Origin of the sequence: Pelomonas cellulosilytica (genome assembly GCF_021353265.1) — a bacterium.
Lineage (GTDB): Bacteria > Pseudomonadota > Gammaproteobacteria > Burkholderiales > Burkholderiaceae_C > Pelomonas > Pelomonas cellulosilytica.
The window spans coordinates 1-53,238 of sequence record NZ_JAJTWU010000009.1 but is presented as its reverse complement, the minus strand read 5'-3'; the positions used below and the strand labels follow the sequence as shown (position 1 = coordinate 53,238).

Sequence of the window (53,238 nt, the reverse complement as noted above, 5' to 3'; positions counted from 1 at the left end):
GGCCGACTACAAGGCCGCCAACGAACGCTGTGATTCGCTGTCCGGCGACGCCAAAGACAGCTGTCAGGCGAGCGCCAAGGCGCGCTACTTCCAATAACGTTGCGCGGGCGGTGCGACCGCACCGCTCCAAGTTCGCAGCAGCAGCGGGGTAGGACGACAGGCGTCGCCCTGCCCCTCTTTCCTTCGCAGGCACGCGACTTGCTCCTACAGCACCGTTACAAGCGGTGTCCACACCGCATTCTTGGGAACCGTCTGGCGCGACGAGCCGGGCGTGAGGAGCAGCATCATGTCGAGCGAGGACATCCGCGTCGTGCTGGTCGATGACGACGCCGATACCTGTGAAACCCTGAGCAGCCTGTTGCAGTTCGACGGCTACAGCGTGCGCGTTGCACGCACTGCGCAAGACGCCATCACGGCCGTCAGCGAATACCAGCCGGTCTGCGCGCTGCTGGATCTCGGTTTGCCGGATTTCGACGGCTGCGAGTTGAGCAAGCGCCTGCGCGCGGCCCATGGCTCGGAACTCGTGCTGATTGCCGTGACCGGGCGCAGCGGCGACAAGGCGCACAACGAGGCCATGGCGGCCGGTGTGGACCACGTGCTGAGCAAGCCGTTGTCGCAAGAAAGCCTGAGGCGGTTTTTTCCGCCGCGCACCTGATTTACCGGCAATCCTTACCGACCGCCGTATCGCCCATTCCGCTGCCGAAGCACATGAGCTCTGTGCCGTTGAGCACAGCTCTTGCGGAGTTGCGAGCCTGACGCGCGCGCGCGGCGCGCCGGCCACATCGAACAACAAGGCAGGCCATGACCGAGACCGCTGAGGACACCGCCCAATTCCGCCGCATTCTCTTTCGCAACCTCGCGCTCCCGCTGGTCATGGGACTGGCGGGCATCGTCGTGTTCGTGGGTCTGCTCTGGCATCTGATCGGGCTACTGAACTGGGTGGACCACACCCACCGCGTCATCGCCAAGGGTCAGGACCTCTCGACGCTGCTGGCCGACCAGGAGAGCGGCATGCGCGGCTTCCTGCTCAGCGGCGAGGAAAGCTTCCTGGCGCCGTACTCGCTCGCGCAGGCGAAGTTCGGCAGCGAACTGCGCGAGGCGCAAGCGCTCGCGGCCGACAACGTCGCGCAGGTGGACCGGCTGCGTCGCATCGGCGCGCTGGCGGAGCGCTGGGACGGCTACGCGAGCGAAGTCATCTCGATGCGGCGCCGGGGCGAGGCGGTGGAACGGGTCGTTCGCTCGGAGCGGGGCAAACAGCTGTTCGACGAGATGCGGCGCGAACTGCGCGTGTTCATGGACACCGAATCACGCCTGCTGCGGGAACGTCGCGAGGAAGCCGAAAACAGCACCTGGACGGCCGTGGCCAGCTACATCAGCCTGCTGCTGGTGATCAGCGGCGGCATTGCCTGGGCCGGGCAACGCGACATTCGTCAGCTCTCGCGCGACTACGGCGAGGCGCTTGGCCGCATGCGCGAGAGCGGCCGAGAGAGCGAGGCGCGCGCCTGGTTGCGCGGCGCGCAGGCCGACCTCGCCAATCAGCTGGCCGGCGAGCGCAGGGCTGCTGCAATCTGCATTCGGACGCTGGACTTCCTGGCCGAGCGCATCGGCGCCGTCGTGTCCGCCGCCTTCGCACGCGATACCGACGGCCGGCTGCAGCGCACCGCCGCCCACGGCGTGCGGCTCGATGATGCAACGATCGCGGACGCCGATGCGGGGCTGGCCGCGCAGGCATGGCAGGACGGCCGCCTGAGGCGGCTGCCGGGCTTGCAGGCGGGCTTCCTGAAGGTGGCCACCACGCTGGGCGACATGCTGCCGCAGGAGGTCGTGCTGCTGCCGGCGGTGCATGAAGGTGAGGTCAACGCCGTATTGGAACTCGGCTTCCTGCAGCCACCGGACGAGCGGGCGATGGCGCTGCTCGCGCAGTTCCAGGAGCCGCTGGGCGCGCTGTTGAACGCGGCGGCGAATCGGGAACGGCTGCAGCTGTCGCTGGAAGAGACACGCCAGTTGAACGAGGAGCTGCAGGTGCAGCAAGAAGAGCTGCAGACCCAGCAGGAGGAGCTGCGGACGGCCAACGAAGAGCTCAGCGAGCAATCACGCGTGCTGGCGGAGTCGCAGCTGCAGTTGGAGCAGCAGCGCGCGGAGCTGGAGCAGACCAACGTGCAGTTGGCCGAGCAGTCCGAGGCGCTGTCGCGACGCAATGAGGCGCTGAACCAGGCCCAGGCCGCGCTCAAGGAGCATGCACAGGAGCTGCAACGGGCCAGCCGCTACAAGTCGGAGTTCCTCGCGAACATGAGCCACGAGCTGCGCACGCCGCTGAACAGCTCGCTGATCCTCTCCAAGCTGCTGGCCGACAACAAGCCGGGCACGCTGACCGAAGAGCAGCTGCGCTTCGCACGCACCATCCACGCCGCCGGCCAGGACCTGCTGACGCTGATCAACGACATCCTGGACCTGTCCAAGGTGGAAGCCGGCAAGTTGGAGATCGACCCGCGACCGATGCCGCTGGACACGTTGGCCGACGCAATGAAGCGGACCTTCGAACCGCTCGCGCAGGAGAAGCGCCTGGCCTTCGCGATCGAGCAGGCGCCGGGCCTGCCGGACACCGTCCTGACCGACGCCCAGCGTGCCGAGCAGATCCTGCGCAACCTGTTGTCCAACGCGATCAAGTTCACCGACAAGGGGTCGGTGACGCTGCGCATGGAACCCCGGCCGGCAGGCGTGGCGTTCATCGTCAGCGACACGGGTATCGGCATCCCGGCTGCGCAGCAGCAGCGGGTCTTCGAGGCCTTCCAGCAAGGCGATGGCGCGTTGAATCGACGTTACGGCGGCACGGGGCTTGGGCTGTCCATCTCTCGCCAGCTGGCCGCACTGCTGGGCGGCGACATCCAACTCAGCAGCACCGAGGGCCAGGGCAGCCAGTTCACTTTGACGTTGCCGCTGCGCATGGCGGCGGACGCGTCACATGCGGCATTCCGCCAGGCCCAGGTCCCGCCGCCCGCACCGGTGACCACCCCGGTCGCCGCCGCGCCAGCCGCGCCGCGCATCGACGCGCCGCCGGCCTTCGCGGACGACCGCCGGGAGCTCGCCAGCGACACGCCTCCGCAGCGCCTGGCGCTGGTGGTGGAAGACGACCTGCCCTTCGCCGGCATCCTCTATGACCTCGCCCACGAGATGCAGTACCGCTGCCTAGTCGCCACGCACGGCAGCGAGGCGCTGGAGCTGGCCAACACGCACCTGCCGCAGGCCATCCTGCTCGATGTGCGGCTGCCCGACGGGTCCGGCCTCGCGGTGCTGGAACGGCTCAAGGAGAACCCGCGCACGCGCCATATCCCGGTCCACGTCGTCGCCGGCGAGGACTTCCGCGACGTCGCGCTGCCGCTGGGCGCGGTGGGCACCGCGATCAAGCCGACGACGCGGGAGGAGCTCATCGCGATCTTCCGCAAGCTCGAGCGCCACGGCGCCGACGAGGTGCGCCGGCTGTTGCTGGTGGAGGACGACGCCCGCCAGCGCGAGAGCATCGCGCAGCTCATCGGCGACGACGACATCGAGGTGGTGGCCGTGGAGCGCGGCGAACAAGCGCTGCGCCTGCTGGACGAGCAGCATTTCGACTGCATGATCACCGACCTGAAGCTGCCGGATATGGACGGCAGCGAGCTGCTGGCCCGCATGGCAGCGCGCGGCAGCGACATCACGCTGCCGCCGGTCATCGTCTACACCGGACGCCACCTCAGCCGCGATGAGGAGGCCGAACTCAATCGCTACTCGCGCTCCATCATCATCAAGGGCGCCCGCTCGCCGGAACGGCTGCTGGACGAGGTGACGCTGTTCCTGCATCGCGTGGAGTCCCGCATGAGCGGCGAGCGACGCGACCTGTTGCGTGCGGCTCGCAACCGGGAACAGGTCTTCGAGGGCCGCAAGGTGCTGCTGGTGGATGACGACATGCGCAACGTGTTCGCGCTGACCAGCCTGCTGGAGCAGCGCGGCCTCACCGTGGAGCCGGCGCGCAACGGCGTCGAGGCGCTGGAGAAGCTGGAAGCGCAGACCGACATCGACATCGTGCTGATGGACGTGATGATGCCGGTCATGGACGGCCTGGAAGCCACGCGCCGCATCCGCGCCGACGCTCGCTGGCAGAAGCTGCCCGTCATCGCCATCACTGCCAAGGCCATGCGTGACGACCAGGAGCAGTGCCGCAAGGCCGGCTGCAACGACTACCTCGCCAAGCCCATTGAGCTGGACCGGCTGATCTCGCTGCTGCGCGTGTGGCTGCCGGGCCTCGAGCGGAACTGACATGGCATCCACGAAGTTGCGGGCCGAGCGCAGGGCGAGGGGCTTCTGATGCCACAGGCGCTCATCGACCTGGAAGTGCGCCTGCTGATGGAGGCGATCTACACGCGCTACAACCACGACTTCCGCGAGTACTCCGGCGCGTCGCAGAAACGCCGCGTGCTGCATGCCGTGCAGCAGCTAGGCTGCGAGTCCATCTCCGACCTGCAGGGCCGTGTGCTGCGCGACCCGCTCACCTTCGCTCAGCTGCTGGAGATCCTCACGGTGCCGTTCACGGAGATGTTCCGCGAACCCGAGTTCTTTCTGGCGCTGAGGCAGCAGGTGATGCCGGTGCTGCACACCTACCCGTCGCTGAAGATCTGGGTCGCCGGCTGTGCCAGCGGCGAAGAGGTCTATTCGCTGGCCATCCTGCTGCACGAGGAGCAGCTGCTGGAGCGCAGCATCATCTACGCCACGGACATCAATCCGGCCGCGCTGGAGCGTGCACGCCAGGGCATCTTCCCACTGGCCGACCTGCAGCTGTACACGCGCAACTACCAGGCGGCCGGCGGCACGAACGGCTTCTCCGACTACTACACCGCGGCCTACGGCGCGGCCCGCTTCGACCGCGAGCTGAGCCGCCGCGTGACCTTCGCCGACCACAGCCTGGCGACCGACCACGTGTTCTCCGAGACCCAGCTGATCTGCTGCCGCAACGTGCTGATCTACTTCAACCGCTCGCTGCAGGACCGCGCCATCGGCCTGTTCGCGCAGTCGCTGTGCCATCGCGGCTTCCTCGGGCTGGGCAGCAAGGAGAGTCTCGACTTCAGCGCCCACGGCGTCGCCTTCGAGCCGGTCGCGCAGCGCGAGCGTCTGTTCCGCAAACGATGAGCCCGCGACGCGTCCCCATCGAGCTCATCGTCGTCGGCGCGTCGGCTGGCGGTGTGGCGGCACTGCTGGCGCTGCTGGGGCCGCTGCCAGCGCACTACAGCCTGCCGATCGTCGCGCTGCTGCACCTGCTGCCGCGACACGAGAGCCAGCTCGCCAGCGTGCTGGCACACCACGTGGCCCTGCCGGTACGCGAGCCGCGCGACAAGGAGCCGGTGCAGCCGGGCGTCCTCTACGTGCCTGGGCCGGACTACCATCTGCTGATCGACCCTGACCACAGCTTCGCCTACAGCAACGAACCGCCGGTGAGCTTCGCCCGACCGTCCATCGATGTGCTGATGACCTCGGCCGCCGAAGCCTATGGACCCTCGCTGGCGGGCGTGCTGCTGACGGGCGCCAACGTGGACGGTGCCGAGGGCATGGCCGCCATCCACGCCGTCGGTGGGCTGACGATCGTGCAGCAGCCCGAGGACGCCGAGATCGCCACCATGCCCGAGGCCGCGATCGCGCGCTGCCGGCCACACCACATCCTGCCGCTGAAGGAAATCGCCCCCATGCTGCTGCAGCTGGCCGCCAAGCGAGGCGCAGCGTGAGTGCGCCCCCCTCCGCCGACGTCGCCCGCATTCTCATCGTCGACGACCTGCCCGAGAACCTGCTGGCGCTGCAGGCGCTGCTGAGCGAGGACCGCGTGCGGGTGCACACGGCGCAGTCCGGCCAGGAGGCGCTATCGCTGCTGCTGGAGCATGAGTTCGCGCTGGCCTTGCTGGATGTGCAGATGCCCGGCATGTCAGGCTTCGAGCTTGCCGAGCTGATCCGCGGCAGCTCGCGCACGCGGCACCTGCCCATCGTCTTCGTCAGCGCCGCCGACCGTGACCAGGGCTACACCTTCCGCGGCTACGAAAACGGCGCGGTGGACTTCCTCTACAAGCCGCTGGATGCCCATGCCGTCAGGAGCAAGGTGCGCGTCTTCACCGAGCTGCACGCCCAGAGCCGGGAGCTGCAGCGCCAGCTCGTCGAGCTGGAAGCCGCACGGGCGGAGCAGCAAAGGCTGGTAGACGCGCTGCAGCAGACGCAGGCCGAACTGCAGCGCGCGCTGAAGATGCGCGATGAGTTCATGTCCATGGTGTCGCACGAACTGCGCACGCCGCTGGGCGTGATGTCGCTCGAGGCCATCATGCGCCAGCAGAGGCTGGACCGCGGCGACGTGGCCTGGTTTACGCCCGAACGCCTGCAGGCCATGGTCGACAAGGACACGCGCCAGGTCCGCAGCATGACGCGACTTATCGAGGACTTGCTCGACATCGCGCGCCTGCAGCATGGCCGCCTGTCCATCCGCCCGCAGCCAACCAACCTGGGCGACCTGGCGCAACGCGTCGTGGCCGATTTCGAGAGCCAGTTCCAGCAGGGCGACCGGCCGGTGCTGCTGACGCTGAAGGCGCAGCCGGACATCGTGGGCGAATGGGACGACAGCCGCGTCGCGCAGGTGCTCGTCAACCTGCTTAGCAACGCGCTGCGCTACGGCGAAGGCAAGCCGGTCGAGGTCGAAGCCGGATTGGCCGAAGACGGGCTTGCCCGGCTGGCCGTGCGAGACCAGGGCATGGGCATCCCGGCGGCCGACCAGGACCGCATCTTCCAGCAGTTCGAGCGCCTGCCCACGGCAGGCCGCTCGCCCGGCATGGGCCTGGGGCTCTACATCAGCCAGCAGTTCGTGAAGGCCCACGGCGGGCGCATCACGGTGTGCAGCCAGCCGGGCCAGGGCGCCTGCTTCGAGGTGCTGCTGCCGCTCACGCCGCGTTGAGCGTCGCCGTGGGCGCCTAACGCGCCCGCACCAGGCTGGGCCCAGCCCATCGCCTATGAGCGGCGGTTGCCAGCATGCTGGTAGATCAACGACTCAGCGTTGAAATTGGCAAGGCCGTCGGGGCAGAAGGCTTTGAGGGCATTGTCTACCGCTCCGCGCAGCACCACGGCCAAGACTGCCTCGTCGTGTTTGGTGCTGGCCTGAGGAGCTTCAAGCGGGTCTGGCGCAAAGCGCTGGTCCTGGCAGATGACTCGATGGACCAGGCGCTGGCCACGGCGAGCCGTGGAGGCCAGATCATGCTGGCGCCTTAGCTCCGAGTGACGGACCACCCTCGAACTTGACCGATGACGACCACAACCAACGAGGAGGTGAACGATGACGAGCTCGGCCGACCCACTGCTGCAGAGCACTCTGCGTCTCTACTCGGCGTTTTGCCACCGAGGAAGATGCGGGAAGTCGGCATGCCTGTCTGCGAGTGCGTAACTAGATCCTGTCACCCCCCGCAACGCACGCTGTTCTCCATCTGATCTGCGACTGCACCGAGACTTACTAGTTATGAAACCGACACCGTGCGAAAGCTGCCGCCAGCCCACCGTTGCCCACGAGACCGTCAACTACGGCTCCATGGAATGTGGATACAGACTGCTCTGCAGTCGTTGCTTCAATGAGACCGTCGCCGCCGAACTTGGTATGCAGGGCTTCAAACACGTGGCGTTCGAGCCTGTCCGCATGATCGACGCGCGAGGCCTCGAACACGAGTTTCGGTTTCGGACACACCTGTTCGGTCCAGGCGTTGCGCTCGACGCGTTCGAGCTGCGTGATGGTTGCCCGGCTGGGTATCGGTTTCAGGTCGTCGGGGAGCCGGACGAGGATCCGCTGGCTCTGCTTGGCAAGCTGATCGCCAAGATGCGGAGGGCGCTTGCTCTCACTCATGTGGAAGACACCGAGCACGGTCTGCAGGTGAACGATCGCCTCATCTTGCGCGGCACCATCGACAGCGACCCCGACGAGCGGCTTGGTGTCCCGATGGTGGTCATCGATGGTCGCGAAGTCTCGTGGGATGAACTCGGTCGGATGGTGTCGACCTTCGAAGGCTGGCAGTTCAAGCTGCAGTTCCTCGATCGCAGCGAAGAGACCTGACCCGTCGGACGCCGGCACCCCAAGGTAATTTCCATGCGGTGGCGAGGCCTGCCCTATGCCAGGTTCAGGCGTTCGCCCAGCTTGTCGATGTGCGACGGCTTCGACCGGTGCTTCGAGTTGGCGTCGCCGAGATCCACAGCGATCCCGGCCTTGATGAGCCGCAGCAACGATGCCTGCAGCTCGTTGGGGAACCAGTCGGTGGCTTCGACGACGTCCGTGAACACGGCCTTGTCGATTCGTCACCCAGGGCAACAGCTACTCATAACCGAGCCCCATAAGAAAGGCCCGCCGAAGCGGGCCTTTCTTGGAGGAACAGGCGCAAGCTCAGCCGCGGACGCGCTTGCGCGTCCAGCCCAGCGCTCCTAGGGCGCCAACCGCCAGCGCCAGGCTGGCCGGTTCCGGCAGCGGGCCCGGCGAAGTGGACGCCTGATTCAGCCGAATGTCATCGATCATCAACGACTGGTCGGCGGCCGAGACGACGATAGAACGCGCCGTTCCAACGAACTTGAGGTCCAGCACATCCCAGGTACAGAAACGGTCGCCCGTCGAGCAGATCGAGCCGGCCAGACCCGAGAACTCGGCGAGCTGGTTGCCCTTACCGCCGACATCGTCAAAGACGGCAATCGACGCGCGCGCGCTGGGGAGTGCCGAGAAGTAGAGGGACGAGTCAGCCACGAAGCCGCTGGCGAAGTCCAGCGTGAACAACGGCGACGTCGAGCCAGGCGACTGGAGCGGATCGCCCGCCACCAACAGGCTGCTGCAGGTCCCTGCGAGGTGCGGGCCGAATGCGTATGCGCCACCGCAACCGGCGGAAACGACCCCCCAGGCGCCAGCAGAGAAACCGAAACCGGAGGACTTGTAGCGATCCAGCAACTCCACGATGCCCAGGTCGTTGGGATCCGCCGCGTTGACCTTGAGGTCTTCGAAGTCCAGGGACACCACGCCAGCGACCGCCGGCTGCAATGCGGCCGCAACGAGCAGAGCCAGGAACTTGCTGATGACGCGCATGGCGTTCTCCGTGTGGGATCGAGTGGATGAGAATTTGTTCACAACTGTAAACAAGCCCCTGTGAAAATCGGCCCCAAGCCGCCCCTTCAGTTAAGGGGGCCTCGCCCCTTCATCTTCGCCCGCGAGCACCACGGCAGGGCCTGGCTACACTGCCCTGGGTGGAAACCAAGTGGCTTGAAGACTTCGTCAGCCTGGCCGAGACCCGCAGCTTTTCCCGGTCGGCCCAGTTGCGGCACGTGACGCAGCCGGCGTTCTCCCGCCGCATCCAGGCGCTGGAGGCCTGGGCAGGTGTCGATCTCGTCGACCGTTCGTCCTACCCCACGCGGCTGACGGCCGCCGGCACCACGCTGCTCGCCCAGGCTGTCGAGTTGCTCGGCAACCTACAGGCCACGCGCAACATGCTGCGCAGCCACCAGGCGTCCGATCAGGACATGATCGAGTTCGCCGTGCCGCATTCGCTGGCGTTCTCGTTCTTTCCGCACTGGCTGATGGGCCTGCGCCGGGGTTTCGGGCCGGTCAAATGCCGGCTCAACGCGGCCAACGTGCACGATGCGATGCTGCAGCTGAGCGAAGGCAACTGCGATCTGCTGCTGGTCTACCACCACGCCAGCCAGCCGCTGCAGCTGGACCCGGAGCGCTACCAAATGGCATCGCTGGGCCAGGAGACGCTGTCAGCCTACGCCAAGGCAGACGGCCGCGGCCGCCCGCTGTTCCATCTCCCCGGTCGCCCCGGACAAAAGATCCCCTTCCTCAGCTACGCAGCCGGCGCATACCTGGGCCGGCTGGTGGAGCTGATCGCCAAGGAGGCCGACTGCGCGCTCAACCTCGACGCGATCTACGAGACCGACATGGCCGAGGGCCTGAAGGCGATGGCGCTGGAAGGGCACGGTCTGGCCTTCCTGCCGGCCAGCTCGGTGCAGAAGGAACTGGCCGACGGCCGCCTGGTGCCCGCCGCGCCGCCTGGTAGCTTCAGCGCCACGATGGAATTGCGCATCTACCGCGAGCGGCCAGGGCAGTCGCGCCGGCCCAAGGCGGCCGCGCAAGCACTGTGGGACTATCTTGCGTCCTCGGCATGAGGTCATGGCCACTGTGCATGCATCGCGTAAACCCGTATTCGGAGGGCGCATGCATCGTGGTCTGCTCATGCCCGTTTTTGACATTCACTTGACGTTGTTGGAGTTCCCATGAAGAAAGTCCTGCTCGCCGCGGCGCTGCTCGCCAGCCTCACCGCCGTCCACGCCGAAGACACCCTGAAGAAGATCAAGGACAGCGGCACCATCACGATGGGGGTACGCGAGTCCTCCGGCCTGTCCTACACCATCGGCGACGGCAAGTACGTCGGCTATCACATCGATGTCTGCGAGCAGGTCATCCGCGACATCCGCCGCCAGCTGGGCCTGAGCAGCCTGACGGTCAAGTACCAGCCGGTCACGTCGGCCAACCGCATCCCGCTGACGGTCAACGGCACGGTGGATCTGGAATGCGGCTCGACGACGAACAACGTCGCCCGCCAGAAGGACGTGGCCTTCGCCGTGACGACCTACGTCGAGGAAGTGCGCATCGCCGTGAAGGCCAAGTCCGGCATCACGTCGATCAACCAGCTCAACGGCAAGACGGTGGCGACGACCACCGGCACGACTTCGGTGCAGACACTGCGCAAGCACGAGCGCGCGACGGGCGTGGACTTCAAGGAAGTGTTCGGCAAGGACCACGCCGACAGCTTCCTGCTGCTGGACTCCGGCCGCGCTGACGCCTTCGTGATGGACGGCTCCATCCTGGCCAAGAACATCGCGACGTCCAAGAACCCGGCAGACTTCAAGATCGTCGGCGAGGTGCTTTCGGTCGAGCCGATCGCCATCATGATGCGCAAGGACGACCCTGCCTTCAAGAAGGCCGTGGACGACAGCATCAAGGCCATGATGAAGTCGGGCGAGCTGGCCAAGACCTACGACAAGTGGTTCATGCAGCCCATCCCGCCGACCAACACCAAGATCGGCCTGCCGCTGTCGCAAGCGACCAAGGACGCCTGGGCCAACCCGAACGACAAGCCGATGGAGGACTACGCGAAGAAGTGATTCGCGAGTCCATCTGAAGACCGCAAAGCGGGTGCCTGGCACCCGCTTTGCTTTAGGCGAGAGGCTTGAGGAGAGGCGCATGAGTTGGGACTGGCAGTTCTACTGCAATGACACCGCGACGGGAGAGGCCGTGGCCGGCTGCTTCGGCCCCGGCGGCAAGGAGCAGACGTACCTGCAATGGATGCTGGGTGCCTGGGGCTGGACGGTGAGCGTCTCGCTGCTGGCACTGGTGCTGGCATTGATCGTGGGTTCGGCGATCGGCATCGCGCGCACGGCGCCGAACCGATGGCTGGCGCGCTTCGGTGAGGTCTGGACGGAGCTGTTCCGCAACATCCCGCTGCTGGTGCAGGTCTTCCTCTGGTACCACGTGCTGCCGGCGCTGATCCCTCCGCTGCGCGACGCGGTGCCGCCGTCGGTGCTGGTGGTCTTTGCGCTGGGCTTCTTCACCAGCGCTCGCATCGGCGAGCAGGTCAAGGCCGGCATCAACACGCTGCCGCGCGGCCAGCGCTTCGCGGGCCAGGCGCTGGGCATGACGCTGCCGCAGACCTACCGATTCGTGCTGCTGCCGATGGCCTTCCGCATCGTCATCCCGCCGCTGACGAGCGAGAGCATGAACATCGTCAAGAACTCGGCTGTGGCCTTCGCCGTCAGCATCCCGGAGCTGGCGCAGTTCGCGCAGCAGGCGTCCGAGGAGACGTCTCATTTCGAGGAGATCTTCATCCCCGTCACGCTGCTGTACTTCATCTCGGCCTTCGCGATCAACCGCATCGCCAAGTTCATCGAGGCGCGCGTGCGCATCCCGGGCCAGGTGGGAGCCAAGTGATGCTGAACCTCGACTACTCCTTCCTGAACTGGGCGGTCATCCAGAGCTTCGTCGCTAAGGGCTTCTGGTTCTCCATCCAGCTGACGCTGGTCGCCATGGTCGGCGGCATCGTGCTGGGCACGCTGCTGGCGATGATGCGGCTGTCCAGCCACAAGTGGCTGTCGGCGCCGGCGGCCCTCTACGTCGACACGCTGCGCTCCATCCCGCTGGTGATGGTGATCCTGTGGTTCTTCCTGCTGATTCCCAAGCTGCTCGGGCCGCTGGGCGGACAGATGTCGGCCCTCATCACGTTCACGCTGTTCGAGGCGACGTACTACTCCGAGATCATGCGTGCGGGCATCCAGTCCGTCTCGCGCGGCCAGGTGAATGCCGGCTACGCGCTCGGCATGAGCTACAGCCAGACGATGAAGCTCGTCGTGCTGCCGCAGGCCTTCCGCAACATGCTGCCGGTACTGCTGACACAGACCATCATCCTGTTCCAGGACACGTCGCTGGTCTATGCGGTCGGCGAATACGACCTGCTCAAGGGCTTCGAGGTCGCCGGCAAGAACTTCAACCGCCCGGTCGAGACCTACCTCGTCGCCGCCGTCGTCTACTTCGTCATCTGCTTCGGCCTGTCGCGCCTGGTGCGCGAGCTGCAGAAGAAGATCGCCATCATTCGATAAGGATCAGCCGTGATCGACATCAAGAACGTCTCCAAGTGGTACGGCAGCTTCCAGGTGCTGACCGACTGCACCACCTCCATCAAGAAGGGCGAGGTCGTCGTCGTCTGCGGGCCGTCGGGCTCGGGCAAGTCGACGCTGATCAAGACGGTCAACGCGCTGGAGCCCTTCCAGAAGGGTGACATCGTCGTTGACGGCATCTCCATCGCAGACCCCAAGACCAACCTGCCCAAGCTGCGCTCGCGCGTGGGTATGGTGTTCCAGCATTTCGAGCTTTTCCCGCACCTGTCGGTGACGGAGAACCTGACCATCGCCCAGGTCAAGGTGCTGGGCCGCTCGGCCGATGACGCCAAAGCGCGCGGCTTGAAGATGCTGGACCGCGTGGGCCTGTCCGCGCACAAGGACAAATTCCCCGGCCAGCTGTCCGGCGGCCAGCAGCAGCGCGTGGCCATCGCGCGGGCGCTATCGATGGACCCCATCGTCATGCTGTTCGACGAACCCACGTCGGCGCTGGACCCGGAGATGGTGGGCGAAGTGCTGGATGTCATGGTCAAGCTCGCGCAGGAGGGCATGACGATGATGTGCGTGACGCACGAGATGGGCTTCGCTAAACGCGTCAGCAACCGCGTCATCTTCATGGACGCCGGCAAGATCATCGAGGACTGCACCAGCGCCGACTTCTTCGGCAAGCCCGAGGAGCGCTCGCCTCGGGCCAAGGACTTCCTCGCCAAGATCCTGCAACACTGAAACGAGGCCCGCCGATGCGGGCCTCGTCCTGTCAGCGTCAGAGGAACATTCCGCCCGAAGCCTCCACGCGCTGGCCGGTGATCCAGCCCGCGCCCGGGCGCATCAGCGCGGCCGCGGCACCGCCGATGTCGTCGGGCTCGCCGACGCGGGCCAGCGCCGTGACCGACGCGATGAACGCATTCAGCTGCGCATCGTCGCGCACGGCACCGCCGCCGAAGTCGGTCGCAACGGCGCCCGGCGCCAGCGTGTTGACGCGGATGCCGCGCGCCGCAAGTTCCCTGGCCTGGTAGCGGCTCAGCACCTCGACCGCCCCCTTCATCGCCGCATACGCGCCGTAGCCGGGAATCGTGAAGCGGGCCAGGCCGCTGGAGATGTTCAGGATGCGCGCGCCGTCGGCGAGCAGCGGCAGCAGCGCCTGCGTCAGGAAGAACGGGCCTCTCAGGTGGACGGCCAACATGGTGTCGAACTGGGCGGGCGTCGTGTCGGCGAAAGCAGCATAGGCGCCAGCGCCGGCGTTGTTGACGAGGCCGTCCAGCCGGTGGGCGCCCCAGGCCTGCAGGACCTGGCGGACCTGCTCGACGAAGGCGGGAAAGCCCGCCGTGTCAGCCACGTCCAGTGGCAGCGCCAGTGCGCGGCGGCCCAGCGACCGGATTTGCGCGGTGATCGCTTCAGCTGCGCCGGCGGCTTCGCGGTAGGTCAGCAGGATGTCGTGGCCGTCGCGTGCCAGGGCCAGCGCCATCGCTGCACCGAGGCCGCGGCTGCCGCCGGTGATCAGCGTGAGAGAGGGGGAGGTCATGTTCAGTTCCGTGAGTGATGGGACGGAACAGACTCTATTGTTCACTTCATATGCGATAAAGTCCATTGTATTGAACTTACTGTTCACTTAATGTCGAACAATTTGGACTTGTCCGCGCTGCGCGTCTTCCTGCAGGTCGCCGAGCTGGCACATTTCAGCCGCGCGGCCGATGAGCTGGGACTGCCCAAGGGCCGCGTCAGCCAGATCGTGCGTGACCTGGAGACCCAGCTCGGCACGCGGCTGTTCCAGCGGACGACGCGACGCGTCAGCCTTACGCCGGACGGCGAGCTGCTGGCCGAGCGCGCCCGCTCGCTGGTGGCAGACGCGGCCGAGATCGAGGCGCTGTTCCAGCAGGACCAGCAGCTCGGCGGCCGGCTGCGCGTGGACCTGCCGGTGCGCCTCGCGCTGGACGTGGTGATGCCGGCGCTGCCGCACTTCCTGGCCGAACACGCCGGCCTGCAGGTTGAACTGAGCTGCACCGACCGGCGCGTGGACCTCGTCGAGGAAGGGTTCGACTGCGTGCTGCGCGTCGGTGCCGTTCACGACCCGATGCTGGTGGCCAAGCCGCTGGGACAACTGCGCATGGTGAACGTTGCCAGCCCCGCCTACCTCGCCTCGCATGGCACCCCGCGGACGCCTGAGGACCTCGTCGCACACAACCATCAGCTCGTGCACTACAGCCAGACCTGGGCGGACCGCCGGGCGCGCTTCGACTGGGTTGACGCTGCCGGGCAGCCGCACAGCGTGGTGCTGCCCGCGCGCGTCAGCGTCAACCACACCGACGCCTATGAGGCTGCGGCGCTGGCCGGCATGGGCATCGTGCAGGCGCCCTGCGTCGGGCTACGCGCGGCCGTCGCCGACGGGCGGCTGGTGCGGCTGCTGCCGGGCCACGAACCGGCGCCGCTGCCGGTGCAGCTGGTCATGAGCCAGCGCCGCCACACGCCGCGGCGGGTGCGCGTGTTCATGGACTGGCTGACCGGCCTGCTCGGCGCCCACCTGGCCGACGACAATCCCGCCCCATGACCGACACGCTCACCCTCACCCGCCCGGACGACTGGCACCTGCACCTGCGCGACGATGCCGCGCTGGCCAGCGTGCTGCCGTACACCGCGCGCCAGTTCGCACGCGCCATCGTCATGCCCAACCTGCGACCGCCGGTCACGACCGCCGCGCAGGCCCTCGCCTACCGCGAGCGCATCCTGGCCGCACGACCGGCAGGCTCGGACTTTCAGCCGCTGATGACGATGTACCTGACGGACAACACGCCGCCGGACGAGATCAAGCGCGCCAAGGACGCCGGCGTCGTGGCCCTGAAGCTCTACCCGGCCGGCGCGACGACCAACAGCGATGCCGGCGTGACGGACATCCGCAAGACCTACAAGACGCTGGAGGCGATGCAGCGCGAGGGCCTGCTGTTCCTCGTGCACGGCGAGGTCACTGACGGCGACATCGACATCTTCGACCGCGAGGCCGTCTTCGTCGACCGCGTCATGACGCCGCTGCGCGCGGCCATGCCCGAGCTGAAGGTCGTGTTCGAGCACATCACGACCCAGGAAGCCGCGCAGTACGTGACCGACAGCGACCGCTTCACGGCCGCGACGATCACGCCGCAGCACCTGCTCTACAACCGCAACGCCATCTTCACCGGTGGCCTGCGCCCGCACTACTACTGCCTGCCCGTGCTCAAGCGCGAGGAGCACCGTCAGGCGCTGCTGAAGGCCGCCGCATCAGGCCTGCCGAAGTTCTTCCTCGGCACCGACAGCGCCCCGCATGCGGCGCAGCTGAAGGAGAACTCGGTGTGCGGCGCCGGCTGTTTCACGGCCGTGTCGGCGCTGGAGCTGTATGCCGAGGCGTTCGAGGCCATCGGCGCACTCGACAAGCTCGACGCCTTCGCCGGCCACCACGGCCCCGATTTCTACGGCCTGCCGCGCAACACCGGCACCGTCACGCTCAAGCGCGAGACGTGGACGCTGCCCGAGGCCGTGCCCTTCGGCGAGGCGCAACTCAAGCCGCTGCGCGGCGGCGACACCCTGAACTGGAAACTGCAGGCATGAACGCATCCGGCAAGAAAGTCGCCTTCCTCGTCGACTTCGACAACGTCGCCACCGACGTCATCGAGCAGGCGCTGGCCATGGTGTTCAAGGACTACGGCGCGGCCCACATCCGCCGCGCCTATTGCAACGCCGAGCAGGCGCTGCGCGAGCAGAACTTCCTGAAGCGGCTGGGCCTGCGCGCGATCGTCAACCTGGCCATCGGCAAGAACTCGACGGACATCGCGCTGGCCGCCGACGCGGTGGACCTGGCCATCACCGAGAAGCCCGACGTCATCGTGCTCGTGTCGTCGGACAGCGACTTTGCGCCGTTGGTGCTGCGGCTGCGCGAGAAGGGCGCCTGGCTGCGCGGCTTCGGCCAGTACGGCAAGACGGGCGACGGCGTCATCCAGATCTACGACCAGTTCAACGAGCTGGCGCACGGCACGGGCCGCGCGGCCCGCGACAGCGCCCCCGCAAAGCCGACGGGTGGTGGCCGCAACGCGCGCCGCAGTGGCGGCCGCGGTGCGGGCCCTGGCCGCCCGCAGGTCGAGCCGCCTCGTGGCGGCCCGGCAGCCCGCCCGCCGCGTGGCGAGGCCTCCGTCGCGTTGCCGGCAGCGCCGGTCGCCGACGACGCGGCGCTGCTGGTCGCTTTACCGCCGCCGGCCATGGAGGCGGTGGCGCTCCCGTCAACCGCTCCCGCAGCACCGCCCCCGGCGGCAGAGCCTGTCGAGGCCGCCGCGCCGGCCAAGCCGGCCGGCAAGGCGGCACGCAAGACGGCCGCAAAAGCCGACGGCAAGCCGACCGCCAAGGGTGCGGCCAAGCGTGATGTCAGGCTCGAAACGAAGGCCGCCGTGAAGGCCTCCACCGCGGCCGAGTCGCCGGCAGAAGCCGCACCGGCCGCAGCTCCGACGCCCAAGCCAGCGGCGCGTGCCCCCGCCAAGGCGCCGACGACCACCGCTGACGACCCGCAGGTGGCCGCCGCCAAGGAGATCAACGCCGTGCTGGCGCTGCTGCCCAAGCTGGCCGACGGCCAGTGGCACGACCTTGGCGCCGCCGCCAAGGTGCTGAAGGACGCCGGCCTCCTGGCCAAGTCCGCGCCGTCGACCAAGCTGTTCCGCAAGCATCCGCACGCCTTCCAGCTGCAGCCGGCCAAGCAGCCAAACCAGGTGCGCTTCGCCACTTGATCGCGCCCGACTGGGCCCAACCCTGGTTCGCGCCCTACCGCGAGGTCGCCACGCCGGTCCTGGCCCGGCTCGCGGCAGGTGAGCAGGTGGCCGCAGCGCTGGGCCATGAGCGCTTCGAGCCCGACGGCCCGCGCAGCGGCGGCTACGAGCAGCACGTGGCCGCCACCGGCCGCGTGCCCACGCGCGACAACGCGCATGACCTGTTCAACGGCCTCGTCTGGCTGCGCTGCCCGGGCTTCAAGGCGGCGCTCAATCGCGCACACATGGCCGCCCCGCCGGCAACGCCGGGCCGGCGCGGCCCGCTGCGCGACGCGCTGACGCTGCTGGACGAAAGCGGCCTGCTGCTGAGTGCGCCGGCGCCGCTGCGGCAGGCGCTTCGCGCGCAGGATTGGGCTGCCCTCTTCGTCGGCCACCGCGAGCTGTGGCGCAGCGCACAAGCCCTCATCGTCGGCCATGCGTTGCTCGAAAAGCTGCTCGCGCCACGCAAAGCCCTCTGCGCCCGCGCGCTGCTGGTGGACGACGTCAATGCCCCCGTGCTGCCCGCGGCGCTGGCGCCGGCCGACCTGCCGCCGCTGCCGGTGCTGGGCATTCCCGGCTGGTGGCCGGCGAATGCGTCACGCGGCTTCTATGCCGATGCCCAGGTCTTCCGTGCAAAGCGGCTAGCATCGGCGCCCTCCATGGGAGGTCTCGCTTGCTGAAGTCCTGTCTGAAGTCCCTGCCGGGCCTGCTGCTGGCCGGCCTGGCATTTGCCGCCGGCGCGCAGTCGCCACCGCCCGCCGCGTCGGCCCCGGCCCCGGCCGCGCCGCCCACCGCAGCGCAGCCGGCCCCAACCGTGTCTGCCAGCGCCCGGCGCCTGTACGAGCGCAGCAAGGGCCAGTTGCTGCAGATCCGCACGCTGCTGAAGACGCAGGACAGCCAGGCGTCCGTCGGTTCAGGTTTTCTCGTCAGCAACGACGGCCACATCGTCACGAACTACCACGTGGTCAGCCAGTTCGCGCTGGAGCCCGAAAGCTACCGGCTGCGCTATGCGACGACCGACGGCCAGGGCGGCGCGCTGGAGCTGTTGGACTTCGATGCCCGCCGCGACCTTGCACTGCTGCGCGCGGTGGAAGACGGCAAGGGCGGCGGCCTGAAGGGGCGCGGCGCACTGCAGTTCCGCCCGCAGAGCCAGCCGCTGGCCAAGGGCGAGCGCATCTACTCGATGGGCAACCCGCACGACGTGGCCTTTGCCGTCGTCGAGGGCAACTACAACGGGCTGGTCGAGCGCAGCTTCGACCCCCTCATCTACTACGCCGGCGGCATCAACCCCGGCATGAGCGGCGGCCCGGTGCTGGACGAGGACGGCTACGTCGTCGGCGTCAACGTGTCGACGCTGCTGTTCGCGCAGCAGGTCAGCTTCCTCGTGCCGGGTGAGTTCGCCGAGAGCCTCGTCAAGCGCAGCCTCGCTGCCAAGCCGATCCGCACGGCCGCCTGGGGCCGGCTGCGCGACCAGCTGACGGCCTATCAGGACGAGCTGGTGACGCGCTTCCTCGCGTTGCCCTGGGAGAGCGCCAACAACGACCGCTACCGGCTGCCGGTGCCCAAGCAGGACTTCATGCGTTGCTGGGGCCGCGGCAACGCGGCCGACAGCAAGGGGCTGGACTTCGAGCGCTCGCAGTGCCGCATGGACCATGCGCTCTTCGTCAGCGGCAGCCTGCAGACCGGCTGGCTCGACATGAGCCACGAGGCCTACAACGGCAGCAAGCTTGGCGCGCTGCGCTTCGCGCGGCAGTACTCGGCCAGCTTCCGCAACGAACGCCTGGGCCTGGCCGACAAGTCGCGCACGGCGCCGTATTGCAAGGAGCAGTTCGTCGACCGCGACGGCCTGCCGCTGCGCGCCGTCGTCTGCCTGCGCGCTTACCGCAAGCTGGAAGGCTTGCACGACCTCAGCGTGCTCGTGACGACGGTGGACGCGTCCACCCAAGGTGCGCTGGGCCGCTTCGACGCCCGCGGCGTCAGCTTCGACAACGCGCTCAAGCTCGCGGCGCACTACCTGGAGGGCTTCGCGTGGACGAACAACAAGGCGAAGTGATGCCTCCCGCGGACACCTCCGTGAACGCCCCGGACGCCGCCGTCGTCGAGCTGCTGGGCCCCGATGGCCGAGTGGCACTGATGCAGCGCGTAACGGGCTGGCCGGTACGCATCGGCCGTTCGCCGGCCTGCGACATCGTGCTGGACGACCCCCACCTCGCCGCCGAGCATGCGGAGCTGCAGTTCACGCCCGAAGGCCGCGTGCAGCTCAAGCTGCTGGACAGCCGCAACGGCGGCAGCGTGGCCGGCAAGCGGCTGGCATCTGGAGCCGCGGCGGTGCTGCCCGCCAGCGGCGCCTTCCAGCTGGCCGGCTGCCCGCTGCGCCTGCGCACCAGCGCCGACGTGCTGCCCCCCGAGCAGGCGCTCATCGTGCATCCCACGCGCCACTGGGCGCTGCTGCCGCTGCTGTTGCTGTCCATGCTGTTCTTCCAGTGGGTGGACCACTGGAGTCAGAGCGACCCCGACACGCGCTGGATCAGCTACGCCGCGCCGCTGCTGGGGCCGCTTGCCTTCGTGCTGGGCTGGGCAGGGCTGTGGTCACTAGCGAGCAAGCTGTTCCAGCACCGCTTCCCGTTCGCGACCCACTTGCGCCGCGCGCTGGTCGTGCTCGTCGTGCTGCAGGTGCTGGACTGGCTGCTGCCCGCCGTCGCCTATGCGCTGTCATGGCCGCGCCTGATGGCGCTGGACGGGCTGACACTGCCGCTCGCGAGCGCGGCGCTCGTCGCCTGGCATGCGCGGCTCGTGTGGCCCGGCGCCCAGCGCACGCTGAACATCGGCATCGCGGCAATGCTGCTGCTGGGACTGGGCCTGCAGGTGGCGGGCCGGCAGGAGCAGCAGCATGTCTTCGGGCCGTCCTACCTCGCGGCCCTGCCGCCGCCCGCACTGCGCATGGCCCGGGCACATCCGCCGGAGGACCTCATCGAGTCGCTGAAGCCGCTGAAGGCGGAACTAGCCCGCCAGGCGCGCAAGGACAACGACGGTTTCGACCCCGACGACGCAGGGGGCGAGTGAAAGTGCCCTCCCCCTAGGGAGTTGCGATACGTCGACGGTCGACTGTCAGGCTTGGGGAAGGAAGCCGTCGACCGACAGGTAGCGTTCGCCGGTGTCGTAGTTGAAGCCCAGCACGCGGGCGTTAGCCGGCAGGTCGGGTAGCTTCTGTGCAATGGCCGCGAGCGTGGCGCCGCTGGAAATGCCGACGAGCAGGCCTTCCTCGCGGGCGCATCGGCGGGCGAATTCGCGTGCCGCCTCGGCCTCGACCTGGATGACGCCGTCGAGCGAAGCCGTGTCCAGCACCGCCGGGATGAAGCCGGCACCGATGCCCTGGATGGGATGCGGGCTGGGCTGGCCGCCGCTGATGACGGGCGAGGCCGTTGGCTCGACGGCGTAGACCTTCAGCTGCGGCCAGGCCGCCTTGAGCACCTGTGCGCAGCCGGTGATGTGGCCGCCGGTGCCCACGCCGGTGATCAGCGCGTCCAGGCCCTCGGGGAAGTCGCGAAGGATCTCCTGCGCCGTCGTCTTCACGTGCACGGCCGGGTTGGCGGCGTTCTCGAACTGCTGCGGCATCCACGAGCCCGGGTGCTGCTCCACCAGCTCCTTCGCTCGGGCGATGGCACCCTTCATGCCCTTCTCGCGCGGCGTCAGGTCGAAGCTGGCGCCGTAGGCCAGCATCAGGCGGCGGCGCTCGATGCTCATGCTGTCGGGCATGACGAGGATGAGCTTGTAGCCCTTGACGGCGGCCACCATGGCCAGGCCCACGCCGGTGTTGCCGGAAGTCGGCTCGACGATGGTGCCGCCCGGCTTGAGCTGCCCGCTCGCCTCGGCGGCCTCGATCATCGCCAGCGCGATGCGGTCCTTGATCGATCCGCCCGGGTTGCTGCGCTCGGACTTGACCCAGACCTCAGCGCCGCCGAAGAGGCGCTGCAGTCGGATGTGGGGCGTGTTGCCAATGGTGTCGAGGACGCTGGCGGCTTTCATCGAGGGGCTCCTGGCTGGGGGGGGAGACCTGCAGTTTGCCAGCCCGCGGCGCACCCGGCCGGCGTGGCGACTTGCCGGCCCGCCTGACGCGATAATGCGTCCGTGAAGCAAGCCAGACCGCCGCTGGGGCAAGCTCGGAAACGAGGCCCTGGAGGAAGGTCCGGACTGCACAGAGCAGCGTAGCGGCTAACGGCCGCCCGGCGTAAGCCGAGGATCAGAGCAACAGAGACGAGTTCAGGTGGGTTCGCCCAGCTGAGGTGAAACGGGCAATCTCTACGCGCAGCAACACCAAGTAGGCCAGCGTTGATGCGGCTCGCAGAGCTGGCGGGTAGGTGGCACCGAGCCGGGCAGTGATGTCCGGCCCAGAGGAATGGCGGTCAACGCTCCGCAAGGGGCGTCACAGAATCCGGCCTATCGGCTTGCTTCACTCTTTCTTTCGACAGGCGAACACGGGCGTCGATAGACTGCCGCTTTATCCCGAGATCCTCGATGAACCCTGACGCCAGCCGACTCTGGCGCGCGCCCCGCTGGGCCCTGGCCGTGCTGCTGGCCTGCCTGGCGATGGTGGGCCCCTTCTCCATCGACACCTACCTGCCGGCCTTCTCCGGCATCGCGCGTGCGCTGGACGCCACCCCAGTGCAGATGCAGCAGACACTGTCGAGCTACCTGCTGGGCTTCGCCGTGATGAACCTTTTCCACGGCGCGCTGTCGGACTGCTTCGGCCGCCGGCCGGTCGTGCTCATCGGGCTGGCCATCTTCACGGCGGCGAGTGTGGGCTGCGCACTCGCCGCCTCGGTGGGGCAACTCGTCTTCTGGCGCACAGTGCAGGGCATGTCGGCCGGTGCCGGCATCGTCGTGTCGCGCGCCATCATCCGCGACATGTTCCCGCCGGCCGACGCGCAGCGCGTGATGTCGCAGGTAACGCTGTTCTTCGGCGTCGCGCCGGCCATCGCGCCGATGGTGGGCGGCTTCCTGTTCGTGCATGCCGACTGGCATTCGATCTTCTGGTTCCTGACGCTCGTCGGCACGGCGCTGTTCATTTCGAACTGGCGGCTGCTGCCCGAGACGCTGCACCCCGGCCTGGCGCAACCGTTCCACGTCGGCGCGCTGATGCGCGAGTACTGGCGGCTGTGCAGCAGCCGGCGCTTCATGATGCTGGTGCTGGCCAGCGGTGTGCCGTTCAACGGCATGTTCCTCTACGTGCTGGCCACGCCGGTGTTCCTGGGTGAGCACTTGCACTTCGAGCCGCAGCAGTTCTTCTGGTTCTTCCTGTGCACCATCGGCGGCATCATGGCCGGGGCGGCGGTCAGCGGCCGGCTCGCCGGCAAGATGTCGCCGCAGCGCCAGATCATGCGGGGCTTCCGCATCATGGGCGCGGTGTCCGTCGTCAACGTGGCGCTGAACCTGGTCGCGCCGCTGAGCGCGTTCTGGGCGCTGCCGCTGATCGGCTTGTTCTCCTTCGGCTGGGCGGTCATGGTGCCGGTCGTCACGCTGCTCGTGCTGGACCAGGCACCCGAGCGTCGCGGCATGGCCTCGTCGCTGCAGGCCTGCATCGGCTCGGCGGCCAACGGCCTGGTGGCCGGCGTGCTGGTGCCGCTGGTCATGCACTCCACGATCGGGCTGGCGCTGGCGTCGGCCGGGCTGATGCTCGTCGGCTTCGTCGCCTGGTACGGTGTGCGGCGCGGCGTGGCGACGCCGGCAGGTTGAGCTCAAGCTGGCGCCGCGCCAGCCGAAAATCCCGGGGATGAAGACGAAGCCATCGTTGATCGTGGCCGCCGGCCTGCTCGTGCTGGCCGCGCAGGCCCAGGAGGCCCGGGAGCCGGTCGACCAGCTGCGCCAGCGCCTGGCCGAGCGCCTGGCCACCCAGCCGAGCGGCACCGCCACGGCCAAGACCGCGCCCCGCGCCCCGCGCCCGGCCAAGGCCGACGAACACGCCAAGGCAGCCCACTGGGGCTACACGGGCGACATCGGCCCCGAACATTGGGCCGAGCTCGCGCCCGAGAACAAGGTGTGCGCCGTCGGCACGCGGCAGAGCCCCATCGACATCCGCGACGGCATCGCTGTCGACCTGGAGAAGATCACCTTCGACTACCACGCCAGCAGCTTCTCGGTGCTGGACAACGGCCACACGGTGCAGGTCAACGTCGCCGCGGGCAACGGGCTCACGGTGATGGGCAAGCGCTACGAGCTGGTGCAGTTCCACTTCCATCGCCCGAGCGAGGAGCGTGTCAACGGCCGGCAGTTCGACATGGTGGCCCACCTGGTGCACAAGGATTCGGCAGGCAAGCTCGCCGTCGTCGCCGTGCTGCTGTCGCGCGGGCCGGACGAAAAGCCCCAGCCCGTGCTGCAGACCGTCTGGGCCAACCTGCCACTGGAGAAGGGCGAGGCGCTTCAGGCGCAGGCGCAGATCGACCTGAACCAGTTGCTGCCCACCGACCGGGGGTACTACACCTACATGGGGTCGTTGACGACGCCGCCCTGCAGTGAAGGCGTGCTGTGGATGGTGATGCGAGAGCCCGTGCCGCTGACGGCGCAGCAGATCGCCGTCTTCGCCCGTCTCTACCCGATGAACGCGCGGCCGCTGCAGGCCGGCTCGGGACGGCTCATCAAGGAAAGCCAGTAGGCGAAAGCGGGCCGTCCGGCCTCAACTGCTGCCTGCGCCCGACCAGCGCTGGCCGGACAGCCATTCGTACAGCGTCAGGAACAGCTGCTCGGCAACGACGGGCTTGGCGACGTGGTCATCCATGCCGGCGTCCAGGCAGCGCTGGCGCTCGTCGTCGAAGGCATTGGCCGTCATCGCGAGGATGGGCAGCCCGGCGCCCTGCGGCAGCCGGCGGATCGCACGCGTCGCGTCCAGACCGTCCATGACGGGCATCTGCACGTCCATCAGCACGAGGGCATAGCCGCCGTTCTGCACCATGTCGACGGCCTGCTGGCCGTCCGAGGCCACGTCCACCGTCAGCCCGGCGCTGCCGATCAGCGCGACAGCGACTTCCTGGTTCACCGCGTTGTCCTCGGCCAGCAGGATGCGACACGGCTGGCTACGCGCCAGCTCGGCCAGACGATCGCGCACCGAATGCGGCCGCGGCGGTGCGGCCGGCGGCGCCTGGTGCTCCGGCGAAGCATCGACGTTCAGCGCAAACCAGAAGGTGCTGCCGCTGCCCAGCACGCTCTGCACGCCGACACGTCCGCCCATCAGCTCGGCCAGCCGCCGGCAGATGGCCAAGCCCAGGCCCGTGCCGCCGTAGCGGCGCGTCGTCGAGCTGTCGGCCTGCTCGAAATCGCGGAACAGCCGCGCCTGCGCCTCGGACGCGATGCCGATGCCGCTGTCCTGCACCTCGAATCGCAGGGGCAGCCGCATGCCGCCCGCCGTGGGGACACCGTCCAGTTCCACGGCGAGGCGCACGAAGCCGCTCTCGGTGAACTTGACCGCGTTGCCGGCAAAGTTCAGCAGCACCTCGGCGATGCGCTGCGGGTCACCCAGCAGCACGCGGCCCGACAGCTCGGCGGCGACGTCGGTGTCCACGCGCAGATGCTTGGCCGCGGCAGCTTGCGTCGTCATGTTGGCGATGTTGTCGAGCACCTCGTCGAGCGTGAACGGCCGGTGCTCAAGCTGCACCTTGCCGGCCTCGATCTTGGAGAAGTCCAGCACGTTGTTGATGACGCTGAGCAGATGCTCGGCCGCGTTGGCCACCTTCTGCAGCCGCAGCTGCTGTGCCGGTTCCACCGTGTCGCTCTGCGCGAGATAGGTCAGGCCGATGATGGCGTTCATCGGCGTGCGGATCTCGTGGCTCATGTTGGCCAGAAAGGCGCTCTTGGCCAGACTGGCCGCCTGCGCAGCCTGGGTGGCCTCGGCCAGCTCGGCGGTGCGCGCCTCCACGAGCTCCTCCAGATGATGGCGGTAGCGCTCCAGCTCCAGCGCATCGCGGCGCTCGCGCGAGATGTCGGTCAGGAAGCCATGCCACAGCACGCTGCCGTCAGCCTCGCGCTGCGGGATGGCGTTGCCGTAGATCCAGCGCTCGGCGCCATCGGCCTGCGGCGTGCGGAACTCCTGCTGCCACGGGCTTTGCGTGCGCGCCGAGGCGAGCAGGCTCTCGCGCACGGCGGCACGGTCGCCCGGGTGCATGCACTCGAACCAGGGCGAAGCGCTGCGCCCCAGCGCTGCGCTGCCGAGTGGGAAGTACTCGCGGATGGCCTCGCTGACGTAGGCGAAGCTGAACTCGCCATTGCCGGCCAGCCGCAGTTGGTAGACGACTCCGGGCACCGTCTCGGCCATACCCCTCAATCGTTCGATGAGGCTGCGCTGCGCGTCGAACTGCTGCTGCAACGCATCGCGCATGTGCTCCAGGTGGCTGCCGAGCTGGCCGATCTCGTCCTCCCCCCGATGCTGCAGCTTCGCGCTGAAACGCCCCTGCGCGAGATCGTTGGCAAAGCCGCCCAGCTCGCGCAAAGGCCGGAACAGGCGCGAGTTCAGCAACCACAGCACCAGCGCCAATGAGACCAGCAGCTGGCCGCCGACCGTCGCGCCATACAGCCAGCGCTGGCGGGACAGCGCCGCCTTGCTGAGGTGGTCGTCTATCTCGATCTGGATGTGGCCGATGCGGGTGGCGCCGCGGAGGATGTCGCGCTCGCCGGTTAGCGTCTGGCCCAGGCGGCGCTCGGGCAGCTGGTTCTCGATGAACGGCAGGCCCTGCGACGCGTCGCTGACGGTGACGCGCACGACCTCGGGCGATTTGACGATGGCCGACACGACCTCGCGCGCGGCAACAGCGTCCAGGTTCCACAACAGCTCCGGCAGGCTGCTGGCCAGCACGTCCAGCTTGGCGTCCAGGTCGCGCTGCAGGTCTTGCTCCGCGACCTGCGACTCACGCAGCCCGATGGACAGCCCGCCGACGATGAGCGCCGGCACCAACAGCCCGATGCAGGCGCCCAGCGCAAGCGCAGCGAACAGCGACGTCGAAGGCCGCCGGCCGGGCCGCGTGTCGGGCGGCCGGGGCGGCAGCGTCTGCCCGGGCGCGGGGCCGGCAGAGGTGGCGGACACGTCAGGGCCCCGCAACTGGTGAGGCCGGCATCCCGGCGCGGAGCAGATCAAGGCACACGCCCATGGCGACACCATCGACTGCGATGGCCTCGGCCAAGTCGGCGGCCGGGCGTGGCCCGATGCGCATGTGGGTCAGGAATTTCATGATCCGCCTTGATGGGAAGCGGCGGTCTGCCGGGGCTGGTTCGGTGGCGTCGCCCGGGCTGTGACCGCCTGCTGGAATTCTCGGCAAGAACTGGACTGCCCCCCCATTCTGTGGGCCGGGACCACGGCCCGCCAGCGTGATTTGTGCGGCAAAACACCGACAGACAGCCCGCAGGCGTGCGCGCGGCGCTACAGCTTCTGCGGGTAGATCGTCTCGCCGCGCTTGAGCATCTCGACGAAGGTGGCGATCTTGCGCCGGCGCCCCGCCTCAGTCTTCATGTGGTGCACGCGGAACGCCAGCGCGAAGCGGTTCTTGGCGTTGAGCCGGGCCAGCATGTCGCGTGCGGCGGGCTCGGCGTCGATGGCGGCCTGCAGGTCGTCCGGTATCTTCATGCCCTCGCCGGCAGCATAGGCCCGTGCCCAGCGGCCATCGGCCTTGGCAGCCTCGACCTCGCGCAGACCGTGCGGCGTCATGCGGCCCGCCGCAACGAGCCGCACGACGTTGGCCACGTTGACCTGGCTCCAGACGCTGCGCGGGCGGCGCGGCGTGAAACGCAGCAGGAAGCTGTCCTCGTCAAGCCGCTTGCGCAGGCCGTCGATCCAGCCCCAGCACAGCACGACGTCGATGGCCTGCTTCTGAGAGATGCACGGCCGGCCGGAGCCCACCTTGTGCATCTTGATCCACACCTCGTCCTCCCGGTCGTGGTGCGCGGTCAGCCACGCCTCGAAGCTCGCTTCGTCAACGAACTCGCGGACCTTATCGGGGTTGACGAGGATCGGGGCCATGACGCAGTGTCGCACCCGGCTTCGCGGTCATGGCCAGACCCCTGCTCAGACGCTGGATGTCGGCCGCGCCGAGCTCGGGGTCGACTCAGGCCGGGCGGGGAAAGTCCAGCTCGGTGTCGTTGACGCGATTCACGAGGTTGGTGAACGTGATCATCGACACCACCAGCAGCGCCTCGATGACGTGCTGGTGCGTGTAGCCCGCCGCGACGACGGCGTCCAGCACTGGGGTTGGCACGGTACCGCGCGTGCCGTCGACCGTGCGCACGAAGCGCACCAGCGCGTCGAGCCGGGGCTCGCCGGTGGACTCGCCGGTGCGGATCTGCCGCATCGCCTCGGGCGACAGGCCCACGAGCTTGCCGACTGCGCTGTGCGCGGCCACGCAGTAGTCGCAGCCATTGATCTCGCTGATGGCGAGCCGGATGGCCTCGATGTCCGCGCGGCCGAGCGCGCCCTTGCCGAGCGCCGCGTCGGCGCCCAGCAGCACGGCCAGCGCGCCGGGGCTGTGGCCGCCGATCGTTGCGTAGGCGTTGGGCAGCTTGCCGAGACCCTTGCGCACCTGGGCGAACAGCTCGGTGGCGGCGTTGGAGAGTTGCTCGGGGGGGATCAGCGGAATACGGGACATGGTGACTCCTTGACGTGAGTGTTCAAATCTCGGCAGCGTGCGGGCTCACAGGTAGCGCGGCGCCGGCCTGTCGCTGGACAGCTGGGCGGCCATCTGCTGGCGAGCCGCCTCGTAGGCGCGCAGCGGCGCGTCGTCGTGCAGCGATGGCACGGTGATCAGCTCGCGCCGGTCGAAGCCGACCAGCGCAGCGTCCACCATGTCGGACGCCTTCATGACGATCGCCTGCGGCAGGTGCTCCACCGGCAGTCCGCCCTTGGCCCAGAACTCGGTGGCCGTCGCGCCCGGCAGCACGGCCTGCACCTGCACGCCCTTGGCACCCAGCTCGTGATGCAGCGACTGGCTGAATGCCGTCACGAAGGCCTTGGTGCCGCCGTAGACGCCATTGAGGATTTCCGGCGCGAGACTGACGATGGACGAGATGTTGATGAAGGCGCCCTTCCCGCGCGACACGAAGGCAGGGGCGACGGCGTAGGTCAGGCGCATCAGCGCCGTCACGTTCAGCGCCACCATGCGTGTCATCTGCTCGACATCGCTTTCCAACAGCGGCGTGTGCGTGCCGGTGCCGGCGTTGTTGACGAGCAGCGTGATGCTGGCGTCCGAGGCCAGCTTGGCCTCCACCCGCGCGAGGTCAGTGGCGTTGCCGAGATCGGCCGCCAGCACCTCCACGGCCCGCCCGGTCTGCGCGCTGAGCTGCGAAGCCTGCTCGACAAGACGCTGGCGGTCGCGTGCGACAAGGATGAGGTCATAGCCGCGACGAGCCAGCCGCTCGGCGTAGATGGCGCCGATGCCCGAGGAAGCGCCGGTGATGAGTGCGGTACCGAGGTGCTTGGTCATGGAGATTTCCTGCAAAACGCGTTGTGGTGCAGGCATCTTCCGGGGGCGTCGCCATGGCGTAAATGACGTATACAGTCATGTTTTAAGACACGACTCTTGGAGGTGGCGGATGCACAAGATCGGCTATGTGCTGACCGATGGGTTCCAGCTGATGGCGTTGTCGACGCAAGCCGTGTTCGAGTTCGCGAACCTCGTGGCGGCAGCACCTTTCTACGAGCTGTCCTGCTACAGCGAGGCGGGCGGCGTCGTTCGCTCGTCGTCGGGCCTCGAACTGCAAACGCAACCCGTCGCGCAGGCACGGCGCATCGACAGCTGGCTAGTGCCCGGCGTGCTGGAGCCGCTGCAGGCGCCGCCCTCACCGGCACTGCGGGCCTTGCTTCGGCGGGCCGCGCGCCACGCCCGGCGGGTCGTCGGCCTGTGCACCGGCGCCTTCGTGCTGGCCGAGTCGGGCCTGCTCGACGGCCGCCGCGCCACGACGCATTGGGGCCATGCCCAGACGCTGCAGGCCCGCTATCCCGACGTCGTCGTCGAACCCGACCGCATCTTCATCGTCGACGATGGCGTTTGGACGTCGGCCGGCATGTCGGCCGCCTACGACCTAGCGCTGGCCATGGTCGAGAAAGACCTGGGGGCCGACATCGCCCGCACCGTGGCGAGGAACCTCGTCATGCCGCAATGGCGCGCCGGCGGGCAGACGCAGCATTCGGAGCTGCTGGAGATCGCCCCCAAGACCGACCGCATCCAGTCCGCGCTGGCTTACGCCAAAGGCCACCTGACGAACCCGTTGAGCGTGGAGGAACTGGCCGAGGTGGCCGCGCTGAGCCCGCGCCAGTTCAGCCGCGTTTTCACAGCCGAGACGGGTGTGTCACCGGCCAAGGCCGTGGAGGCACTGCGGCTGGAGGCGGCACGGCTCATGATCGAGCAGAGCCGCCATTCGCTGGAAATCGTCGCCCGCGAAACCGGCTTCAGGGATCGCCGTCACCTGCGCGAGGTCTATGTGCGGCGCCTGGGCGTATCCCCGCAGTCAACACGCCGGCAGGCGCGAGAGCCCTGAGGCTGCGAGGGCCAGAAAGGACAAAGCCCGCTTGAGGCGGGCTTTGCCGAATTTTGGTTGCGGGGGCCGGATTTGAACCGACGACCTTTGGGTTATGAGCCCAACGAGCTACCAGACTGCTCCACCCCGCGACTGAAGCTAGCAGTATATACGACATTTGGCGCGGTTGGCAAATGCCGAGGGTGTGCGCTGAAAAAGCCTGTCAGCCCGCACCTGCGCAGGTCGTCGGCCTGAAGCGCAAAACGCCCTCTCGCCCCGCCGGGACGCGCGGCCTTGGGCACACTGGCGGCCATGCCCGATCTGGTCACGCGCCGCCCCGAGGGCCTCTACTGCGAGGCGGGCGGCTTCTTCATCGATCCCTGGCTGCCGGTCGACAAGGCCGTCATCACGCACGCCCACGCCGACCATTGCCGCCCCGGCCACGGCAGCTACCTTGCACAGCGCGACGCCCTCGGGCTGATGCGCTCGCGGCTCGGTGACGACGCTGCGCTCGACGGAATCGGCTATGGCGAACCGCGCCGCATCGGCGACGTGACGCTGAGCCTGCATCCTGCCGGCCATGTGCTGGGCTCGGCGCAGGTGCGCATCGAGCACAGCGGCGAGGTCTGGGTCGTCGCGGGCGACTACTTCGTCAGTGGTGCCGGCGACTGCAACACGACCTGCGCGCCGTTCGAGCCGGTACGCTGCGACGTGTTCGTCACCGAAAGCACCTTCGGCCTGCCCATCTACCGCTGGGCGCCACAGAACCAAGTGCTGGACGACATGCGCGCCTGGTGGGCCGACTGCTCGGCGCAAGGCCAGCATGCGCTGCTGATGGGCTACAGCCTCGGCAAGGCGCAGCGCCTCGTCGCCGGGCTCGCGACGGACGACGCGCCCGGGCCGGTGCTCGTCCATTCGGCTGTCGCGCGCCTGAATGCAGCCTACGGGGCTGCTGGCGTTGCGTTGCCGGCGGTGGAGACCGTCACGGCCGACACGAACTTCAAGACGATGCGCGGCGCGCTCGTCATCGCGCCACCGGCCGTGCAGGACAGCCGCTGGGCCAAGGCGTTAGGCCCACACAGCGACGCCTTCGCCAGCGGCTGGATGCGTCTGCGCGGCGCACGACGCCGGCGCAGCGTGGATCGCGGCTTCGTGTTCAGCGACCACGCGGACTGGCCGGGCCTGCTGTCGGCCATTCGGGCGACCGGCGCGCAGCGCGTCATCGTCACGCATGGCGACGAGGGCGCGTTGGTGCGCTACCTTGCCGAATCCGGCCTGCAGGCCGAGGCCTTCGCGACAGAGTACGGCGACGAGGCGCACGACGTGGGGGCCGAGGCATGAAAGGCTTCGTCGCGCTCTACATGGCGCTGGACGCCAGCACGTCGACGCTCGCCAAGGTGGCCGCGTTGAAGCGCTACCTGGCCGAAGCCCCGCCGCGCGACGCCGCCTGGGCTGTCTATCTGCTGGCCGGCGGCACGCCAAGGAGAGCGGTGCCGACGAACGAGCTGCGGGCGCTCGCCTGCGAGGCGGCCGGCCTGCCGGAATGGCTGTTCGAGGCCGGCTATGCCGCGACCGGCGACCTGGCCGAGGCCATCGCCTACGTACTGCCCGACCCCGAGGACCGGCTCGACGAACCGCTGGCCGACTGGATGGAACGACGCATCCTGCCGCTGCGCGCGCTGGACGTGGCTGCGCGTCGCGACGCCGTGCTGGCGGCGTGGCGGGGCCTGTCGGCGGATGAGCGATTCATGTTCGTGAAGCTGGTCGGCGGTGGCTTCCGCGTGGGAGTGAGCAAGCTGCTGGTGCAGCGGGCGCTGGCCGAATGGTCGGGCGTGGACGCCGCCGGCATCGCCCAACGCATGATGGGCTACACCGACATCGACACGCCGCCAACGGCCGAGCGCTTCCAGGCGCTGCTGCGCGAAGACACGGGCGGCACGCGCGGCGGCCAGCCCTACCCGTTCTTCCTGGCGCACGCGCTGCCGGGCGAACCGGCAGCGCTCGGCGCCCGCGAGGACTGGCTGGCGGAGTGGAAGTACGACGGCATCCGCGCGCAGGTGGTCAAGCGGGACGGCCAGGTGTGGATCTGGTCGCGCGGCGAAGAGTTGGTGACCGAGCGCTTTCCTGAGGTCTTGTTGGAGGCCAGCACCTGGCCCGACGGCACGGTCGTCGACGGCGAGCTGCTGGCCTGGCGCCACGGTGAGACAGAGCCCGCACCCTTCGCGCTGCTGCAGAAGCGCATCGGCCGGCTCAAGCTGTCCAAGGCCATCCTGGCCGAGGCGCCGGTGCGGCTGCTGGCTTACGACCTGCTCGAAAGCGATGGCATCGACCGGCGTGCCGAGCCGATGCATCAACGCCGTGCGCGGCTAGAGCAGCTGGGCATCGCGACCTCGCCGCTGGTCGCCGCGGTGGACTGGGCGGGACTCGCCGCCGTACGCGAGGGCTCCCGCGAACGCCGTGTCGAAGGCCTGATGCTGAAGCACCGCGACGCCGCCTACGGTATCGGTCGCACCGTCGGCGCTTGGTGGAAGTGGAAGGTGGCGCCGCTGAGTGTGGATGCCGTGCTGATCTACGCCCAGGCCGGCCATGGCCGGCGCGCCAACCTCTACACCGACTACAGCTTCGCCGTGTGGAACCGAGCGCCGGGCGATGCGGCAGAGGCACAAGCAGCGCTGGATGCGACGGCCGGCGAGCTGATGCTCGTGCCCTTTGCCAAGGCCTATTCGGGCCTGACCGACGAAGAGATCCGTCGGGTGGACCGCGAGATCCGCCGCACGACCGTCGAGAAATTCGGCCCGGTGCGCCGCGTGCGGCCGACGATGGTGTTCGAGCTGGGCTTCGAGGGCATCCAGGCCAGCTCGCGGCACAAGAGCGGCATTGCCGTGCGCTTCCCGCGCATGCTGCGGATCCGCGACGACAAGCCGCTGCACGAGGCGGACACGCTCGACAGCCTGCGCGCATTGATGGAGATCGGCTCGCATGCCGTCGACGACGCAGGTCCGTGACTGGCTCTCTGCGCGGGGCTGGAAGGCCTTCGCGTTCCAGCGCAACGTCTGGCGCGAGATGCGCGCTGGCCACTCCGGGCTGCTGCATGCGACGACGGGCGCCGGCAAGACGCTGGCCGTGTGGCTGGGCGCGTTGCAGGCCTTCGGCGACGCCGAAGCGCCGCTCAGCGTGCTGTGGGTGACGCCGATGCGCGCGCTCAGCCACGACACGCTGCTGGCGCTGCAGGACGCTGCCTCGACCCTCGCACCACGCTGGACGTTGGCCTCGCGCACCGGCGACACGACGTCCGGCGAGCGAGCGTCGCAGCAGCGCCGCTGGCCGACAGCCATCGTGACGACGCCGGAATCACTGAGCCTGATGCTGGCCCGTGCCGATGCGCCCGACGTGCTGAAACGCGTGCGTCTCGTCGTCGTCGATGAATGGCACGAGCTTCTGGGCACCAAGCGCGGCGTGCAGCTGCAGTTGGCGCTCGTGCGGCTGCGCCGCTGGAACCCAGCGCTGATGACCTGGGGCCTGTCGGCCACGCTGGCCAACCTGGAGGAAGCCTGCGACACGCTGGCGCCCGGCGCCGTCATCGTGCGCGGCGCACAGGACAAGAAGATCGACATCGCGACGCTGCTGCCCGCGCGCATCGAGCGCTTCGCCTGGGGCGGCCACATGGGGTTGACGATGCTGCCGGCCGTCGTCGAGTTGATCGACACGGCGGCCAGCAGCCTCGTGTTCACGAACACGCGCTCGCAGAGCGAGCGCTGGTTCCAGGCGCTGCTGGATGCGCGCCCCGATTGGGCCGGCACGATCGCGCTGCACCACGGTTCCATCGACGCGGAGCTGCGGCGCTGGGTCGAGGCAGCGATGAAGGCGGGTCAGCTCAAGTGTGTGGTTTGCACCGCGAGCCTGGACCTGGGCGTGGACTTTCTGCCCGTGGAGCAGGTGCTGCAGATCGGCTCGGCCAAGGGCGTCGCGCGGCTGCTGCAGCGCGCCGGCCGCAGCGGGCATGCGCCGGGACGGCGGTCGCGGGTGACCCTGGTTCCGACGCACAGCTTGGAGATCGTCGAAGCGTCGGCGCTGCGCGCGGCGGTCGAGGCCGGCCGCATCGAGCCGCGCCGGCCGCCCGAGGCGCCGCTGGACGTGCTGGTGCAGCATCTCGTCACGGTGGCCCTCGGCGGTGGCTTCACGCCCGACGAGCTGCTGGCCGAGGTGCGCACCGCGCTGTCCTACCGCCGCCTGACCGACGAGAGCTGGCAGTGGGCGCTGGCCTTCGTACGTCACGGCGGGGAGAGCCTGCGCGCATACCCCGACTTTCAGCGTGTGGTGCCGGACGACGCGGGCGTCTGGCGCGTGCCAGATGCCCGCCTCGCGCGCCGGCACCGCAGCAATATCGGCACCATCGTGTCGGACGCGGTGATGAGCGTGCAGTTCCTCGGCGGCGGACGCATCGCCACCGTCGAGGAGAACTTCATTGCGCGGCTGAAGGCGGGCGACGTCTTCCTGCTGGGCGGTCGCGCGTTGGAGTTGGTACGCACCGAGGGCCTGACGGCGTATGTGCGCGTTGCCAAGCCGGGCCGCGCGCTGCTGCCGCGCTGGAACGGCGGGCAGTTCCCGATCTCCGATACGCTGGCCGACGCGATGCTGGAGCGCTTCGACGAGGCGCGTGAGGGCCGCCACGCGGACCGCGAGATGCGCTTCGTCGCGCCGCTGCTGAAGCTGCAAGCCGACTGGTCGGCACTGCCCGGCTCCGACAGGCTGCTTGCCGAGGTGCAGACCTCGGCCGACGGCCATCATCTGTTCCTCTATCCGTTCGCCGGCCGCACGGTGCACCTGGGGCTGGGCTGGCTGCTGGCCTGGCGCGTCGGCCGGGAGACGCCCGCCACCTTCACCGTGGCAGTGAACGACTACGGGCTGGAACTGCTGAGCGCGACCGAGGTCGACTGGGCCGAGCGGCTGCCGGCGCTGCTGGCCGCGGTGGATCGCACGACGCTGCGCGACGAGGTACTGGCCAGCCTCAACGCGACGGAACTGGCACGCCGCCGCTTCCGGCAGATCGCCCGCATCGCAGGACTGGTGTTCCAGAGTCATCCGGGAGAGGTGCGCAGCCAGCGCCAGCTGCAGGCTTCGGCATCGCTGTACTTCGACGTCTTCCGCCAGCACGACCCGGGCAACCGGCTGCTGAGGCAAGCGGAAGAGGAGCTGCTGTCGGCCGAGCTGGACGTGGACGCGCTCGCGCGGACACTGGCGCGACTGGCCGCGTTGCCGCTGCAGATCCAGCGGCCGGCGCGCATGTCACCGCTGGCGTTTCCGCTGTTCGTGGAAATGCTGCGCGAGCGGGTCACGACCGAGTCGCTGGCCCAGCGGCTCACGCGCGCGCTGGCCGAGCTGGAGGCGGCGGCAGGAGGTCAGGCACCAAAGGACGTGGGGGAGCGGCTGGCGTTCGGCCAGGAGCGCGACAAGGCAGCGCCGCGGCCCCGGGACGCGCGCGCTCGGCGGAGGCGCCGGTGAGCCTGAGCATCGACGTGGCCGGCGAGACGCTGTGGCTGTTGCCGGAAGGTGCCGTGTGGTGGCCGGCGGCGGCCACGCTGTTCGCGGCCGACCTGCACCTGGGCAAGGGAGCGGCCTTCCGCGCACAAGGGCAGCCGGTGCCCGCCGGCAGCAGCGCCCGCACGCTAGCGCGGCTGGAGGGTTTGGCCGGGACGCTTGGCGCGCGGCGGCTGGTGATACTGGGCGACTTCTGGCACGGGCCCCAAGGTTTGGTGGCGCCGTTGCTGAATGCCGTGACTCGTTTCGCACAGCGGCTGCCGACTGTGCTCGTACTGGGCAACCACGACCGGCGCATCCATCCGACGGACCTGCCGCTTGAAACCGTGTCGTCGGCGCTTCAGCTCGGCCCGCTGACAGCGGCGCATGAGCCGCCCCCGAGCGGATCACCTGGCTTCACGCTGGCAGGCCACTGGCATCCGGCCGTGGCGCTGGGCACGCGTGCTGGCGACCGTTTGCGCAGGCCGTGCTTCGTGCACTACCGGCATGCGCTGGTGCTACCGGCGTTCGGCGGCCTGACGGGCGCGCTCACGCTGCGGCGACATGACCTCGGGCGAGAGGGGGCTCGAATCGCTGTGCTGGGCGACGGTGAGCTGCACTGGCTGCCGCCGCCAGGTTGAGCGTCGAGTCAGATCTTGTGCTGGGGCGGCGTATTGGCCGCCTCGCGCGCCGTGCCGTCCGCCCTGCGCGCCGGTGCCTTGGCCTGTTTCGTCAGCGTCTGGCCTTGCGTGGCCGTGTTTGTCGCGAACTCGCCGGCGGTGTGCTTGACCGGGCCGGACTGCCCGTTGTGGTTGCGGCCGAGGTGGGACTTGGTGGTCATTGCAGGTACTCCTGTTGCACCAGGTGCTTCACGACTGCCAATCGAAGCCGTAATGGCCGAAGACCGTGCGACCGTAATCGTCGGTTTGCGGCGGCTCGGTGCCGCGGGCATAGCGCGGCGCGTCGGTCAGCAGGTCGCGGTCCAGGTTGACGACATAACCATCCTTCGTCGTGTCATACCTGAGCAGGTGCCATGGCAGCGGATAGCGGTCGGTGCCGATGCCCAGAAAGCCGCCGAACTCCAGCGCGGCATAACGAACATGGCCGGTGCGCTTGTCGATGACGAGGTCGTCGATGGAACCGAGCTTGTCGCCGTCCAGGTTGTAGACGGCCGTGCCCTCGACCTTGGACGCGGGGATGGTGGGATGAAGGCTCATGGCGACGGCTCCTGCGAGATTGATGGGACGGCGGGGCGCAGCCGCCCCAGCCATGACTTCAATATGCGCGCGGCACCGACTCAGCGCAGTCGGGCCGCATCCGTCGTCTTCGTAGGAAGCTGCCGACGCCATGTCCGCGGAGCCCTTGCCTTCGGCTGACCATTCCCCTTCCTGGGCTGGTAGAGGACTTTCACCTCCAGGTAGGTGCGCCCTGCGGGCGCACGCAAAAAAGCCCGCTCGAGGCGGGCTTCGTCAGGCAGTGCCGAGGCGCTTACTCAGCGGCTTCGCCGGCGGTTTCGCCTTCGGGGCGGTCCACCAGCTCGACATAGGCCATGGGCGCGTTGTCGCCGACGCGGAAGCCCATCTTCAGGATGCGGGTGTAGCCGCCCGGACGGGTCTTGAAGCGGGGGCCCAGCTCGTTGAAGAGCTTGGTGACGATGTCGCGGTCACGCAGGCGGTCGAACGCCAGGCGGCGGTTGGCCAGCGTGGGTTCCTTGGCCAGCGTGATGAGGGGCTCAACGACCTTGCGCAGTTCCTTGGCCTTGGGGACCGTGGTCTTGATGGCTTCGTGCTGGAGCAGCGAAACCGCCATGTTGCGCAGCATCGCAGCGCGGTGAGCGCTGGTGCGGTTGAGTTTGCGGAGGCCGTTACGGTGACGCATGGTGCTGTTCCTTTCACTTCATTAATGCCGCCAGCCGGATCAGGTACTGGCGGGTGCACCGGGTGGCGTTGGTCAACGCGCCACCCATCTTCAAAAACCTGCCCTCTCGGAGGGCTGGCCGGTGTACTCACCGGCCGGGAGCGAACAATTAACGCTTGTCCAGACCTTGCGGCGGCCAGTTTTCCAGGCGGGCGCCCAGAGTCAGACCGCGCGAAGCCAGCACTTCCTTGATTTCGTTGAGCGACTTGCGACCCAGGTTGGGGGTCTTCAGCAGCTCGGTCTCGGTACGCTGGATCAGGTCGCCGATGTAGTAAATGTTTTCGGCCTTCAGGCAGTTGGCCGAACGCACGGTCAGCTCGAGCTCGTCGACCGGGCGCAGCAGGATCGGGTCGAAGCTGCTGGAGCGCTGGGCCGGCTGGTCGAACGCGTCGACCAGATCGGTGCCCTGGAGCTGCGCGAACACGGCGAGCTGTTCCACCAGGATCTTGGCCGAGGCACGGATCGCTTCCTCAGGCGAGATGGCGCCGTTGGTTTCGATCTCCATGACCAGCTTGTCCAGGTCGGTACGCTGCTCGACACGGGCGTTTTCGACGGCGTAGCTGACGCGCTTGACGGGCGAGAACGAAGCGTCGAGGACGATGCGGCCGATGCTCTTGGTCGGCTCGTCGCCGAAACGGCGCATCGTGCCGGGCACGTAGCCGCGGCCCTTCTCGACCTTGATCTGCATGTCCAGCTTGCCGCCTTGCGACAGGTGGGCGATGACGTGATCGGGGTTGATGATCTCGACGTCATGCGGCGTCTGGATATCGGCCGCCGTGACGGGGCCTTCGCCTTCCTTGCGCAGGACCAGGGTCACTTCTTCCCGGTTGTGCAGGCGGAAGACGACGCCCTTGAGGTTCAGCATGATGTGAACCACGTCCTCTTGCACGCCGTCGATGGCCGAGTACTCGTGCAGCACGCCGGCGATCGTCACTTCCGTCGGCGCATAACCCACCATCGACGAGAGCAGCACACGGCGCAGGGCATTGCCCAGGGTGTGACCGTAGCCGCGTTCGAACGGCTCCAGCGTGACCTTGGCGCGATGACCGCCCAGGGGCTCCACGTTGATGGACTTGGGTTTGAGCAAGTTGGTTTGCATGAGGTCTTTCTTTCAATACCCTCGGTTCGTTACACCGATAAGGCTGAGGACCAGCCGGGCAGAGCCTTCGAAGGGCTTGGAGGCCCGGACGAGGAAACGCCGGCCGCGCCCGAGTAGAGCGCGTCCGGCGGGGGGAACGATTAACGCGAGTACAACTCGACGATCAGCGATTCGTTGATCTCGGCGCCGAACTCGTCGCGGTCAGGAGCCTTCTTGAACACGCCTTCGAGCTTGGTGCCGTCAACGGCGACCCAGGCCGGCAGACCGATGGAATCGGCCAGCTTGAACGACTCGGTCACGCGCAGCTGCTTCTTGGCCTTTTCGCGCACGGCGACGGTGTCACCGGCCTTGACCAGGTAAGAGGCGATGTTGACGACTTCACCGTTCACGGTGATGCCCTTGTGCGACACCAGCTGGCGAGCCTCAGCGCGCGTGGAGCCGAAGCCCATGCGGTAGACGACGTTGTCCAGGCGCGATTCCAGCAGTTGCAGCAGGTTCACGCCGGTCGAGCCCTTGCGGCGCTCGGCTTCGGCGAAGTAGCGGCGGAACTGACGCTCCAGCACGCCGTACATGCGCTTGACCTTCTGCTTCTCGCGCAGCTGCAGGCCGAAGTCGCTGGTGCGCTGGCCGGAGGTGCGGCCATGCTGGCCGGGCTTGCTGTCGAACTTCGCCTTGTCGCTGATGGCGCGGCGGGCGCTCTTCAGGTAAAGGTCGGTGCCTTCGCGGCGGGAAAGTTTGGCCTTGGGGCCGAGGTAACGTGCCACTTTGCGTGTCCTTGAATCAATCTGACGCCAGGGGTGCTGACGCGAGTCCAGCCGGTGTTGTTGTGGGCTTGGACGGTGGGCTTATGAGGAATCTCGAAATGAGATCGGCTCAAGACTGAAGCCGGCGCGGCACTGAAGTGCCCGCCGGCTCCGGGAAAACGCGCGATTATCGCACCGCCATCCGAATCTGCAATATCCCGGTCACCGAGCGGCGAGTGGGTTCAGATCCCGGCGCTTAGATGCGACGACGCTTCTGCGGACGGCAGCCGTTGTGCGGCACCGGCGTCACGTCGGAGATCGAGTTGATGCGGATGCCAAGCGCAGCCAGGGCGCGCACCGACGATTCGCGACCCGGGCCCGGGCCCTTGATCTTGACGTCGAGGTTCTTGATGCCCTGCTCTTGCGCGGCGCGTCCGGCCACTTCAGCCGCCACCTGGGCTGCGAAGGGCGTCGATTTGCGCGAACCCTTGAAACCCTGGCCACCCGACGAAGCCCACGACAGGGCGCCGCCTTGGCGGTCGGTGATGGTGATGATGGTGTTGTTGAACGAGGCGTGCACGTGGGCGATGCCGTCGGCAACGTTCTTGCGAACCTTCTTGCGGACGCGCTGGGCAGCCGAATTGTTGGGTGCTTTTGCCATATTGACCTTCTTTCAGTTCGGGCAGCTAGTCACTTCTTGCCGGTCGCCGCCGACTTGCGCGGACCCTTGCGGGTACGGGCGTTCGTGCGGGTGCGCTGGCCGCGCATCGGCAGGCCACGGCGGTGGCGGAAGCCGCGGTAGCAACCCAGGTCCATCAGACGCTTGATGTTGATGGACTGCTCACGGCGCAGGTCACCCTCAATGGTCAGCTTGTTGACCTCGTCACGAATCTTTTCGAGATCGCCGTCGGTCAGGTCCTTGACCTTCTTGTCGAACGGGATACCGCAGGTGGTGCAGATCTTCTGAGCGGTCGTGCGGCCAATGCCGTAGATCGCGGTCAGGCCGATCTCGGTGTGCTTCTGCGGCGGAATGTTGATACCAGCAATACGTGCCATGGTTGTCCTCTAGTCCTGTCGTGCGGCGCGGCTGATCAGCCCTGGCGCTGCTTGTGGCGCGGGTCGGTGCAGATCACACGCACCACGCCCTTGCGGCGGATGATCTTGCAATTGCGGCACATCTGCTTCACGGATGCCGAAACTTTCATGGTCTGCTCCTTGGCCTACTCTTTTGCGCTCTTGTCGCGTTCCCGGGGATTCAAAACGCTCACTTCGCCCGGAACACGATGCGAGCACGACTCAAATCGTAGGGCGTCAGCTCTACGGTCACCTTGTCGCCAGGCAGGATGCGGATGTAGTGCATCCGCATCTTGCCGGAGATGTGACCGAGAACGACATGCCCGTTCTCCAACTTGACCCTGAACGTGGCGTTGGGGAGGTTCTCAAGAATCTCGCCCTGCATTTGAATGACGTCGTCTTTCGCCATGCCGTACGTTCAGGTGTGGGTTGTTGAAATCAATCTTGGTTAGTTTTCAGCTCGCCACCCTCAGTTGGGCTTGAAGCTGGCTTTCTTCAGCAGTGATTCGTACTGCTGACTCATGATGTAGCTCTGCACCTGAGCCCAGAAGTCCATCGTCACGACGACGATGATCAGCAGGGAAGTGCCACCGAAGTAGAACGGCACGTTGTACTTCAGCGTCAGGAACTCCGGCAACAGGCAGACGGCGGTGATGTAAATCGCGCCAGCGAGCGTCAGCCGAGACAGGATCTTGTCGATGTGCTTGGCCGTCTGCTCACCCGGACGAATGCCCGGAATGAATGCGCCGCTCTTCTTCAGGTTGTCGGCAGTCTCGCGGCTGTTGAACACGAGGGCCGTATAGAAGAAGCAGAAGAACACGATGGCTGCCGAGTACAGCAGCACATAGATCGGCTGCCCCGGGCGAACCATGTCCGCCAGATCCTTCAGCCAGCGCAGGCCGTCCCCGGTCGCAAACCAGCTCACCACCGTGGTCGGCAGCAAGATGATGGACGACGCGAAAATCGGCGGGATCACGCCCGACATGTTCAGCTTCAGCGGCAGGTGCGACGACTGGCCACCGTAGACCTTGTTGCCGACCTGACGCTTGGCGTAATTCACCAGGATCTTGCGCTGACCACGCTCCACGAAAACGACGCCATAGGTCACAGCACCGATCAGGGCGATGACGATGATCGCGGCCCCGTAACCCATGGCTTGCGTGCGAACCAGCTCCAAGAATCCACCGACCGCGCCGGGCAGACCCGCAGCGATACCGCCGAAGATCAGGATCGAGATGCCGTTGCCCAGGCCGCGCTCGGTGATCTGCTCACCCAACCACATGAGGAACATCGTGCCGGCCACCAGGCTGGACACCGCCGTCAGGCGGAAGCCAAAGCCGGGGTTCAGCACCAAGCCAGCAGAGCCCTCGAGAGCCAGCGCGATCGACAGGCTCTGGAACAGGGCCAAGCCCAGCGTGCCGTAGCGCGTGTACTGGGTGATCTTGCGGCGGCCCGCCTCGCCTTCTTTCTTCAGCTGCTCCAGCGTCGGCACGACGTAGGTCATCAGCTGGATGACGATGGAGGCCGAGATGTACGGCGTGATGCCCAACGCGAACACGGTAAAGCGCGACAGCGCGCCGCCCGAGAACATGTTGAACAGGCTCAGGATGCCACCAGCCTGGCCCTTGAAAAACTGGGCCAGCTGGTTCGGGTCGATACCGGGCACGGGGATGTGCGCCCCGATGCGGTAGACGACCAGGGCCAGCAGCAGGAACACAAGCCGGCGACGCAGGTCGCCGAACTTGCCGCTCTTGGCCAGCTGATTCGCGTTGGTAGCCACGCTGGATCAGGTCCTTGTGCTTATTGCGCGACCGAGCCGCCGGCCGCCTCGATGGCCGCCTTGGCGCCCTTCGTGGCGTTCACGCCCTTCAGCGTGACCTTGCGCTCGATCTTGCCGGCCAGGATGACCTTGACCGACTTGGCCAGCTGCGGCACCAGGCCGACAGCCTTCAGCGTCGACACGTCGATCTCTTCGCCAGCCAGACCTTGCAGGTCCGACAGCGTGATTTCGGCGTTGTACTTCAGCGTCAGCGACTTGAAGCCACGCTTGGGCAGGCGGCGCTGCAGCGGCATCTGGCCGCCTTCAAAGCCGACCTTGTGGTAGCCGCCCGCACGGGACTTCTGGCCCTTGTGGCCACGGCCGGCGGTCTTGCCCAGACCGGAGCCGATGCCACGGCCGACGCGGCGACGCGCCTTCTTCGAGCCTTCAGCGGGCTTGATCGTGTTGAGTTCCATCGTCTTGTCCTCTTTGTGCCCGGCGCTTACAGCACCTGCACCAGATAGGCGATCTTGTTGATCATGCCGCGCACGGCGGGCGTGTCTTCCAGCGTGGACTGGCTGTTCAGCTTGCGCAGACCCAGGCCGACCACGGTGGCGCGGTGCGAGGCGCGGCAGCCGATGGGGCTGCGCACCAGCTTGACCGTCACGGTTTTCTTGTCAGACATCTTGTGCTCCGCTTGGGCGATCAGTTGAAGATTTCTTCAACCGTCTTGCCGCGCTTGGCAGCGACTTCCGACGCCGTGGTGGAACGCTTCAGGGCGTCCAGCGTGGCGCGGACCATGTTGTACGGGTTCGTCGAACCGTGGCTCTTGGACACGATGTCGGTGACGCCCATCACTTCGAAGACGGCACGCATCGGGCCGCCGGCGATGACGCCGGTACCGACGGGGGCCGGCGCCAGCATGACGCGCGATGCGCCGTGCTCGCCAATCACGTTGTGGTGGACCGTGCCGTTCTTCAGCTGGACCTTCACCATGTTGCGACGGGCCGATTCCATGGCCTTCTGCACGGCCACCGGAACTTCCTTGGCCTTGCCCTTGCCCATGCCGATCCGGCCATCGCCGTCACCGACCACCGTCAGGGCAGCGAAGGACAGCGTACGGCCGCCCTTGACCACCTTGGTGACGCGGTTGACCGCGATCATCTTTTCCTTCAGGCCGTCGTCGTTGCCTTCAGCCTGCGCGCCGCGGGGTTGAAACTTTGCCATTTCGTATTCCTATGCGTCAGAACTGCAGACCGGCTTCGCGGGCTGCTTCGGCCAGGGCCTTGACCCGGCCGTGATAGGCGAAGCCAGCGCGGTCGAAGGCGACCTTCTCGATGCCAGCGGCCTTGGCCTTCTCGGCGATGCGCTTGCCGATCAGCGTTGCGGCGGCGACGTTGCCACCGTTGGCCATCTGCTCGCGCACTTCCTTCTCGGCCGTCGAGGCCGCAGCCAGCACCTGACCACCGTCCTCGGAGATGACCTGGGCGTAGATGTGCAGGTTGGAGCGGAACACCGTCAGACGGGCCACGCGCTGGATCGCAATGCGCGCACGGGTCTGGCGCGAGCGACGCAGGCGTTGTTCTTTCTTCGTGATCATGGCGCGGCTCCTTACTTCTTCTTGGTCTCTTTGAGGGAGACCTTCTCATCCGAGTAGCGGATGCCCTTGCCCTTGTAGGGCTCGGGAGGACGGAAGGCACGCACCTCGGCAGCGATCTGGCCGACGACCTGGCGGTCGGCGCCCTTGATCAGGATCTCGGTCTGCGACGGAGTCTCGACCTTGATGCCGGCCGGCATCTCCTTCACCACAGGGTGAGAGAAACCGATCTGCAGGTTCAGCTTCTGGCCTTGGGCCTGGGCACGGAAGCCCACGCCGACGAGGCTCAGCTTCTTTTCGAAGCCCTTGCTGACGCCGTTGACCATGTTGGCCACCAGGGCGCGCATCGTGCCGCTCATCGCATCGGCTTCGGCCGACTCGTTGACGGGCACGAAGCTCAGCTTGCCGGCTTCGTTCTTGACGGTGACGAGCTTGTTCGTCGGACGCACCAGCGTGCCGAGCGAGCCCTTGACGCTGATGGACTCAGCGCCGATGGTCACATCCACGCCTTGCGGGAGGGTGACCGGCATTTTTCCAACGCGGGACATTGTTCCTACTCCTCTCGCTTAGGCGACGTAGCAGAGCACTTCGCCACCGATGCCGGCAGCGCGGGCCTTGCGGTCCGTCATGACGCCTTGCGGCGTCGTCACGATCGCCACACCCAGGCCATTCATGACCTGGGGAATGTCGTGACGGCCCTTGTAGATGCGCAGGCCGGGGCGGCTCACGCGCTCGATGCGCTCGATGACCGGGCGACCGGCGTAGTACTTCAGCGCGATTTCCAGCTCGGGACGGGCAGCGTCGCCGCGCACCGCGAAATCGTCGATATAGCCTTCGTCCTTCAGGACCTTGGCAATCGCCACCTTCAGCTTGGACGACGGCATCGCCACGCTCGTCTTTTCGACGATCTGCGCGTTGCGGATCCGGGTCAGCATATCGGCGATGGGATCACTCATGCTCATTGCGTTACTCCTATCGGCCGATTACCAGCTGGCCTTGACGACACCGGGGATGTCGCCCTTGAAGGCCAGTTCACGGATCTTGTTACGGGCCAGGCCGAACTTGCGGAAGGTGCCGCGGGGGCGGCCGGTCAGCTCGCAGCGATTGCGCAGGCGGGTCGGGTAGGCGTTGCGCGGCAGCTTTTGCAGCTCCAGGCGAGCGGCGTAGCGCTCTTCCTCGGACTTCTTGCTGTCGTCAATGATGGCCTTCAGTTCCGCATACTTCTTGGCGAACTTGGCGACCAGCGCTTCGCGCTTCAGCTCACGTTGTTTGATCGAGAGTTTTGCCACGGGTCACCTCAGTTCTTGAACGGAAACTTGAACGCAGCCAGCAGAGCCTTGGCTTCGTCGTCCGTCTTGGCCGTCGTCGTGATGCTGATGTTCAGACCACGCAGCGCATCCACCTTGTCGTACTCGATTTCGGGGAAGATGATCTGCTCTTTGACGCCGATGTTGTAGTTGCCACGACCGTCGAACGAGCGGCCGGAGATACCACGGAAGTCGCGAACGCGCGGCAGCGCGATCGTCACGAAGCGGTCCAGGAATTCATACATCTGGACGCCACGCAGGGTCACCATCGCACCGATGGGCACGCCGTCGCGGATCTTGAAGCCGGCGATAGCCTTCTTGGACTTCGTGACGACGGGCTTCTGGCCGGCGATCTTGGTCAGGTCGCCCACGGCGTGGTCCATGACCTTCTTGTCGGCGACCGCCTCGCTCACACCCATGTTGAGCGTGATCTTGGTGATGCGCGGCACTTCCATGACCGACTTGTAGCCAAACTTTTCAGTCAGGCTGGGCACGATTTTTTCGCGGTAATGCGTTTGAAGACGAGCCATGTCGGACCTCTTAAGCCTTGATCTCTTCGCCGGTCGACTTGTAGACGCGCACCCGCTTGCCGTCGACGAGCTTGACGCCCACGCGATCGGCCTTGCCGGCAGCGGCGTTGAAGATCGCCACGTTGGATTGATGGATGGGCATGGTCTTGTCGACGACGCCGCCGGTGGTGCCCTTCATGGGGTTGGGCTTGACGTGCTTCTTGACGACGTTCACACCTTCGACGACCACGTGGTCTTCGTCAGTGCGCGCGGTCACGGTGCCGCGCTTGCCCTTGTCGCGGCCGGTCAACACGATGACCTGGTCGCCGGTACGGATCTTGTTCATGGCTTACCTCAGACAGTGGGGGCTCAGAGCACCTCAGGCGCCAGCGACACGATCTTCATGAAGCGCTCGGTGCGCAGTTCGCGCGTAACCGGGCCGAAGATGCGGGTGCCGATGGGCTCCAGCTTGGCGTTGAGCAGCACGGCGGCATTGCCGTCGAACTTGACGAGGGAGCCGTCCTGGCGGCGCACGCCCTTGGCGGTGCGAACCACCACGGCGCTATAGACCTCGCCCTTCTTCACGCGACCACGCGGGGCAGCTTCCTTGATGCTGACCTTGATGATGTCGCCGATGTGCGCATAGCGGCGCTTGGAGCCGCCGAGCACCTTGATGCACTGAACGGACTTGGCGCCAGTGTTGTCCGCGACATCAAGCCGCGATTGCATTTGGATCATGTCTGTCCCCAACTTGCCCCAACAAGCGCCCTCTTTCGAGAACCACGAGTCGGTCAGTCTTGGGCCCGTAAGTCGATCAGCTCAAAGCGTTGCACTTTTTGCTGCCCGACGGTTGAGGGCGGATTCCGAGGCCGCAGCACATGGGCTCATGTGCCTAGCTTTCGGCGAAGCTGCGCATTATGCAGTGACAACCCTCGGGACGTCAATGCCCTTGCGCAGAAACTTGAGCGTGAAGCCAAAAGGCCACCACGCTCGACACGCTCAGGCGGCCTTGGCCTGGGCCAGCATCGTTGCGGCGTCGCTGACCTCGAACTTGCCGGGCGCCTCGACATTCAGCGCCTTGACGACGCCATCCTTCACGAGCATCGAGTAGCGCTGTGAGCGCACGCCAAAGCCCTTGGCAGTCAGATCCAGCACCAGGCCCACAGCCGTCGTGAAGGCCGCACTGCCGTCGGCCATCATGCGGACCTTGCCGGCCGTCTTCTGGTCACGTCCCCAGGCACCCATCACAAAAGCGTCGTTCACGGACACGCACCAGATTTCGTCGACGCCAGCCGCCTTGAGGGCATCAGCCTGCGCAACGTAGCCGGGCACATGCTGGGCCGAGCAGGTCGGCGTGAAGGCGCCGGGCAACGCGAAGATCGCGATCGTCTTTCCGGCCGTTGCCTTGTCGATGTCGAAGCTGTTAGGCCCCAGCGAGCAACCCTCACCCTCCACTTCGATGAATTCCTGCAGGCTGCCGGCCGGCAGCTTGTCACCCACTTTGATCATGGCTTTCCCAAAGGTTGGAATGAAAAAAGCCGGTGCACCAGTTTCCTAGCGCGCCGGCTTGTTCGGCGGTCTTGCGACCGACGGCGATTTAGACGATCTCGGCCTTCTGGACCAGGCGGGTCACCACCCAGCTCTTGGTCTTGGAGATAGGACGGCCTTCGCTGATCTCGACGACGTCGCCCATTTTGTACTCGCCCTTTTCGTCGTGGGCGTGGTACTTGCGGGAACGGGCCACGATCTTGCCGTAGAGCTCGTGCTTGGCGCGACGCTCGACCAGGACGGTGACCGTCTTGGCGCGCTTGTCGCTCACCACGCGACCGACCAGGGTGCGGGTGTTCTTGGCTTGGGCCTCAGTCATTTCGTGGCCTCCTTCTTCTTCTGCGCCAGGATGGTCTTGGCACGAGCGATGTCGCGGCGGGTCTTGCCCAGCTGGCTGTGGTTGGTCAGCTGTTGCGTCGCCTTCTGCATGCGCAGGCCGAAGTGAGCCTTCAGCAGGTCCGTCACTTCCTTCTCGAGGGCAGCGACGTCCTTGGCGCGGAGTTCAGTTGCTTTGGTCATCGTGTCGCTCCTCAGGTACCGACCTGGCGGGCCACGAACGTGCAACGCAGCGGCAGCTTCGCAGCAGCCAGCGTGAACGCCTCGCGAGCCAGCGTCTCGGGCACGCCGTTGATCTCATAGAGCACCTTGCCAGGCTGGATCTCAGCGACGTAGTACTCAGGATTGCCCTTACCGTTACCCATACGGACTTCGGCAGGCTTTTGCGAGATGGGCTTGTCCGGGAAGATGCGGATGAAGATCCGACCGCCGCGCTTGATGTGACGCGAGATCGCGCGGCGAGCCGCTTCGATCTGGCGGGCCGTCAGACGGCCGCGCTCGGTGGCCTTCAGGCCGAAATCACCGAAAGACACCGCGGCGCCGCGAGTCGCAACACCGGTGTTGCGGCCCTTCTGCTCCTTGCGGTACTTGCGACGAGAAGGTTGCAGCATGTTTATTCTCCTTTGGCCTCACCGGCGGCGGGAGCCTTGCGGATCACGCGCTTGCCGGCGGGCTTGGCTGCGTCACCCGCGGGGGCGGCGGCAGCGGGCTGTTCTGCTCCGTCACGCGGGCCACGGTCGCCACCCGGGCGGCCACGGCCACCGGGAGCGCCCGGACGGGCGTTACGGCGCGGGCGACGATCGTCTTCGGCGCCAGCGGGGGTGTTGATGACGGGGGCCTCGCCATTGGCCAGGCGGTCACCGCGGTAGACCCACACCTTGACGCCGATGACGCCATAGGTGGTCTTGGCTTCGGAGAAGCCGTAGTCGATGTCGGCCTTGAGGGTGTGCAGGGGCACACGACCTTCGCGATACCACTCGGTGCGAGCGATTTCGATGCCATTCAGACGACCGGCGCTCATGATCTTGATGCCCTGGGCACCCAGACGCATGGCGTTCTGCATCGCGCGCTTCATCGCGCGGCGGAACATGATGCGCTTCTCGAGCTGCTGGGTGATCGAGTCGGCGATCAGCTGAGCATCGACTTCGGGCTTGCGCACTTCTTCGATGTTGACAGCGACCGGCACGCCCAGACGCTTGGTCAGCTCGGCCTTCAGCGCCTCGATGTCCTCGCCCTTCTTGCCGATCACGACGCCCGGACGTGCCGAGAAGATCGTGATGCGCGCGTTCTTGGCGGGGCGCTCGATCAGGATGCGCGAGACGGCGGCATTCTTGAGCTTGGTCTTCAGGTATTCACGAACTTGCAGATCCTCGGCCAGCATCGTGGCGAAGTTCTGGTTGTTCGCGTACCAGCGCGAAGCCCAATTGCGGGTGACAGGAAGGCGGAAGCCAACCGGATGGATTTTCTGTCCCATAGTCTTCCTTGCGCCTCAGTTGCCAACAGCCACGAAGATGTGGCAAGTGGGCTTGCTGATGCGGTTGCCGCGGCCCTTGGCGCGAGCCGAGAAGCGCTTCAGCGTGGCACCCTGCTCAACATAGATCGAGGTGACCTTGAGTTCATCGATGTCAGCGCCGTCGTTGTGCTCGGCGTTGGCGATGGCACTCTCAAGCGCCTTCTTGATGATGACGGCCGCCTTCTTCTGGGTGAATTCCAGGATGTTGAGGGCTTGATCCACCTTCTTGCCGCGGATCAGGTCCGCCACAAGGCGGCCCTTATCGCAGGACAGGCGGACGCCGCGAACGATTGCTTTGGTTTCCATCGTCGACATCCTTACTTCTTCCCGGCCTTCTTGTCGGCCGGGTGGCCCTTGAAGGTGCGGGTCAGTGCGAATTCACCCAGCTTGTGGCCGACCATCTGGTCAGACACATAGACCGGCACGTGCTGCTTGCCGTTGTGAACGGCGATCGTCAGACCGATGAACTCGGGCAGGATCGTCGAGCGACGCGACCAGGTCTTGATGGGCTTCTTGTCCTTGTTGGCAACTGCCTTGTCGACCTTGGCCTGCAGGTGGTGGTCAACGAAGGGGCCCTTCTTCAGCGAACGAGTCATGGCCTAGCCCTTACTTCTTGCGACGCGAGACGATGAAGGTCTGCGTGCGCTTGTTGTTGCGAGTACGGTAGCCCTTGGTCATCGTGTTCCAAGGCGAAACCGGGACCTGGCCTTCGCCGGTGCGGCCTTCGCCACCACCGTGCGGGTGATCCACCGGGTTCATGGCGACGCCGCGGACGGTCGGGCGGATGCCCTTCCAGCGGATCGCGCCGGCCTTGCCGTACTGACGCAGGCTGTGCTCTTCGTTGCTCACTTCACCGATGGTGGCGCGGCAGTCGATGTGCACGCGGCGAACTTCGCCGGAGCGCAGGCGGACCTGAGCGTAGACACCTTCACGAGCCATCAGGACGGCGGAAGCGCCGGCCGAACGGATCATCTGCGCGCCCTTGCCGGGCAGCAATTCGATGCAGTGAATCGTCGAACCCACCGGGATGTTGCGGATCGGCAGCGTGTTGCCAGCCTTGATCGGCGCTTCGGAGCCGCTCAGGATGGTCGCGCCGACTTCCAGACCGCGCGGGGCGATCACATAGCGGCGCTCGCCGTCGGCGTAGCACACCAGCGCGATGTGGGCCGTACGGTTCGGGTCGTACTCGATGGTCTCGACCTTCGCCGGGATGCCATCCTTGTTGCGCTTGAAGTCAACCACGCGGTAGTGGTGCTTGTGACCACCGCCCTTGTGGCGAATCGTGATGTGACCGTTGTTATTGCGGCCGGAGTTCTGGATTTGCGGCTCAAGCAGCGCTGCATGGGGCGCGCCCTTGTGCAGGTGCTTGTGCACAACCTTGACGACGCCACGGCGACCGGGCGAAGTCGGCTTGACTTTGACGATGGCCATTTACGCGGCCTCCCCGGAGAAATTGAGCTCTTGACCAGCCTTGAGGGCCACGTAGGCCTTCTTGACGTGATCACGGCGGCCGGCGCGGCCACCAAAGCGCTTCGTCTTGCCCTTGACCTGGACGACGTTGACCGACTCGACCTCGACCTTGAACATCAGTTCGACAGCGGCCTTGATCTCCGGCTTGGTGGCGTCGCGCAGGACCTTGAACAGGACCTGGTTGTGCTTCTCGGCAACTTGCGTGGCCTTCTCGGACACGATGGGCGCGAGCAGCACGGAGGCCAGACGGCCTTCGGAATACTTGGTGACGCTCATGCCAGCATCTCCTTGAGTTGCTCGACCGCAGCCTTGGTCACCAGCACCTTCTTGTAGAAGACCAGCGACAGGGGGTCGGCGTAGCGCGGCTCGACAACCAGCACGTTGGCCAGGTTGCGCGAAGCCAGCGCCAGGTTGTCATCAACGACGTCGGAGATGACCAGCACCGAGTCCAGGCCCATGGCCTTGAACTTGGCGGCCAACAGCTTGGTCTTGGGGGCTTCGATCGAGATCGAGTCCACCACGGCCAGACGACCTTCACGAGCCAGCTGCGAAAGGATCGCAGCCATGCCGGCGCGGTACATCTTCTTGTTCAGCTTGTGCGAGAAGTTCTCGTCAGGCATGTTCGGGAAGATGCGACCGCCCCCGCGCCACAGAGGCGACGAGGTCATACCGGCGCGAGCGCGGCCGGTGCCCTTCTGGCGGAACGGCTTCTTGGTCGAGTGCTTGACCTGTTCGCGGTCCTTCTGGGCGCGCGTGCCTTGGCGGGCATTGGCCTGGAAGGCAACCACGACCTGGTGCACCAGGGCTTCGTTGTAGTCGCGAGCGAAGACGGTGTCAGGCGCGTCCACCTTGGCGGTGGCCTGACCCTGCTCGTTCAGGAGCTCGAGCTGCATCAGTTGGCTCCCTTCTTGATCTTGACCTTGACGGCCGGGCGAACGACGACATGGCCGTTCTTGGCACCCGGAACCGCACCACGGACCAGCAGCAGCGAACGAGATTCGTCCACGCGCACGATGTCCAGGTTCTGGACCGACACGGTCTCATCGCCCATGTGGCCGGTCATCTTCTTGCCCGGGAACACGCGACCCGGATCCTGCGCCATGGAGATCGAGCCCGGCACGTTGTGCGAACGGCTGTTACCGTGCGACGCGCGCTGCGAGCCGAAGTTGTGACGCTTGATGGTGCCGGCGTAGCCCTTACCGATGGACGTGCCTTGCACGTCGACCAGCTGGCCAGCAGCGAACATCGTCACCGGAACGGTCGCGCCAGCCTTGTACTGGGCTGCGACGTCGGCTTCGACGCGGAATTCCTTGAGGATTTCACCGGCTTCGACACCTGCCTTGGCGAGGTGGCCGGCTTCGGGCTTGGTCACGCGCGAAGCTTTGCGCGTACCGAACGCCACCTGGATGGCGCTGTAGCCGTCGGTCTCTTGGGTCTTGACCTGGGTCACGCGGTTGTTGGACACGTCCAGCACCGTCACAGGGATGGCATCGCCATCGTCCGTGAAGATGCGCATCATGCCCACCTTGCGGCCCAGCAAACCGAGACGGTTGCTCAGACTCATGTTTTTCTCCAGCCCCGGCAGCTCTCGCCTTCGAAGCTATTGCGAACACCCGACATCGATTGGCCGGGCTGACCTTGCAGCACCACCCGAACGAGCCGAGCGATGCTGCGCGAATAACCGAGCAGGCAATAGCCCAACCCGGAAAAGCTGGCGAGTATAGCCCGCGGGATAGTACTCACGCAAGCAGCCCACCAAAAACAAGGCCCCGGCCTGTCAAGACAGCGCCGGGGCCTTGCATTGAAGCCCGAGGGCTTCGGTTTACTGCAGCTTGATTTCGACGTCGACGCCGGCAGGCAGGTCGAGCTTCATCAGCGCGTCGACCGTCTTGTCGGTCGGGTCGACGATGTCCATCAGGCGCTGGTGCGTGCGGATCTCGAACTGGTCGCGGCTCGTCTTGTTGACGTGCGGCGAGCGCAGGATGTCGAAACGCTCCAGGCGCGTGGGCAGGGGCACGGGACCCTTGACGATGGCGCCGGTGCGCTTGGCGGTCTCAACGATCTCGAGGGCCGACTGGTCGATCAGCTTGTAATCAAACGCCTTGAGGCGGATGCGGATTTTTTGCTTTTGCATGACGGTTCCTTAAAGAGCGGGGTGAGCACCGGACGGAAGCCGCCCAGTGCACGTCACGCAGTGATTACTCGATGATCGTGGCGACGACGCCGGAGCCGACGGTACGGCCACCTTCACGGATGGCGAAACGCAGGCCGGTTTCCATCGCGATCGGGGCGATCAGCTTCACGGTGATGCCGACGTTGTCGCCAGGCATGACCATTTCCTTGTCCTTCGGCAGCTCCACGGCACCCGTCACGTCCGTCGTGCGGAAGTAGAACTGGGGACGGTAGTTGTTGAAGAACGGGGTGTGGCGGCCGCCCTCTTCCTTCGACAGCACGTAGATCTCGGCCGTGAAGTGGGTGTGCGGCTTGATCGTGCCGGGCTTGGCCAGCACTTGGCCGCGCTCGACGTCTTCACGCTTGGTGCCGCGCAGCAGGATGCCGACGTTGTCGCCCGCTTGACCTTGGTCCAGCAGCTTGCGGAACATTTCGACGCCGGTGACGGTCGTCTTCTGGATTTCGCGGATGCCGACGATTTCGATTTCTTCGCCGACCTTGATGATGCCGCGCTCGACGCGACCGGTCACCACGGTGCCACGACCCGAGATCGAGAACACGTCTTCCACCGGCAGCAGGAAGGCACCGTCAACGGCACGGTCCGGCTGGGGGATGTAGGTGTCCAGCGCCTCGGCCAGGCGCATGATGGCTTGCTCGCCCAGGTCGCCGGTGTCGCCTTCCAGGGCCAGCTTGGCCGAGCCCTTGACGATCGGGGTGTCGTCGCCGGGGAAGTCGTACTTGGACAGGAGTTCG

Annotated in this window: 68 protein-coding genes, 1 tRNA gene, 1 other RNA gene and 1 pseudogene (1 of these 71 only partly in view); 28 read left to right on the top strand and 43 right to left on the bottom strand. The window is 66.9% G+C overall.

Annotated features, from left to right (window positions below; all coding sequences use genetic code 11):
- From LXT13_RS21260 to LXT13_RS21225, 9 genes and pseudogenes are all read left to right on the top strand, one after another.
- Positions 1-97: the final stretch of a hypothetical protein gene (locus LXT13_RS21260; protein WP_233374318.1), read on the top strand. It extends 452 nt beyond the left edge of the window; 97 of the gene's 549 nt are visible here — the last part of the coding sequence; its start codon lies beyond the left edge, outside the window; the stop codon is at positions 95-97.
- 213 nt (positions 98-310) lie between these two features.
- On the top strand, positions 311-655 hold the full coding sequence (locus LXT13_RS21255; protein WP_233374317.1) for a response regulator: 345 nt from the start codon (positions 311-313) through the stop codon (positions 653-655).
- A gap of 146 nt (positions 656-801) precedes the next feature.
- The gene (locus tag LXT13_RS21250; protein WP_233374316.1) at positions 802-4,290 is read left to right on the top strand and encodes a response regulator; all 3,489 of its coding nucleotides are present in this window, start codon (positions 802-804) and stop codon (positions 4,288-4,290) included.
- A 48-nt stretch (positions 4,291-4,338) separates the two neighbouring features.
- Positions 4,339-5,157: a CheR family methyltransferase gene (locus tag LXT13_RS21245; RefSeq protein WP_233374315.1), complete on the top strand. Its 819-nt coding sequence runs from the start codon at positions 4,339-4,341 to the stop codon at positions 5,155-5,157.
- A complete protein-coding gene (locus LXT13_RS21240) occupies positions 5,154-5,747 on the top strand; it encodes a chemotaxis protein CheB (protein WP_233374314.1) in 594 nt (197 codons plus the stop codon). The genes LXT13_RS21245 and LXT13_RS21240 overlap by 4 nt, the downstream gene beginning before the upstream one ends.
- Positions 5,744-6,952, top strand: a complete 1,209-nt coding sequence (locus tag LXT13_RS21235; RefSeq protein WP_233374304.1) for a hybrid sensor histidine kinase/response regulator — start codon at positions 5,744-5,746, stop codon at positions 6,950-6,952. The genes LXT13_RS21240 and LXT13_RS21235 overlap by 4 nt, the downstream gene beginning before the upstream one ends.
- A gap of 74 nt (positions 6,953-7,026) precedes the next feature.
- On the top strand, positions 7,027-7,263 hold the full coding sequence (locus LXT13_RS21230) for an RES domain-containing protein (protein WP_233374289.1): 237 nt from the start codon (positions 7,027-7,029) through the stop codon (positions 7,261-7,263).
- 244 nt (positions 7,264-7,507) lie between these two features.
- Positions 7,508-7,636 (top strand): annotated as a pseudogene (locus LXT13_RS29005) (DUF7685 domain-containing protein); the annotation flags it as partial.
- A gap of 45 nt (positions 7,637-7,681) precedes the next feature.
- Entirely contained in the window at positions 7,682-8,092 is a 411-nt protein-coding gene (locus tag LXT13_RS21225) for a DUF7713 domain-containing protein (RefSeq protein ID WP_419964703.1), read from the top strand.
- A 53-nt stretch (positions 8,093-8,145) separates the two neighbouring features.
- Here LXT13_RS21225 and LXT13_RS21220 read toward each other — a convergent pair whose 3' ends face one another.
- Both LXT13_RS21220 and LXT13_RS21215 read right to left on the bottom strand, forming a co-directional pair.
- Complete coding sequence (locus LXT13_RS21220; protein WP_233374273.1) at positions 8,146-8,316, bottom strand: hypothetical protein; 171 nt, start codon at positions 8,314-8,316, stop codon at positions 8,146-8,148.
- Between the two features lie 100 nt (positions 8,317-8,416).
- A complete protein-coding gene (locus LXT13_RS21215) occupies positions 8,417-9,100 on the bottom strand; it encodes a hypothetical protein (protein WP_233374266.1) in 684 nt (227 codons plus the stop codon).
- A gap of 158 nt (positions 9,101-9,258) precedes the next feature.
- Between LXT13_RS21215 and LXT13_RS21210 the strand changes: the two genes are divergently transcribed.
- From LXT13_RS21210 to LXT13_RS21190, 5 genes are all read left to right on the top strand, one after another.
- On the top strand, positions 9,259-10,176 hold the full coding sequence (locus LXT13_RS21210; RefSeq protein ID WP_233374258.1) for a LysR substrate-binding domain-containing protein: 918 nt from the start codon (positions 9,259-9,261) through the stop codon (positions 10,174-10,176).
- Positions 10,177-10,284: 108 nt separating this feature from the next.
- A complete protein-coding gene (locus tag LXT13_RS21205; protein ID WP_233374243.1) occupies positions 10,285-11,175 on the top strand; it encodes an amino acid ABC transporter substrate-binding protein in 891 nt (296 codons plus the stop codon).
- Between the two features lie 79 nt (positions 11,176-11,254).
- Positions 11,255-11,998 carry an amino acid ABC transporter permease gene (locus tag LXT13_RS21200; RefSeq protein ID WP_233374228.1) on the top strand — a complete coding sequence of 248 codons (744 nt, stop codon included), beginning with the start codon at positions 11,255-11,257 and terminating at the stop codon, positions 11,996-11,998.
- Positions 11,998-12,663, top strand: coding sequence for an amino acid ABC transporter permease (locus LXT13_RS21195; RefSeq protein ID WP_233374220.1), 666 nt, complete (start codon positions 11,998-12,000; stop codon positions 12,661-12,663). Before LXT13_RS21200 ends, LXT13_RS21195 begins: the two co-directional genes overlap by 1 nt.
- A gap of 9 nt (positions 12,664-12,672) precedes the next feature.
- Entirely contained in the window at positions 12,673-13,407 is a 735-nt protein-coding gene (locus LXT13_RS21190) for an amino acid ABC transporter ATP-binding protein (protein WP_233374219.1), read from the top strand.
- A gap of 37 nt (positions 13,408-13,444) precedes the next feature.
- Here the strand turns inward: LXT13_RS21190 and LXT13_RS21185 are convergent, their stop codons facing one another.
- Positions 13,445-14,203: an SDR family NAD(P)-dependent oxidoreductase gene (locus LXT13_RS21185; protein ID WP_233374218.1), complete on the bottom strand. Its 759-nt coding sequence runs from the start codon at positions 14,201-14,203 to the stop codon at positions 13,445-13,447.
- A 90-nt stretch (positions 14,204-14,293) separates the two neighbouring features.
- Between LXT13_RS21185 and LXT13_RS21180 the strand changes: the two genes are divergently transcribed.
- The 6 genes from LXT13_RS21180 to LXT13_RS21155 are packed head-to-tail and all read left to right on the top strand — an operon-like array spanning position 14,294 to position 20,501.
- The gene (locus LXT13_RS21180; protein WP_233374206.1) at positions 14,294-15,226 is read left to right on the top strand and encodes a LysR family transcriptional regulator; all 933 of its coding nucleotides are present in this window, start codon (positions 14,294-14,296) and stop codon (positions 15,224-15,226) included.
- Entirely contained in the window at positions 15,223-16,257 is a 1,035-nt protein-coding gene (gene pyrC / locus LXT13_RS21175) for a dihydroorotase (protein WP_233374204.1), read from the top strand. The genes LXT13_RS21180 and pyrC overlap by 4 nt, the downstream gene beginning before the upstream one ends.
- Positions 16,254-17,420, top strand: a complete 1,167-nt coding sequence (locus tag LXT13_RS21170) for an NYN domain-containing protein (RefSeq protein WP_233374197.1) — start codon at positions 16,254-16,256, stop codon at positions 17,418-17,420. The genes pyrC and LXT13_RS21170 overlap by 4 nt, the downstream gene beginning before the upstream one ends.
- Positions 17,417-18,118: a DUF3025 domain-containing protein gene (locus LXT13_RS21165; RefSeq protein WP_233374189.1), complete on the top strand. Its 702-nt coding sequence runs from the start codon at positions 17,417-17,419 to the stop codon at positions 18,116-18,118. Before LXT13_RS21170 ends, LXT13_RS21165 begins: the two co-directional genes overlap by 4 nt.
- Positions 18,112-19,491 carry a S1 family peptidase gene (locus LXT13_RS21160; RefSeq protein WP_233374182.1) on the top strand — a complete coding sequence of 460 codons (1,380 nt, stop codon included), beginning with the start codon at positions 18,112-18,114 and terminating at the stop codon, positions 19,489-19,491. Before LXT13_RS21165 ends, LXT13_RS21160 begins: the two co-directional genes overlap by 7 nt.
- 20 nt (positions 19,492-19,511) lie before the next feature.
- Positions 19,512-20,501 carry an FHA domain-containing protein gene (locus LXT13_RS21155; protein WP_233374176.1) on the top strand — a complete coding sequence of 330 codons (990 nt, stop codon included), beginning with the start codon at positions 19,512-19,514 and terminating at the stop codon, positions 20,499-20,501.
- Positions 20,502-20,546: 45 nt separating this feature from the next.
- Here LXT13_RS21155 and cysK read toward each other — a convergent pair whose 3' ends face one another.
- Positions 20,547-21,464 carry a cysteine synthase A gene (gene cysK / locus LXT13_RS21150; protein ID WP_233374169.1) on the bottom strand — a complete coding sequence of 306 codons (918 nt, stop codon included), beginning with the start codon at positions 21,462-21,464 and terminating at the stop codon, positions 20,547-20,549.
- A 104-nt stretch (positions 21,465-21,568) separates the two neighbouring features.
- On the opposite strand from cysK, the gene rnpB reads away from it, so the two are divergent.
- The 3 genes from rnpB (at position 21,569) to LXT13_RS21135 (ending at position 24,087) form a co-directional block, all read left to right on the top strand.
- Positions 21,569-21,894, top strand: an RNA gene (gene rnpB, locus LXT13_RS21145) — RNase P RNA component class A.
- 59 nt (positions 21,895-21,953) lie between these two features.
- Entirely contained in the window at positions 21,954-23,171 is a 1,218-nt protein-coding gene (locus tag LXT13_RS21140; protein ID WP_233374158.1) for a multidrug effflux MFS transporter, read from the top strand.
- 37 nt (positions 23,172-23,208) lie between these two features.
- Complete coding sequence (locus LXT13_RS21135) at positions 23,209-24,087, top strand: carbonic anhydrase (protein WP_233374151.1); 879 nt, start codon at positions 23,209-23,211, stop codon at positions 24,085-24,087.
- Between the two features lie 21 nt (positions 24,088-24,108).
- Here LXT13_RS21135 and LXT13_RS21130 read toward each other — a convergent pair whose 3' ends face one another.
- The 5 genes from LXT13_RS21130 to LXT13_RS21110 form a co-directional block, all read right to left on the bottom strand.
- Positions 24,109-26,505, bottom strand: a complete 2,397-nt coding sequence (locus tag LXT13_RS21130; protein WP_233374144.1) for an ATP-binding protein — start codon at positions 26,503-26,505, stop codon at positions 24,109-24,111.
- 1 nt (position 26,506) lies between these two features.
- The gene (locus tag LXT13_RS21125) at positions 26,507-26,650 is read right to left on the bottom strand and encodes a hypothetical protein (protein WP_233374138.1); all 144 of its coding nucleotides are present in this window, start codon (positions 26,648-26,650) and stop codon (positions 26,507-26,509) included.
- 188 nt (positions 26,651-26,838) lie between these two features.
- Entirely contained in the window at positions 26,839-27,435 is a 597-nt protein-coding gene (locus tag LXT13_RS21120; RefSeq protein ID WP_233374136.1) for a YdeI/OmpD-associated family protein, read from the bottom strand.
- A gap of 85 nt (positions 27,436-27,520) precedes the next feature.
- Entirely contained in the window at positions 27,521-28,057 is a 537-nt protein-coding gene (locus tag LXT13_RS21115; protein WP_233374129.1) for a carboxymuconolactone decarboxylase family protein, read from the bottom strand.
- A 45-nt stretch (positions 28,058-28,102) separates the two neighbouring features.
- On the bottom strand, positions 28,103-28,891 hold the full coding sequence (locus LXT13_RS21110) for an SDR family NAD(P)-dependent oxidoreductase (protein ID WP_233374123.1): 789 nt from the start codon (positions 28,889-28,891) through the stop codon (positions 28,103-28,105).
- 109 nt (positions 28,892-29,000) lie between these two features.
- Here LXT13_RS21110 and LXT13_RS21105 point away from each other — a divergent pair, with 109 nt between their 5' ends.
- Positions 29,001-29,945: a GlxA family transcriptional regulator gene (locus LXT13_RS21105; RefSeq protein ID WP_233374119.1), complete on the top strand. Its 945-nt coding sequence runs from the start codon at positions 29,001-29,003 to the stop codon at positions 29,943-29,945.
- Between the two features lie 54 nt (positions 29,946-29,999).
- On the opposite strand, the gene LXT13_RS21100 is transcribed toward LXT13_RS21105, so the two are convergent.
- Positions 30,000-30,076: transfer RNA gene (locus LXT13_RS21100), tRNA-Met, on the bottom strand.
- A gap of 160 nt (positions 30,077-30,236) precedes the next feature.
- On the opposite strand from LXT13_RS21100, the gene LXT13_RS21095 reads away from it, so the two are divergent.
- The 4 genes from LXT13_RS21095 to pdeM are packed head-to-tail and all read left to right on the top strand — an operon-like array spanning position 30,237 to position 36,082.
- Positions 30,237-31,265: a ligase-associated DNA damage response exonuclease gene (locus tag LXT13_RS21095; protein ID WP_233374113.1), complete on the top strand. Its 1,029-nt coding sequence runs from the start codon at positions 30,237-30,239 to the stop codon at positions 31,263-31,265.
- On the top strand, positions 31,262-32,929 hold the full coding sequence (locus LXT13_RS21090; RefSeq protein ID WP_233374101.1) for an ATP-dependent DNA ligase: 1,668 nt from the start codon (positions 31,262-31,264) through the stop codon (positions 32,927-32,929). Before LXT13_RS21095 ends, LXT13_RS21090 begins: the two co-directional genes overlap by 4 nt.
- The gene (locus LXT13_RS21085; protein WP_233374095.1) at positions 32,904-35,426 is read left to right on the top strand and encodes a ligase-associated DNA damage response DEXH box helicase; all 2,523 of its coding nucleotides are present in this window, start codon (positions 32,904-32,906) and stop codon (positions 35,424-35,426) included. Before LXT13_RS21090 ends, LXT13_RS21085 begins: the two co-directional genes overlap by 26 nt.
- Positions 35,423-36,082, top strand: coding sequence for a ligase-associated DNA damage response endonuclease PdeM (pdeM, locus tag LXT13_RS21080; protein ID WP_233374088.1), 660 nt, complete (start codon positions 35,423-35,425; stop codon positions 36,080-36,082). The genes LXT13_RS21085 and pdeM overlap by 4 nt, the downstream gene beginning before the upstream one ends.
- A gap of 8 nt (positions 36,083-36,090) precedes the next feature.
- Here pdeM and LXT13_RS21075 read toward each other — a convergent pair whose 3' ends face one another.
- The 33 genes from LXT13_RS21075 to LXT13_RS20915 form a co-directional block, all read right to left on the bottom strand.
- Positions 36,091-36,282: a hypothetical protein gene (locus LXT13_RS21075; RefSeq protein ID WP_233374082.1), complete on the bottom strand. Its 192-nt coding sequence runs from the start codon at positions 36,280-36,282 to the stop codon at positions 36,091-36,093.
- Between the two features lie 28 nt (positions 36,283-36,310).
- Complete coding sequence (locus tag LXT13_RS21070; protein ID WP_233374071.1) at positions 36,311-36,658, bottom strand: PRC-barrel domain-containing protein; 348 nt, start codon at positions 36,656-36,658, stop codon at positions 36,311-36,313.
- Between the two features lie 271 nt (positions 36,659-36,929).
- Positions 36,930-37,319 carry a 50S ribosomal protein L17 gene (gene rplQ, locus LXT13_RS21065; RefSeq protein ID WP_233374069.1) on the bottom strand — a complete coding sequence of 130 codons (390 nt, stop codon included), beginning with the start codon at positions 37,317-37,319 and terminating at the stop codon, positions 36,930-36,932.
- A gap of 148 nt (positions 37,320-37,467) precedes the next feature.
- Entirely contained in the window at positions 37,468-38,457 is a 990-nt protein-coding gene (locus LXT13_RS21060) for a DNA-directed RNA polymerase subunit alpha (protein ID WP_077036441.1), read from the bottom strand.
- Positions 38,458-38,597: 140 nt separating this feature from the next.
- Positions 38,598-39,221 carry a 30S ribosomal protein S4 gene (gene rpsD, locus LXT13_RS21055; RefSeq protein WP_233374064.1) on the bottom strand — a complete coding sequence of 208 codons (624 nt, stop codon included), beginning with the start codon at positions 39,219-39,221 and terminating at the stop codon, positions 38,598-38,600.
- A 235-nt stretch (positions 39,222-39,456) separates the two neighbouring features.
- A complete protein-coding gene (gene rpsK / locus LXT13_RS21050; protein WP_056194196.1) occupies positions 39,457-39,861 on the bottom strand; it encodes a 30S ribosomal protein S11 in 405 nt (134 codons plus the stop codon).
- Positions 39,862-39,890: 29 nt separating this feature from the next.
- A complete protein-coding gene (rpsM, locus tag LXT13_RS21045; protein WP_233374056.1) occupies positions 39,891-40,256 on the bottom strand; it encodes a 30S ribosomal protein S13 in 366 nt (121 codons plus the stop codon).
- Between the two features lie 35 nt (positions 40,257-40,291).
- Positions 40,292-40,405 (bottom strand): 50S ribosomal protein L36, encoded by a 114-nt coding sequence (gene rpmJ / locus LXT13_RS21040; RefSeq protein WP_056194202.1) that lies wholly within the window; start codon positions 40,403-40,405, stop codon positions 40,292-40,294.
- Positions 40,406-40,464: 59 nt separating this feature from the next.
- Complete coding sequence (infA, locus tag LXT13_RS21035) at positions 40,465-40,683, bottom strand: translation initiation factor IF-1 (RefSeq protein ID WP_009855680.1); 219 nt, start codon at positions 40,681-40,683, stop codon at positions 40,465-40,467.
- Positions 40,684-40,743: 60 nt separating this feature from the next.
- Positions 40,744-42,054, bottom strand: a complete 1,311-nt coding sequence (gene secY, locus LXT13_RS21030) for a preprotein translocase subunit SecY (RefSeq protein WP_233374051.1) — start codon at positions 42,052-42,054, stop codon at positions 40,744-40,746.
- A 20-nt stretch (positions 42,055-42,074) separates the two neighbouring features.
- Positions 42,075-42,509, bottom strand: coding sequence for a 50S ribosomal protein L15 (gene rplO / locus LXT13_RS21025; protein WP_233374042.1), 435 nt, complete (start codon positions 42,507-42,509; stop codon positions 42,075-42,077).
- A gap of 26 nt (positions 42,510-42,535) precedes the next feature.
- Complete coding sequence (rpmD, locus tag LXT13_RS21020) at positions 42,536-42,718, bottom strand: 50S ribosomal protein L30 (protein WP_056877725.1); 183 nt, start codon at positions 42,716-42,718, stop codon at positions 42,536-42,538.
- Positions 42,719-42,738: 20 nt separating this feature from the next.
- Positions 42,739-43,260: a 30S ribosomal protein S5 gene (gene rpsE / locus LXT13_RS21015; RefSeq protein ID WP_233374035.1), complete on the bottom strand. Its 522-nt coding sequence runs from the start codon at positions 43,258-43,260 to the stop codon at positions 42,739-42,741.
- 16 nt (positions 43,261-43,276) lie between these two features.
- Positions 43,277-43,633, bottom strand: a complete 357-nt coding sequence (gene rplR / locus LXT13_RS21010) for a 50S ribosomal protein L18 (protein ID WP_233374032.1) — start codon at positions 43,631-43,633, stop codon at positions 43,277-43,279.
- Positions 43,634-43,644: 11 nt separating this feature from the next.
- A complete protein-coding gene (rplF, locus tag LXT13_RS21005; protein WP_233374022.1) occupies positions 43,645-44,178 on the bottom strand; it encodes a 50S ribosomal protein L6 in 534 nt (177 codons plus the stop codon).
- Positions 44,179-44,196: 18 nt separating this feature from the next.
- Positions 44,197-44,592 carry a 30S ribosomal protein S8 gene (gene rpsH, locus LXT13_RS21000; RefSeq protein WP_233374015.1) on the bottom strand — a complete coding sequence of 132 codons (396 nt, stop codon included), beginning with the start codon at positions 44,590-44,592 and terminating at the stop codon, positions 44,197-44,199.
- 21 nt (positions 44,593-44,613) lie between these two features.
- Positions 44,614-44,919 carry a 30S ribosomal protein S14 gene (gene rpsN, locus LXT13_RS20995; RefSeq protein ID WP_233374013.1) on the bottom strand — a complete coding sequence of 102 codons (306 nt, stop codon included), beginning with the start codon at positions 44,917-44,919 and terminating at the stop codon, positions 44,614-44,616.
- An 8-nt stretch (positions 44,920-44,927) separates the two neighbouring features.
- Positions 44,928-45,467, bottom strand: a complete 540-nt coding sequence (rplE, locus tag LXT13_RS20990; protein ID WP_233374005.1) for a 50S ribosomal protein L5 — start codon at positions 45,465-45,467, stop codon at positions 44,928-44,930.
- A 10-nt stretch (positions 45,468-45,477) separates the two neighbouring features.
- Positions 45,478-45,792: a 50S ribosomal protein L24 gene (rplX, locus tag LXT13_RS20985; RefSeq protein ID WP_233374004.1), complete on the bottom strand. Its 315-nt coding sequence runs from the start codon at positions 45,790-45,792 to the stop codon at positions 45,478-45,480.
- A 23-nt stretch (positions 45,793-45,815) separates the two neighbouring features.
- Positions 45,816-46,184: a 50S ribosomal protein L14 gene (gene rplN, locus LXT13_RS20980; RefSeq protein WP_056194233.1), complete on the bottom strand. Its 369-nt coding sequence runs from the start codon at positions 46,182-46,184 to the stop codon at positions 45,816-45,818.
- 261 nt (positions 46,185-46,445) lie between these two features.
- Positions 46,446-46,955: a peroxiredoxin gene (locus tag LXT13_RS20975; protein WP_233374003.1), complete on the bottom strand. Its 510-nt coding sequence runs from the start codon at positions 46,953-46,955 to the stop codon at positions 46,446-46,448.
- Between the two features lie 88 nt (positions 46,956-47,043).
- Complete coding sequence (rpsQ, locus tag LXT13_RS20970) at positions 47,044-47,313, bottom strand: 30S ribosomal protein S17 (protein WP_233374002.1); 270 nt, start codon at positions 47,311-47,313, stop codon at positions 47,044-47,046.
- Entirely contained in the window at positions 47,310-47,513 is a 204-nt protein-coding gene (gene rpmC, locus LXT13_RS20965) for a 50S ribosomal protein L29 (protein ID WP_233374001.1), read from the bottom strand. The genes rpsQ and rpmC overlap by 4 nt, the downstream gene beginning before the upstream one ends.
- Positions 47,514-47,524: 11 nt before the next feature.
- A complete protein-coding gene (gene rplP, locus LXT13_RS20960; RefSeq protein ID WP_056877734.1) occupies positions 47,525-47,941 on the bottom strand; it encodes a 50S ribosomal protein L16 in 417 nt (138 codons plus the stop codon).
- Positions 47,942-47,943: 2 nt separating this feature from the next.
- The gene (gene rpsC / locus LXT13_RS20955) at positions 47,944-48,804 is read right to left on the bottom strand and encodes a 30S ribosomal protein S3 (protein WP_233374000.1); all 861 of its coding nucleotides are present in this window, start codon (positions 48,802-48,804) and stop codon (positions 47,944-47,946) included.
- A gap of 15 nt (positions 48,805-48,819) precedes the next feature.
- Complete coding sequence (gene rplV / locus LXT13_RS20950; RefSeq protein WP_233374577.1) at positions 48,820-49,149, bottom strand: 50S ribosomal protein L22; 330 nt, start codon at positions 49,147-49,149, stop codon at positions 48,820-48,822.
- An 11-nt stretch (positions 49,150-49,160) separates the two neighbouring features.
- On the bottom strand, positions 49,161-49,439 hold the full coding sequence (gene rpsS / locus LXT13_RS20945; protein WP_088484478.1) for a 30S ribosomal protein S19: 279 nt from the start codon (positions 49,437-49,439) through the stop codon (positions 49,161-49,163).
- A gap of 10 nt (positions 49,440-49,449) precedes the next feature.
- Positions 49,450-50,274: a 50S ribosomal protein L2 gene (rplB, locus tag LXT13_RS20940; protein ID WP_233373999.1), complete on the bottom strand. Its 825-nt coding sequence runs from the start codon at positions 50,272-50,274 to the stop codon at positions 49,450-49,452.
- Complete coding sequence (rplW, locus tag LXT13_RS20935) at positions 50,275-50,589, bottom strand: 50S ribosomal protein L23 (RefSeq protein WP_056877739.1); 315 nt, start codon at positions 50,587-50,589, stop codon at positions 50,275-50,277.
- Positions 50,586-51,206, bottom strand: coding sequence for a 50S ribosomal protein L4 (gene rplD, locus LXT13_RS20930; RefSeq protein ID WP_233373998.1), 621 nt, complete (start codon positions 51,204-51,206; stop codon positions 50,586-50,588). Before rplD ends, rplW begins: the two co-directional genes overlap by 4 nt.
- The gene (rplC, locus tag LXT13_RS20925) at positions 51,206-51,877 is read right to left on the bottom strand and encodes a 50S ribosomal protein L3 (RefSeq protein WP_233373997.1); all 672 of its coding nucleotides are present in this window, start codon (positions 51,875-51,877) and stop codon (positions 51,206-51,208) included. Before rplC ends, rplD begins: the two co-directional genes overlap by 1 nt.
- A gap of 258 nt (positions 51,878-52,135) precedes the next feature.
- The gene (rpsJ, locus tag LXT13_RS20920; RefSeq protein ID WP_132576760.1) at positions 52,136-52,447 is read right to left on the bottom strand and encodes a 30S ribosomal protein S10; all 312 of its coding nucleotides are present in this window, start codon (positions 52,445-52,447) and stop codon (positions 52,136-52,138) included.
- Positions 52,448-52,511: 64 nt separating this feature from the next.
- A partial coding sequence (locus tag LXT13_RS20915) for an EF-Tu C-terminal domain-related protein (RefSeq protein WP_255719644.1) occupies positions 52,512-53,238 on the bottom strand: 727 nt, incomplete at its 5' end.

Excerpts from the sequence above, each read along its gene's own strand:
- LXT13_RS21250 (WP_233374316.1), top strand. The coding sequence starts at position 802 with ATGACCGAGACCGCTGAGGACACCGCCCAATTCCGCCGCATTCTCTTT.
- LXT13_RS21245 (WP_233374315.1), top strand. The coding sequence starts at position 4,339 with ATGCCACAGGCGCTCATCGACCTGGAAGTGCGCCTGCTGATGGAGGCG.
- LXT13_RS21240 (WP_233374314.1), top strand. The coding sequence starts at position 5,154 with ATGAGCCCGCGACGCGTCCCCATCGAGCTCATCGTCGTCGGCGCGTCG.
- LXT13_RS21230 (WP_233374289.1), top strand. The coding sequence starts at position 7,027 with ATGCTGGTAGATCAACGACTCAGCGTTGAAATTGGCAAGGCCGTCGGG.
- LXT13_RS21225 (WP_419964703.1), top strand. The coding sequence starts at position 7,682 with ATGATCGACGCGCGAGGCCTCGAACACGAGTTTCGGTTTCGGACACAC.
- LXT13_RS21215 (WP_233374266.1), bottom strand. The coding sequence starts at position 9,100 with ATGCGCGTCATCAGCAAGTTCCTGGCTCTGCTCGTTGCGGCCGCATTG.
- LXT13_RS21205 (WP_233374243.1), top strand. The coding sequence starts at position 10,285 with ATGAAGAAAGTCCTGCTCGCCGCGGCGCTGCTCGCCAGCCTCACCGCC.
- LXT13_RS21200 (WP_233374228.1), top strand. The coding sequence starts at position 11,255 with ATGAGTTGGGACTGGCAGTTCTACTGCAATGACACCGCGACGGGAGAG.
- LXT13_RS21195 (WP_233374220.1), top strand. The coding sequence starts at position 11,998 with ATGCTGAACCTCGACTACTCCTTCCTGAACTGGGCGGTCATCCAGAGC.
- LXT13_RS21185 (WP_233374218.1), bottom strand. The coding sequence starts at position 14,203 with ATGACCTCCCCCTCTCTCACGCTGATCACCGGCGGCAGCCGCGGCCTC.
- LXT13_RS21180 (WP_233374206.1), top strand. The coding sequence starts at position 14,294 with ATGTCGAACAATTTGGACTTGTCCGCGCTGCGCGTCTTCCTGCAGGTC.
- pyrC (WP_233374204.1), top strand. The coding sequence starts at position 15,223 with ATGACCGACACGCTCACCCTCACCCGCCCGGACGACTGGCACCTGCAC.
- LXT13_RS21170 (WP_233374197.1), top strand. The coding sequence starts at position 16,254 with ATGAACGCATCCGGCAAGAAAGTCGCCTTCCTCGTCGACTTCGACAAC.
- cysK (WP_233374169.1), bottom strand. The coding sequence starts at position 21,464 with ATGAAAGCCGCCAGCGTCCTCGACACCATTGGCAACACGCCCCACATC.
- LXT13_RS21140 (WP_233374158.1), top strand. The coding sequence starts at position 21,954 with ATGAACCCTGACGCCAGCCGACTCTGGCGCGCGCCCCGCTGGGCCCTG.
- LXT13_RS21135 (WP_233374151.1), top strand. The coding sequence starts at position 23,209 with ATGAAGACGAAGCCATCGTTGATCGTGGCCGCCGGCCTGCTCGTGCTG.
- LXT13_RS21125 (WP_233374138.1), bottom strand. The coding sequence starts at position 26,650 with ATGAAATTCCTGACCCACATGCGCATCGGGCCACGCCCGGCCGCCGAC.
- LXT13_RS21120 (WP_233374136.1), bottom strand. The coding sequence starts at position 27,435 with ATGGCCCCGATCCTCGTCAACCCCGATAAGGTCCGCGAGTTCGTTGAC.
- LXT13_RS21115 (WP_233374129.1), bottom strand. The coding sequence starts at position 28,057 with ATGTCCCGTATTCCGCTGATCCCCCCCGAGCAACTCTCCAACGCCGCC.
- LXT13_RS21110 (WP_233374123.1), bottom strand. The coding sequence starts at position 28,891 with ATGACCAAGCACCTCGGTACCGCACTCATCACCGGCGCTTCCTCGGGC.
- LXT13_RS21105 (WP_233374119.1), top strand. The coding sequence starts at position 29,001 with ATGCACAAGATCGGCTATGTGCTGACCGATGGGTTCCAGCTGATGGCG.
- LXT13_RS21095 (WP_233374113.1), top strand. The coding sequence starts at position 30,237 with ATGCCCGATCTGGTCACGCGCCGCCCCGAGGGCCTCTACTGCGAGGCG.
- LXT13_RS21090 (WP_233374101.1), top strand. The coding sequence starts at position 31,262 with ATGAAAGGCTTCGTCGCGCTCTACATGGCGCTGGACGCCAGCACGTCG.
- LXT13_RS21085 (WP_233374095.1), top strand. The coding sequence starts at position 32,904 with ATGCCGTCGACGACGCAGGTCCGTGACTGGCTCTCTGCGCGGGGCTGG.
- LXT13_RS21075 (WP_233374082.1), bottom strand. The coding sequence starts at position 36,282 with ATGACCACCAAGTCCCACCTCGGCCGCAACCACAACGGGCAGTCCGGC.
- LXT13_RS21070 (WP_233374071.1), bottom strand. The coding sequence starts at position 36,658 with ATGAGCCTTCATCCCACCATCCCCGCGTCCAAGGTCGAGGGCACGGCC.
- rplQ (WP_233374069.1), bottom strand. The coding sequence starts at position 37,319 with ATGCGTCACCGTAACGGCCTCCGCAAACTCAACCGCACCAGCGCTCAC.
- LXT13_RS21060 (WP_077036441.1), bottom strand. The coding sequence starts at position 38,457 with ATGCAAACCAACTTGCTCAAACCCAAGTCCATCAACGTGGAGCCCCTG.
- rpsK (WP_056194196.1), bottom strand. The coding sequence starts at position 39,861 with ATGGCAAAAGCACCCAACAATTCGGCTGCCCAGCGCGTCCGCAAGAAG.
- rpsM (WP_233374056.1), bottom strand. The coding sequence starts at position 40,256 with ATGGCACGTATTGCTGGTATCAACATTCCGCCGCAGAAGCACACCGAG.
- rpmJ (WP_056194202.1), bottom strand. The coding sequence starts at position 40,405 with ATGAAAGTTTCGGCATCCGTGAAGCAGATGTGCCGCAATTGCAAGATC.
- infA (WP_009855680.1), bottom strand. The coding sequence starts at position 40,683 with ATGGCGAAAGACGACGTCATTCAAATGCAGGGCGAGATTCTTGAGAAC.
- rplO (WP_233374042.1), bottom strand. The coding sequence starts at position 42,509 with ATGGAACTCAACACGATCAAGCCCGCTGAAGGCTCGAAGAAGGCGCGT.
- rpmD (WP_056877725.1), bottom strand. The coding sequence starts at position 42,718 with ATGTCTGACAAGAAAACCGTGACGGTCAAGCTGGTGCGCAGCCCCATC.
- rpsE (WP_233374035.1), bottom strand. The coding sequence starts at position 43,260 with ATGGCAAAGTTTCAACCCCGCGGCGCGCAGGCTGAAGGCAACGACGAC.
- rplR (WP_233374032.1), bottom strand. The coding sequence starts at position 43,633 with ATGATCACGAAGAAAGAACAACGCCTGCGTCGCTCGCGCCAGACCCGT.
- rplF (WP_233374022.1), bottom strand. The coding sequence starts at position 44,178 with ATGTCCCGCGTTGGAAAAATGCCGGTCACCCTCCCGCAAGGCGTGGAT.
- rpsH (WP_233374015.1), bottom strand. The coding sequence starts at position 44,592 with ATGAGCATGAGTGATCCCATCGCCGATATGCTGACCCGGATCCGCAAC.
- rplE (WP_233374005.1), bottom strand. The coding sequence starts at position 45,467 with ATGGCTCGTCTTCAAACGCATTACCGCGAAAAAATCGTGCCCAGCCTG.
- rplX (WP_233374004.1), bottom strand. The coding sequence starts at position 45,792 with ATGAACAAGATCCGTACCGGCGACCAGGTCATCGTGTTGACCGGCCGC.
- rplN (WP_056194233.1), bottom strand. The coding sequence starts at position 46,184 with ATGATCCAAATGCAATCGCGGCTTGATGTCGCGGACAACACTGGCGCC.
- LXT13_RS20975 (WP_233374003.1), bottom strand. The coding sequence starts at position 46,955 with ATGATCAAAGTGGGTGACAAGCTGCCGGCCGGCAGCCTGCAGGAATTC.
- rpsQ (WP_233374002.1), bottom strand. The coding sequence starts at position 47,313 with ATGACTGAGGCCCAAGCCAAGAACACCCGCACCCTGGTCGGTCGCGTG.
- rpmC (WP_233374001.1), bottom strand. The coding sequence starts at position 47,513 with ATGACCAAAGCAACTGAACTCCGCGCCAAGGACGTCGCTGCCCTCGAG.
- rplP (WP_056877734.1), bottom strand. The coding sequence starts at position 47,941 with ATGCTGCAACCTTCTCGTCGCAAGTACCGCAAGGAGCAGAAGGGCCGC.
- rpsC (WP_233374000.1), bottom strand. The coding sequence starts at position 48,804 with ATGGGACAGAAAATCCATCCGGTTGGCTTCCGCCTTCCTGTCACCCGC.
- rplV (WP_233374577.1), bottom strand. The coding sequence starts at position 49,149 with ATGGAAACCAAAGCAATCGTTCGCGGCGTCCGCCTGTCCTGCGATAAG.
- rpsS (WP_088484478.1), bottom strand. The coding sequence starts at position 49,439 with ATGACTCGTTCGCTGAAGAAGGGCCCCTTCGTTGACCACCACCTGCAG.
- rplB (WP_233373999.1), bottom strand. The coding sequence starts at position 50,274 with ATGGCCATCGTCAAAGTCAAGCCGACTTCGCCCGGTCGCCGTGGCGTC.
- rplW (WP_056877739.1), bottom strand. The coding sequence starts at position 50,589 with ATGAGCGTCACCAAGTATTCCGAAGGCCGTCTGGCCTCCGTGCTGCTC.
- rplD (WP_233373998.1), bottom strand. The coding sequence starts at position 51,206 with ATGCAGCTCGAGCTCCTGAACGAGCAGGGTCAGGCCACCGCCAAGGTG.
- rplC (WP_233373997.1), bottom strand. The coding sequence starts at position 51,877 with ATGAGTCTGAGCAACCGTCTCGGTTTGCTGGGCCGCAAGGTGGGCATG.
- rpsJ (WP_132576760.1), bottom strand. The coding sequence starts at position 52,447 with ATGCAAAAGCAAAAAATCCGCATCCGCCTCAAGGCGTTTGATTACAAG.